Raw genomic sequence first — 57,210 nt, forward strand, 5'->3', positions numbered from 1 at the left:
AACAAAGCTAGCATGAACCAACCAGCTCAAGCAAGAGCAAGACATATCTTAGTTGAAGATGAAAAAACAGCAAACGACATCATCGCTCAACTTAAAAATTTAAAAGGCGAGGCGCTAACTAAGAAATTTGCAGAGCTAGCAAGCCAAAAATCAATCGACAAAGGCTCAGCAGCACACGGTGGCGAGCTTGGCTGGTTTGGTCAAAGCCAAATGGTAAAACCTTTTGCAGACGCAGCATTTTCAATGGCTAATGGCACAGTTTCAACTAAGCCAGTTAAAACTCAGTTTGGCTACCATGTTATCTTAAAAGAAGATGGCAAAGCTGCTGGCACTGTAAGCTTTGAGCAAGCAAAAGCAGAGATCGAGCAAGCTGTAAAAATGGAGAAATTCCAAGCTGCTGTTAGACAAAAAAGTGAAGCTCTACGCCAAAAAGCGAAGATAGAATATAAGTAAAATTTGGAGGATAAAATGGGCGTTTTAGATATCGTAAAACCTGGTGTTTTAAGCGGAGATGATGTAACAAAACTTTATGCTTATGCCAAAGAGCAAGGTTTTGCAATACCTGCTGTAAATGTCGTAGGCAGCGACTCAGTAAATGCTGTTTTAGAAGCGGCAAAGGTTGCTAACTCGCCTGTTATCGTTCAGTTTAGTAATGGCGGTGCAGGTTTTTACGCTGGTAAAGCCTGCGAAAACGCAGCCGTTCTTGGTGCGATCGCTGGAGCAAAGCACGTTCATTTACTTGCCCAGGCTTATGGCGTGCCAGTCATTTTACACACTGACCACGCTGCTAGAAAGCTCTTACCTTGGATAGATGAGTTAGTAAAAGCAAGCCATGAGTATAAAAAAACTCACGGCGTGCCACTTTTTAGCTCTCACATGCTTGATCTTAGCGAAGAGAATATCAACGAAAATTTAAGCACGTGCGAGAAGTATCTAAAAGAGCTTAGCGAGCTTGGCATCAGCCTTGAGATCGAGCTAGGCGTCACTGGTGGCGAAGAAGATGGCGTGGATAATACAAGCGTTGATAATGCGCTTCTTTACACTCAGCCAGAAGATGTCGCACTTGCTTATGAAAGACTAAGCAAAATAAGCGATAAATTTAGTATCGCAGCTAGTTTTGGCAACGTTCATGGTGTCTATAAACCGGGCAATGTCGTGCTAAGACCAGAAATTCTTAAAAACTCACAAGCCTATGTCGCTAAGAAATTTAACACAAAAAGCGACAAGCCAGTAAATTTTGTATTTCACGGCGGAAGTGGCAGCGAGCTAAAAGATATCAAAAATGCTGTTAGCTACGGCGTTATCAAGATGAACATTGACACCGATACGCAGTGGGCTTTCTGGGACGGCGTGCGTGAGTATGAGGCCAAAAATAGAGCATACTTACAAGGTCAGATCGGCAACCCAGAGGGCGATGATAAGCCAAATAAAAAATACTACGATCCAAGGAAATGGCTAAGAAGTGGCGAGGAGAGCATGGTTAAGCGTCTTCAGACTGCTTTTAGCGACTTAAACTGCCTAAATAGGAACTAATCCTATGCAAAATCAAAATGATTTTAGTGAGCTAAGCGTGCCAAAAGAGCGCCAAGCTCACTCTTTCTTTGTCTTTTTTAAAGTTATCTTTATCCCTTTAGCTATCTACATCTTGGCGATACTAGCGTATCTTGGCGTTATAAATTTTCAGATGAAGCTTCACACCATCGTGATGATGGGCGTTATACTCTTTGTCGCTTTTATATTTTCACGTCACAGTGCTTTGGTAGCTTACTCAAATTTCTTGGCAAATGCCAAAGACTACAAGATAAGGCTAAAAGAATTTATCATCGCTCATCTTTTTGAAATTTCAGGCGTCAAAAAGGCAAACGCTAAATTTGAAGATTTTTTCGAGAGTTATACAAGAAATTTTAGAAATGACAACCTAGCAAACATCGGCCAAGCAGTCTTTCCTATGCTTGGAATTTTGGGTACATTTATCAGCATCGCCATCTCTATGCCAGAGTTTAGCTCTAATACTACAGATGGTCTTGAAAAAGAGATCGCTATACTACTAAATGGCGTATCTACGGCGTTTTATGTATCGATCTATGGTATTTTTTTAGCGCTTTGGTGGATGTTTTTTGAAAAGATCGGCGTTAGTAAATTTGAGAAATTTTACAGCGAGCAAAAAGAGCTTAGCCGTGAGTTTTTCTGGCAGGAAAATGAACTAAATGCAAATTTCATGAAAGCAAGTGTTAGCTACTTTAAAGATAGTAATGATGCTTTTAAAATGGCGCTTGACGATAAATTTTTAAGAAATTTAAACGATCAGGTAAATGAAAAATTTGACAAACTAAAAGAGCTTTGTGAAATAGAGAAAAATATCATAAATCAAAGCAAGGCAGAGCTTAGCGCAAGTTTAAAAATGCTAAATGAATCTGGGCTAAAACAAGATGAATTTGTAAAGATTCACTCCGACATACTAAAGGCAGTTAGTGCGTTTTCTAATGCCTTTAAAGATATGGAGGTTAAAATTTTAACCGAGCATGCAAAGCTTGGCGAAATTTTTAGCAGAAATTTAAACACTACAAAAGAGAGCCAGCTAAAATTTGAGCAGACTATCAAGAGTTTTGATGCCATTTTGAAAGAATTTTCTCTCTCTTTGATGAAAGAGCAAAACGACGCACTAAAGGCATTTAGAGCCTCGCTTGTTGAGAGTGCTACGATATTTAAAGCCGCATATGAGCAAGAGGGCAGGAGCTTGGAGCGTGAGAAAGAACGCGAGAGCTTGATCGCTGAGCTTAAGAAAAACATAGACGAGATCGATAAAGAAGCAAATTCTGTAATAGAAAAAATCGAAAATCTAGTGCAATGAAAATAAACAAAAATAACGAAGATCAATCGAGCTTTTGGGTTTCGTACGCAGACTTGATGGCGGGTCTGCTCTTTGTTTTTATGCTGCTAATCGGCGCTGTCGTCGTAAAATACGTCCTAACTCAAAACACTCTTGAAAATAAAGAGCAAGCCATCATCACAGCTTTAGCAAATTTAAAAGATGTCCAGGGCAAGAATTTTACCCTTGAAGAGCTAAATGAAGCCCTAAAAAGTGAGCTTTCAAAGATAAGTGACGAAAACATAAATTTAAAAAAGTCAAATGAAATTTTTGTCATCCAAATAGATGCCCTAAAAGAAAAACTGGCCCAGCTTATAGAGCAAAACAAGGATGCAAATGCGAGCATAAAAGAGCTAAACGCTAGCATTTTTGATCTAAATCAAAAGATGATCGTGCTAAATGATGAAATTTCATCAAAAGATAGAGCGCTTAGTGACGCAAACGAAAGCAGTGAGAAAAATTTAGCCAAGATCGCCTTTTTGCTTGAGCAAGTGAGCCAAAGAGAGGCTAGATATGACGAGCTTTTAAGGGACTTAAACGTCACTCGTGACAGAGTGAAAAATTTAACCGGTATCAGAGTAAAAGTGATTTCAGCCTTAAAAGATAGATTGGGATCAAGTATTGAGATCGATCCAAACTCAGGCGCGCTAAAGCTTAGCTCCTCAGTACTTTTTGATAAAGGAAGTGCGGTCTTAAAAGAAGAGGTAAAAGAGGAGCTAAAGGCGACACTTGGTAAGTATTTTGACGTGCTTTTAAATGATAAGGATATCGCGTCAAATATTGATCAAATCATAATCGAAGGTTTTACAGATAGCGACGGAAGCTATATTTATAACCTAGAGCTTTCACAAAAAAGAGCTTATGCGGTGATGGAATTTATAAATTCATTTAGTGGTGATACTCGCCTTAGAAAGCTACTTGTCGCAAGCGGGCGAAGCTACAACGAGCTAGTTTTTAAAGACGGAGCCGAGGACAAGGACGCTTCAAGGCGTATCGAGATCAAATTTTCACTCTCAAACAAAGAGGCTATCAACGAGATAGAGAAATTTTTGGAGTTTAAGGGTGATTGATAAAATTTGCTTAAGAGGGCGAGAATTTTGGCTTTTAAGAGATGATCTGCTAGGCGAGTTTAACGGCAATAAAGCAAGAAAGCTAGAGTATTTTTTAAACGCTGATCTTAGCGCCATCAAAGCCATCGTATCTCACGGCTCAAGCCAGTCAAATGCGATGTATAGCCTAAGCCTTTTTGCTAAGCTAAAAGGGCTTAAATTTTACTACGTCGTCTCTCATCTAAGCTCAAATTTAGAGCAAGATCCGGTTGGAAATTTCAAATTTGCACTTGAAAATGGTATGGAAATTTTTGTAAAAGAGCAGCGTGAGAAATTTGCTAAGGAACTAGCAAAGAGCCAAAACGCGCTTTTTATAAACGAGGGCGTAGCGCAAAGTGAAGCCGAGTTTGGCTTTATCACACAAGCAAATGAGATAAATGAGTGGAGCAAAAAAAGTGGCATAAGGCCTGATATCTTCTTGCCCTCAGGCACTGGCACAAGCGCATGCTACCTAGCAAAACATACCGATCTTAGAGTTTTTACAGCCCCTTGCGTGGGGGACAGTGACTATCTAAAAAAGCAAATTTATGAGCTAGATAAAGATAGCAAAGTGCAAATTTTAAATCCGCCAAAGAAGTATCATTTTGGGAATTTATACCAAGAGCTTTATGAAATTTGGCTAGAGGCTTGCAAAAGTGGCGTGGAATTTGACCTAGTGTATGACCCTGTTGGCTTTATCACGCTTTTTGCAAATTTAGATAAGCTTGGAGCTGAAATTTTATATATCCACCAGGGCGGAATTTTAGGTAACATTACACAAAGACAAAGATACGAGAGAAAATTAAAATTAAAGGAGCATAAATGAAATTTTTTCATAGTAGTGACGCTGATTTTGAGAGTAAATTTTTACAGCTTGTTAAACGAAGTGATAATGACATGAGTGCTGTAATGCCGGTGGTTGCTGGAATAATAGATGAGATAAGAAAAGATGGCGATAGTGCACTTTTTGCGCAGATAAGTAAATTTGATAAATTTAATGTCACAAGTAAAAACGACATAATAATCGACGTAAAAGAGATGGAGGCTGCCTATAATTCACTAGATAATGCTTTGAGAGTAGCTTTAAATTTAGCTCACGATAGGATAAAAAGCTATCATGAGCGCACAAAACCAAGCGACTGGACATATAAAGATGAACACGACATCTTGCTAGGCGCAAAATACACAGCGGTTGACCGCGCTGGCCTTTATATCCCAGGTGGCAAGGCGGCTTATCCTAGCTCGCTTCTTATGAACGCGATCCCAGCGATCGTAGCTGGAGTAAAAGAGATCGTAGTTTGCACCCCAGCGCCAAATGGCAAGGTAAATACCTTGCTTCTTGCGGCAATGCATCTTTGTGGCATAAAGACAGCCTTTAAAATAGGCGGCGCAAGCGCGATCGCAGCGATGGCATACGGAACCGAAACGGTGCCAAAGGTCGATGTCATCACAGGACCTGGCAATATCTACGTAGCGACTGCTAAAAAGCTAGTTTATGGCGACGTAAATATTGATATGATCGCTGGTCCAAGCGAGATAGGCGTCATCGCTGATGATAGTGCCGATCCTCGCCACATAGCTATCGATATGCTCTCTCAAGCTGAGCACGACGAGATCGCAAGTGCCTTTTTGATAACGCCAGTGGAAGCTTTCGCAAGGGCTGTGCAAAGACACATTGAAGATGAGCTAAAGACACTAAAACGTGAGCCAATCGCAAGTGCAAGCATAAGAAATAAAGCTGCAATAATAGTGGCAAAAGATTTAAAAGAGTGTTTTACTCTCATGAATGAGCTTGCTGTTGAGCACCTAGAGATTGCTACAAACGATGCTTTAAGTTATATAGATGATGTGACTCACGCGGGTGCTATATTTTTTGGACATTTTACACCTGAAGCGATGGGAGATTATATCGCTGGACCAAATCACACATTGCCAACTGGTGGAAGCGCGAGATTTTACTCGCCACTTGGAGTTGAAAATTTCATGAAGCGAAGTTCGATCATTTCAGTAAGTAAAAAAGGTATCATGCATCTTGGCAAATCGTGCATGCAGCTAGCTGAAGCTGAAGGACTAACCGCTCATAAAAAATCAGTTGCGGTGAGACTAGAAGAGTAAAGAAAAATGGATTTTATAGAGATTTTGCAACTTTTTATAGAATTTATAGTAGAATCCATAGCGAATTATTAAAAAGGAGTTGTTATGAAGTTAGGAACTTATACTACAAACCAGGCTTCAGGAAACTATTATTTAGATCAGGCAAAAAATAGCGAGAAGAAAGCGCTAAATGCTATCTCTGCAAACAGCGAGATCAAAGCATCAGGTGCAAATTTGCAAATCGCAGAGAGTTTGCTTTCGCAAACAAATGTCTTGAACAAAGGTTTGGCAAATGCAAACGATATGATCGGTATGCTTCAAATCGCTGACTCAACGCTTTTAAATTTGAGTAAAAGTACAGATAGAATAGGCGAGCTTTCAAGTAAGCTTACAAATCCTACTCTCTCAGCAAATGAACAAAAAGGCATAAAGAGCGAAATCAACGCACTAAGAAATGCTATGAATGATAGTGTAAAAGAGGCTAAATTTAATGGCAAAAATGTATTTGATGCTGAGCTTGGATTTTTTACAGGCGAGAGTACAAAAAATATAAATTTAGGCACAAACGCTCTTTTAAATGTAAAAGATGACGGCTCAAATACAGGCGAAATTTTAAAAAATATAAATTCACTTCGCTCAGAGATCGGATCAACACAAAATGCTGTATTTAGAGGTATAAATGCTCTAGCCGCAAGAAGTGTGGCGAATGCTAATAGTGTAGAGAACCTTGATAGTAGCGACATCGCAAAGAGCTTGGAAGAAAATTTACAAGCAAATTTAAAACTTCATGCTGCGAGCTTAGCTAAAGCTCATGATACTACGAGCTTGGCCGCAAAACTAGATAAACTTCTAGCTGAATAAATTTTTACCGGTCTTGCACCGGTAAATTCTTTTTTAGTTTCTAATAAATTTTTTATAATGATCCTATCTTATTTGGATGACATAAATTTATGGTTTAGATTGTATATATAGGTACATTAAGGAATTTTGATGCTAGATTTTCTCGAGTTCAGGCAAACCCAAACCATTTTTATGATAACAAGCAAAAATATCACGGCTTGTATCTTTTAAAATTTTACAGCAACGCAAAAAATAAATTTTATGAGGTATAAATTTGTAAGACCAAACGGTCTTACAAAAGTGACTATTTTTTAGTGTGAGGGTTGTTTACTCTACCACTATCGACAACTTGGAGTCCTACTGTGTCATATGCTGCGCCAAAGCCTTTTACATATCTACCTTTTGTTGGGGTAAGTTTTACTATATAGAAGTCTTTCATCTCTTTAATAAATGCAAGTGCTGATTCATTTGCAAAGGCACTCTCAAATTTTGATATAAATTCATCTCTTGCACTGTCGCTCATAAACTCAGCTTTAGCTTCAAAGCTTACTCTTACACGAGCAAATAGACTTTTTGCGTCTTTTTCATCCTGAATAAAAAGGAGTGAAATTTTATCCGGGTTTTGTTTTATTGAGTGGTAGTGATCTGCTACTGATGATATGCAGATATAAAACTCATCGTTTTCTTTTATGAAAGGTGAATACGACGAAACCGCTTGTCCGTCAAGAACGCTTGAGATCACAACAGTCTTAAAGCTATTTATAAATTTCATCATTCCGCCTTGCACACTAGAGCTGTTTGTATCGCCCTTGATGCTCATATAAAGCTCGATGATCGACTCTCTAAAACCATCTCCGCCTGCTTTGCTTAAAAATGGTACAAATGTTTTTGCCTGATCACATGTTATTTCCATGCCATCTTCGTTTATATCAGTCATTTTGACATTTGTAGGCTCAGCTACGCCGCTAAATTTCTTACAAAACTCGATCACTATATCCAAATGATCCTTATTCATGTGGTTTAATGCTCTTTGTTTCAAAACTGTTCTCCTTATAAAAATAAAATTAAAAATCGCAAAATCATACTAAAGAAAACTTAAAATTGATTAAAATTATCATTAATATTTTTAAAGCGAGAATTAAGCTTATTTTTTTAAAATTACGAGTTAAAAATAATATTTTAGAAAATTTATATCTTTTATTTAAAATTATATTTTCTGCTTATTTTTATGCTTTTTTGTTGTCTTTAGCTATTTGTATTAAAAGGAAATTTATGCAGGGTAGTACCAAGCTTGCCATTTTGCTTATTATGCTTATTTTTTTGCTCTCTTTTATCTCGCTTAGTATAGGCGGTTCTGACATAAGCATGAGTGAGATTTTAAATTTTATATTTAATAACAAAATAGACGAGATGAAAGAGACCATCTTGTTTGATATTAGACTACCAAGGCTTGTAATGGCTCTGCTTATAGGTATGCTTTTGGCTAGCTCGGGTGTTGTAACGCAAAGCGTCTTTTTAAATCCGCTTGCAGACCCATATATCATCGGCATAGCCGCATCTGCTACATTTGGAGCAGTAGTGGCATATCTTCTTGGCTTATCTGAAATTTATTATGGGATCTTTGCTTTTTTGTCTTCGAGCTTGCTTACACTTGCTATTTTTGGAGTTTACAACCGTAGTCGCTCTATTGCTACACTTCTTATAATTGGTATCGCTTTTTCATCATTTCTAGGAGCATTTACGAGTTTTGCGACATATCTTATCGGTGAGGATAGCTTTAAGATAGTGGCATGGATGATGGGTTATTTAGGTTCTGCTTCATGGCAAAAGGTCGGCATTATCGCTGTTCCACTTATCTTTTGCATGATATATTTTTATCTAAAACGCTTTGAGTTAACGATACTTTTAAGCGGGGAAGACGAGGCAAAAAGCCTTGGTATAGATGTTGATGCACTTAAAAAGCGTCTGCTTGTCATAGCTTCGCTCACGGTTGCTTTTTCAGTCGCATTTACCGGTATGATAGGCTTTGTTGGACTTATCATTCCACACTCTTTTAGAATGCTTTTAAATACTTCAAACAATGCCATTTTGTTACCACTTTCTACTCTTGGAGGAGGAGCGTTTTTACTAGCTTGTGACGTGGTGGGAAAGAGTGTTTTAAGTCCGGTTGAAGTGCCAGTTGGCGTTATTAGTGCATTTTTTGGAGCGCCATTTTTTCTATTTTTAGCACTTTATCTAAAAAGGAGTGTGCATTGAGCGTAGAAGTGTCAAACTTAAGCTTTTCATATGCGCAAACAAGTGTGCTAAAAAATATAAGCTTTACTGCCAAAAGTGGAAAATTTATAGGTCTTTTGGGATCTAATGGATGTGGCAAATCAACACTTTTAAAATGTATCTTAAATTTGCTTTCTCCAAGCGCTGGAAGTGTCAAAATTTTAGAAAAAGATGTACAAAGCTACAACACAAAGGAGCTTGCAAGAACGACTAGTTTTGTACCTCAAAAAAGTGCACTTACGATGCCATTAAGTGTTTTTGAGCTTGTTTTGATGGGTAGATATGCTCATCTAAAAAGCTCTTTTAGTGGTTATAGCTCTCACGATATTGCTCTAGTTGATGAGGCTTTGCAGACTTTTGGACTGGCTAAATTTAAAGACCGAGTGGCAAACTCACTAAGTGGTGGCGAATTTGCTAGAGCTTTGCTTGCTCGTGCAATAGTTAGCGAGCCTAAAGTTTTACTGCTTGATGAACCTACATCAGCCCTTGATCTAAGCCACGCTATAGAGGTATTAAAGCTTTGCTCGCATCTTACTCGTGAGCTAAATTTAGTCACCATAGCGGTGCTTCATGATCTAAATTTAGCCTCACTGATATGCGATGAAATTTTAATGCTAAAAGATGGTGTGATAGCTCATAAAGGGAGTGTTAGAGAGCTTTATAATCCAGAAATTTTAGATGAAATTTACGGCCTTAAGGCAGATATCATATATAAAAATGATATGCCATTTGTTTTACCAAAATGATAATTTTAAAGGAGATTTCATGAAAAAATTATTTTTAGTTTTTGCGTTTTTGCTCGGTTTTGGCGGTGTTAGCCTAAGTGCTAAAAATATCGTTGTGCTCGATCCTGCAGTGGTTGAGATGATGTATATGTTGGAGGCTGAAGATCAGATCGTAGCTATTTCTACTCTTGAGTTTGGCAAGATTTGGCCTGAGGATAAGACTGAAAAGCTAAAGAGCGTTGGCACTTATACAAAGCCAAATTTAGAGCGTATAGTCGAGCTAAAGCCTGATCTTGTAGTTACTAGCTTTCACTCTGATGGTGTAAATGCCGACCTTGCTAAATTTGGTATAAATACACTTACAATGCAGGCAAATAGTGTAGATGATATTTGTAAAAATATAGAAAAAATGGGCGATATCACAGGCAAAAAAGAGCGTGCTGGCGAGCTTGCGGCTAAGATAAAGCAGGACTTTTTAAAATTTCAAAACTCAAATTTAAGCGGTAAGAAAATTTTAGGCGTTTATGCAGCTACCCCACTAGTTGCTTTTAACGATGCTAGCTTACCTGGGGATATGTTTACTAAATTTGGTATGAAAAACGTAGCAGGTGGGCTGGCTGGAGCGATGCCTATTGTCCAAAATGAGTTTATCCTAGCGCAAAATCCAGACTTCATAATAGTTGTAGGTATGAAAGATGGCAGTGATTTTTTATCGCAGAATCCAGTACTAAAAGCAACTAGTGCAGCCAAGAACTCTAAAATTTTAAACGTCCCATCAAATCTTGTCTTGCGCGGTACGCCTCGCATAAATGAGGCCGCAAATGAGCTATTTAACATGCTTAATAAGTGAGTATAAATGTTTAACAAACGTATAAAAGGACATAGCGTAGCTCCTTCAAAAAGACCTGATATGGTGAGTGAAGATGAGCTATGGGAATTTTTAGAGAGTGCACCAGATGAAAATGAAGGAGTGATCTATATTCATGTGCCGTTTTGTGATAACATTTGCTCGTTTTGCTCGATGAATAGGACAAAGCTCGAAGATGAGCTTGATGAGTATACAAAATTTCTACTAAGCGAGATAGAAAAATACTCCGCCACGAACTACTTAAAAAGCAAGAAAATAGGTAGTGTATATTTTGGTGGCGGCACCCCAACGATATTAAAAGAGAGACACTTAGAGCAGGTGATAAACGCACTTAAGGGTAGTTTTAATATCCTGCCCGAGTGTGAATTTAGCCTAGAAAGTACGCTTCATAACCTAAATATAAGCAAGCTTCGCCTTTTAAACAAGCTTGGCGTAAATCGATACAGTATCGGCGTGCAAACATTTAGTGAGGCTGGCAGAAAGCTGCTAAATCGCACACATAGTTCAGATGGAGCCGTAAAACATCTACGTGATCTGCGTGAGAAATTTAGTGGAATGCTTTGTGCTGATATTATATATAACTATCCTAATGAAAGCATCGATGAGGTAGTAAGAGATGCTAAGCTAGTGCGTGAGCTTGGCATTGATAGTGCGAGTTTTTATTCGCTTCAGTTTTTAGATGGCTCAGTGCTTAGCAAGACCATAAGCGAGGATTACTATGACGTGGAAGTGGATAAGAGCTTGCACCACGCATTTTTAGACGAAATTTTAAGTCAAGGCGACTATGAAATTTTAGAGTATACAAAGGTGGCCAAAAAGGGTAGGGACCAATATAAATATATAAGACTATCTCACGTGGGTGCTGATGTCTTGCCTCTTGGAAAAGGAGCTGGCGGCAGGCTAGGGGAGTTTGGCATCTATAATATGAGTCAAAAGATGAAAGTTATGGGTCGCATGACTGCTAGGCAGATGGAGTTTGATAGATTTGTAAATCTTTTTCAGTATCCACAAATAAGCCTTGAGCGTGTTTTTAAATTTGTGAGCCAGACGTGTGCTAATGAGCTTATGGATCTTTTTAAAAAATGTGAGGAAAGTGGATATCTAAAAATCGAAAACGACTCTTTAAATTTTACAAAAGATGGCGTATTTTGGGGAAATTCTATCGCAAATGCAGTGATGGAAATTTCTAAGAAGGAGTTTTTATGAAAAGTATTGTGATATATACATCAAAAAGTGGAAATACAAAAAAGATAGCAGAGGCTATTGCTGGTGAGCTTAGCTGTGAGGCGATAAATTTTGCCAATGCGGGCAAGATAAATTTGAGCGAGTTTGACTTTATCGCGCTTGGATACTATATAGATCAGGGCTCACCGGAGAAGGAATTTAAAAAATTTATCTCTCAAAGTGTAAAAAATAAAAAAGTAGGCTTTTTTATAACCCTTGGTGCTGATGTGCCAAGTGCGCATGCCACGCAGGCGATAGATCAAGGTAAAGAGCTATTTGTGCAAAATGGCAATGAAATTTTGCGCACGTTTATATGTCAAGGTGCGATTGCTCCTGAAGTAATAGAGCAACTAAAAAAACTTGGTAAAGCTATGCCTGATGATCCGAGATTTGCTCTAACGCCTGAGCGACTAGAGCGATGGGAGCGAGCCAAAACGCACCCAGATGAGGCTGATGTAGAGGCCGCAAAGAAAGCGTTTAGAGGAGTTAAAATTTAAACTCATTTTGTGTCTATTTTTACTTTAAAATTTTAATGATCTTGCAAATTTTATTTTCATTAGTGAGTGTAATATGATTATGAGATGATAATCCATTCTCGCTAGTGAATAGGAAACTAAAATTTACTGCAACAATATGCTCTAAAAGTTAACTAGCTTTGTAGATTTTAGCTTTGTTGCTTTTGCAACTAAAATTTATGTGGGAGATATTTGCTTTAATGTGAGTATAAATTTTTGATTTTATGTTCTAGCTCAAATTTGTGGGAAATTTGAGCTAGATTAAGACTTTAGCCCTCGATGTAGTTTTTGAGTTTTCTACCAACTTTTGGGTGTTTTAGTTTTTTGATAGCTGAGCTTTCTATTTGGCGGACACGCTCACGAGTGACATTTAGTGCCTTACCGATCTCTTCAAGTGTACGGTCGCTCTCATCTTCAAGCAGACCAAATCTCATCGAAATAACCGCTTTTTCCCGCTCATTTAGCTGTGAAAGCACATCATCTATCTGCTCTCTGAGGTCACTTTTTAAAATTTGCTCAATTGGAGAAAGTGAGCTTTTATCCTCTACAAAATCTCCAAATTTTCCGTCCTCTTCGTTTGCGATAGGAGCTTCAAGACTGATCGGCTCTTTTGTGATCTTGATGACTTGTTTTACCTTATCAACACTTAGCCCAACCTCTTTTGCGATAACGCTTACATCAGGCTCTTTTCCCTCTTCTTGGAGGTATTTGCGGTTTATTTTGTTGATACGATTTATCGTCTCTATCATATGGATAGGTATCCTAATCGTCCTTGCCTGATCGGCGATCGCACGCGAAATAGCCTGGCGGATCCACCATGTGGCGTAGGTTGAAAATTTATAACCTTTTCTGTATTCAAATTTATCAACCGCCTTCATAAGGCCGATGTTGCCCTCTTGGATGAGATCTAAAAATGGCAAGCCCCTGTTTGTATAGCGTTTAGCGATACTTACAACTAGACGGAGGTTTGACTTAGCCATTCTAGCTTTTGCCTCGTCAGAAATTTTCTTTCCGCGTTTGATCTGCTCTAAAATTTCTTTTAGCCTTGTTGGCTCAAGATCAAAGCCTTGCTTGCTTGCCTCTTTTGTAGTAAATAGCTTTTTGATCTCGACATAAGTTGAGACCATCGTAGCTTCTGGCACGCGAGCTGCGATCTCTTCTTTGCTTAGCTTGATGATATCCTTTAGTATGCTTTTGTGATTTTTTTTAAGCTCGTCGCTAAACATTGGTAAGCGATACTCCAAGCGTTTTAGCTCTCTGTCAAATTCATCGTCGCTTTTTAGCGCTGTCTCCATTGATTTTACGATCTCGCTAATTAACTTGCTTGTTGGGCCAAGATCCATTAGCTTCTCTTTTAAAATTTTCTTTTTAAATGCAAGAGTCATCTTTGAAGCCGTGTCATCGCTTTCTACTTTATCTTGTTTATTTGCAGTCTTTAGCCACTCTTTTTTTGCCTTTTCAAGGGCCTTGAAACTCTCTATAACTTTTTCAGCACGTTTATCGTTTTTGGCTGATTTTTTAGGAGCTTCATTTTCTTCGTTCTCTTCATCTTCTTCATCTATATCGTCTTCGCTATCTTCATTCTCTTCGTTTTCACTCTCGTCTTCAAAGCTCTTAAAAAGCTCTTTTACACGGCGCTCTCTATTGATGAGTGGCTCTTTATAGTCAAGTATGAAGTCAATCAAAAATGGCACCGAACAAAATGCATCGATAATGATATCTTCGCCAAGCTCGATTCTTTTGCTGATCTCTACCTCTTCATCTTTTGTAAGAAGCGCGATCTGACCCATTTCTCTTAGATACATCCTTACAGGACTATCTGATCTTGACCACTCTAAAAGGTCACTTTCGCCTGAAAGATCGAGATCCTCGTCGATATCTTGATCACTTTTTTGAGCATTTTCTTGGCGTTTTTTAGCATCGGCTAAATTTCTAAGCTTTGCGGCCTCAGCAGATGTGATGAGCTGGACTTTGTTTGTTTTTGCTAGTTGTTCTATCTTTTTTACTATCGTAGCAGTCGGAGCTTTGTCTAATAATTTTACTAATTTTTCGTATGTCAAAAAGCCTTTTGCATTTTCAGCGAAAAGCTCTTCTATCTGAGAAAAAGAGTCTTTTGCGGCGCTCATAAATTTCCTTTCGAATCGTCTAATTGTGATTTAAGTGTTGTTTAAAAGAAAGTGGATTATACCCAAATTTTTAAAAAAGTGCATCAAAACAGTGAAATTTTATCTATACAAAGCTACCGCAAAAGTCTAAAATTGCGGTAGCTATAAAATTATTAAAACGTCATTTCAAATGTTAGCTTGAAATTTCTACCAGGTGAGTAAAATCTAGCAAGGCCCCTGCCAGTTTCTTTATTTACCATATTATTTGTGCCAAAAGTCCTTATACTTCTTGCACTATCCCAGCTTGTATATTTTTTATCTGTGATGTTATACACACCTGCCGTAAATGTGAAATTTTTCATCGGTCTGTAAAATGCTACAAAATCAAATAGACTGTATGTATTACTGACATATCTAACATACGTATTTTTTGCATCTGGATCGTCTTTGGCATAGATATTGTAAGTATCTTCTGGACGTTTTGCTTTTACGTGTGTCATATATAGATTTGCTCCAAATTTATTATTTCTTGTGTGATATCCGACGTTATAAACAAATTTTGCTGGCTGAATGGCATTCATTGGAGCGTCTAGCTTGCCGCTCTCATCTACCGACATTCTACCTTTTTGATATAGGTATTTATAGCCGACATTAAAGCCACTTAGCCCACTATAAGCTTGCTCTAGGTCTAGATTCGCACTTAGCTCAACACCTCTTACGCGAGCCCTTGCTCTATTTACATTTTGGTACATTTCTACTGGCATTCTACTACCGGCATTTCCGTATGTTAACGTGCCACGACCGATGTACTTTAGATCGATGAAATTTTTATAATCAGTTTGAAAGAGATTTATTGTAAAAAAGCTAGGTGAGTTATGAAGAGTTAGGGCAAATTCTTTTGTCATTGCGATCTCGGGCTGAAGGGCTAAATTTGGAAATATCGTAAAATCAGGATGTTGAAATGTAAAATAAATTTCATCAGATGTTGGGGCTCTAAAGCCATTTGCGTATTTTGCCTGAAGTCTTACGTGATCAAATGGATCAAAATTTGTCGCAAGTGAATATGAATGATGTGTAAAATCCCTCTTTTGACTTGCTAGGTATAGTGCATTTTCTTCGGCATTTTTGGTTTTTATCCTTTTTGCTTCTTCTTTATTAGTGCCAGGCGGTATGGTAAAAGGTATAAAAACACCAGCAAAAAGATCAGTTGGTAGCTTTGGTGTTTTGCCTGGTATATAGCTTGGATTGTGTGTTATTTTGTCAAATCTATAGTTTAAATCAACGCTTAAAATTTCAGTCAAAGATATATCATCACCTAGATAAAATGCCTTTGTCTTCGTCTCAACTGGTATTAAGAAGCTAAACGTATCATCTTCATGGCTACAAAGTGTTGTAAATTCGTTTCCTTTATATGGCATACACTTATTTGGTTTCCAGTCGCCAAGTATAGCGGCTCCCTTGCTTGCATCAGCCTTGCCAAAAAAGTATTTTGCCCACCATGCTTTGTTGTATGCTTCGTATCCTTGTCTATTTGTCATACTTTTATCTGTTTGGTTATAAAGCCCACCGTATTTTAAGGCGTGATCCATTTTAAATAGACTAAATTCCTTTGTCGCATCTAAATTTAGCTGTTTTGTATCGGTATTTAGATCCCTATCTTTCCAGTTATTTTCAATGTATCCTGGAGCTCTTGGCAAAAATAGTTCCTCCCCTCCTGGGGTTTTTGGGGTAATCTCTGCATATTTTCCATTTCCATCTGGCATATCTTTTGGAGTTAGATTATAAGTTTTGTATGTATAGGTATTTTTATCAAAAAGAGTTAGTGGTTTTGAGCAGTCGTATTGGTTACAATCAACATAAATATTAGATGCTCCAGATAAAAGAGATGGTTTGTTTGATATACCTTCATAAAAAGTATCTTTTACCTCGTCTCCATGACTATCAACTACTATATTTTCATCATAAAAAAAATTAGCTCCAGGATAGAATTCTTTTTGTATTGTTTTAGTGCTTAGCTCACCACCATATTTATCCACCAGTTTACCTTCGTTATTTAACTTTAATCCTGATGGATTTAGCAGGCCCTGACAGTCGTTTTTATCGCAGTACTCATCAGTCCTTGCTTTTAGCTGGATCTTTTGTTTTGAGTAGGTTAGCTTCATGCTATCCCAAAGTGGATTTTCATCGTAGTTTTCGTATGTGTAAAAGATATTTTCGCGCTTATTTTTGTCATTTACGTGCCTTGTGTCGGTGCTATAGACTATGTCATTTGTATTACCACTTTGAAAAAGAGCAAATTTATACGACCAGTCAGTTCCCATTGTCTCTTTTGTGCTTCTGTCAATACCTACGCTAAAGCGATTAGTCTCATTAAAATTTACGCCAAATTTAAACAGTCTACTATCTGTTTTTATGGAGTAAGGATCTGGCTTTTCTCTCTCTTTGCCTAGTACGCTATCATCGTATGTTTTGTATCCCCAGTTTTTCATCTCATGACCATCTCTTTTTGTAGTGATAAAGAGTATGTCAAACCACTTCGCACGTGCAGCCATGGTGTGAGAAAAAAGACTTTCGTCATTTGCTGAGGATTTTTGTGCTTTAAAGCCGTAAAACCAGTCTTTTTCTGTAAGATAATCTCTAGCGTCCTTTGTTTCAAACATCACGGAGCCACCAAGTGCGCCTGAGCCAGTTTTTATGCTATCTGCACCTTTTGTAATATTTACTTGTTGGATATTTTCTATCTCGACACCATTTCTTGTGTTGTTAAAATTTCCATATCCTTCAAAGAGATCCTTAAAGCCCTGTGATGAAAGTGTTTCAGCTTGATTAAGTCCATCGATACTGATAGCTACGCGGTTTTCATCAACGCCTCTTATAGCATATCCGCTAGAGCCAAAGCGACCAGTCTCAACTACGCTGACACCAGTATCATAGCGCACCATATCTCTAGTATCGCTTACTTGTTGTTTCGTAAGATCACTTGCCGTCTTTTTTACTTCACTAATCTTTTTATTCTTTACGTTTTCTTCTTCTGCAGTTACCTCTACTCCGCCAAGTTCAACTTCTTTTATATTCTCACTTTCTTGGGCCAACAAATTTAAGCCAGCACAAAGCAAAACAACTAGTGAAGTCTTTTTCATAATAATATGTATCCTTTTTTGTATTTTTATTGTTTTTAATAGTCATTATCTATATTGAAGTCGCGAATCTTAACATTAAATAAATAAATTATTCATTAAACTTTATGAAATATTTAATAGTTAAAAAATTAAAATTTTGGAACAGCTATTGCTTTAAAAATCGTGACAATAATTAATTTTAGGAAAATGCATGCAAAATGGTTATTATCAAGCCACTGCTGGCATGGTAGCGCAGTTTAACAGACTAAATGTAATCTCAAACAACCTTGCAAATGTAAATACGATCGGCTATAAGCGAAATGATGTAGTTATCGGTGACTTTGCGAGAATTTTTAAAGAAACACAAGATGAGCTTCCGCTTAAAAATCACACAAAAGATGGAGCTAAATTTTTAAATAGAACGCTTGATCGCGTACCACAAGTGAGCGAAGAATACACCGACTTTAGTGCCGGTGGCTTTAAATACAGCTCAAACACGCTTGACTTTGCGATAAAAAGAGATGACGCGTTTTTCTTAGTTGATACCCCAAATGGTGTAAAGCTTAGCAAAAACGGCTCTTTTAGCCTTGACGGCGACGGCTACATCGTCACAAAAGAGGGCTATAAGGTGCTGCCAAGTGGTTACGAGGCGCAAAACCCTGGACAAAGAGGCATCCAAGTGCCACAAGGCGAGGTGCTAACTGCTGATAAAAATGGAAATTTATACTCAAATAACAATCAATTTTCTAAATTTTTTATCGCTCAGCCAAGGGAGATAAGAGATCTCAAAAAGGTTGGAGATAACCTTTTTGAGAGTAGAAATTTTGATGACATCACAGAGCTTGAAGAAGCTGATAGTGTGATGCAAGGATATGCTCAGATGTCAAACGTAAACCCAGTTTTAGAAATGGTTGGTCTAATAGAAACCCAGCGCTTAGTTGATATGTATCAAAAGGTTATGACAAGCCACATGAACGATCTTAACCAAGATGCTGTTCAAAAACTAGCTCTAAAAGCTTAATAAAAGGATAAAACTATGATGAGATCACTTTACACTGCGGCCACTGGCATGATAGCTCAGCAGACGCAGATAGACGTAACCTCACACAACATCGCAAACGTAAATACTTATGGATATAAGAAAAATAGGGCTGAATTTGCTGATCTTATGTATCAAGTTATGGAGTACGCAGGTACGGCTACAAGCCAGACTACCACAAGCCCAACAGGCATTGAAGTGGGTCTTGGCGTGCGTCCAACGGCGATAAATAAAATTTTCTCTCAGGGCTATTTCAAAGAGACCAGCAACAACCTAGATATGGTAATAGCGGGCAATGGATTTTTTCAGATTCAGCTGCCTGATGGCACAACAGCCTATACTAGAAATGGCGCATTTAAGCTTGATGCAAACGGCACTATTGTAAATAGCGATGGCTATCAACTCATCCCTCAGATCACAGTCCCTGCAAATGCGACGCAAATTTCTATCGGCACAGATGGCACCGTATCAGTGCTCCAAGCAGGTGAGAGAGAGATGGCTCAGATAGGTCAGATCGAGCTAGCAAATTTCATAAACCCAGCCGGCCTTCACTCAATGGGCGACAACAACTACCTAGAAACAAGCGCTAGCGGTAATGTTGTGGTAGGCGTTGCGGGACTTGACGGACTTGGTACGATCAGACAAGGATTTGTCGAGATGAGTAACGTCCAGTTGGTTGAAGAGATGACTGATCTTATCACTGGTCAGCGCGCATACGAGGCAAACTCAAAGGCGATAACTACGAGTGATTCGATGCTTGAAATAGTAAATGGACTTAAAAGGTAGGTAGTATGAACGCGACTCTAGCTATCGTTGGGCTTATACTACTTTCTTTCATGCTTGAGGTATTTTGCTTTTTAAACAAAACGCCAAAAGGCAAGGACTCGATAAAATAGACTCATTAATTTGGGCAAAATTAAAATTTGGCACATCTCGTCTAAAATTTCTGTTTTTAGGAGCAAGAATGAAAGTTACTGAGAAATTTTTAAGCTACTGCATGCTTCTTCCAAATCAAGCTCGCAGGCTTTTTTGTAGTAGTTTTTTGCTCTATTTTTATCTTTTGGTATACCAGTATCTCCGGTTTCGTAGATAAGTGCAAGGGTGTAGCAAGCAAATGCATTTTTTAGTTCGCAAGCCTTATTATAAAGCTTAAGCCCTTCTTCTTTTTCTTGTGCTAGGGTGTCTCTTTGTAGATATGTATTTCCTAAAAATAGACAGCTATGTGGATTGCCTAGCTCACAGGCCTTGTTTGCCATAGCTGCCATTTTATCGCGCTCATTTTTGTCAAGGTAGATATATATAAGATCGGTGCAGCTTTCTACGTTATTTAAAACGCACTCACTTTCAAGCTTAGTCGTATCAAAATTTTTACCCCAAGAGAAAAGAACACAAAATAAAATTAAAATTATCTTTTTCATCTTTTAACTCCAAAAATTTCTATCATTTTATAAAATTAGCTCCATTTTTACTCTAAATTTTTCAAATTTTGCTAACATTTCGGCTTTTTATGAAGGTAAAAATTTGACATTTAACTACGTTTTTAAACTATCCATCCCTATCTTTATGGGCTATTTTCCGCTTGGTGTCGCCTTTGGGATACTGGCAAAAAGCATGGGAGTTAGCGCATTTATCGCTGTGGCACTTAGCACTCTTGCCTACGGCGGCGCGGCACAGTTTATGATGCTCTCGCTTTTTAGCGCTGGCACGAGCTATGTTGAGGTCTTTATCGTGAGCTATCTAGTAAATTTACGTCATACTTTTTATGGAATTTCACTTTTAAAAGAGTATAGTGGGATCAAATTTAGGCTTTTAAACATCGCTTTGCTAACAGATGAGACCTTTGCGATATTTAAAAATTTAGGGCTAAAAGATGCAAGTGATCGAAGTTTTGTCTTTACCTGGCTAAATTTACTTTCTTGGTCTTACTGGGCGGCCGGGACGCTACTTGGTGCGATACTTGGTGACTTCATCAAGGCTGATACAAGGGGACTTGAGTTTAGCTTAACAGCGCTTTTTACAGTAGTCGTCATTGAGATGTTTAAAAATGATAAAAACTACCGCGTGCTCTTTGCGGCAGTCTTTTTTGGAGTGCTTGGAGTGAGCCTCTTTCCAGCTAAATTTGTGCTTGTTGGCTCGATGGCGCTTTGTTTTGTATTTTTGCTTTTGTTTAAGGATAAAATTTGATAAGTGTAAGCTCAAGTGAGATGGTGCTTTTTGTGGTGGTGCTTTTAAGCGCCTTGGCTACTTTTATAACGAGGGCGACACCGTTTTATGCGCTAAGAAACTATAAGCCAAACTCTTATTTAGACGCCATTGAGAAGCATATGGGAATGATGATAATGGTCGTTTTGGTCTGCTACGGGCTAAAAGACACGAAATTTAGCGAGTTTCCATATGGCTTAAGCGAGATAGTGGCAGTTTTTACGGCTGTTTTGGTGCATTTGAAATTTAAAAATGCCCTTCTTAGCATAGTCGTTTCGACTGGAATTTATATGCTTTTGATAAGAATTTTTTAAATAAATATAAATTTTGAAAATTAATAAATTTTTTAAATATATGACGTTATAATGCTCTAGCAAATTTTAATGCAAAGGAGCTAAAATGCGTTTAATCTTTAAGGCGGTGTTACTCATGATTTTAGGTGCTACTTTAGCGGTTGCTAAGCCAACCATCTACATCCTAGCTACTGGTGGAACGATAGCAGGAAGCGGCTCAGGTTCGCTTGATTCAAGCTATACTTCTGGAACTGTTACGGTCGATAAACTTATCGCAGCCGTGCCAGATATCAACAAGATCGCTACCATAAAAGGCGAGCAAATTTCAAATATCGGCTCACAAGATATGAACAACGAAGTTTGGCTTAAGCTTGCTAATAGGATCAATGAACTTCTAAACAGCGGCAAAGCTGATGGTATCGTCGTTACTCACGGAACGGATACTATGGAGGAGACGGCGTACTTTCTAAATTTGGTCGTTAAAAGCGACAAGCCAGTTGTGCTCGTAGGTGCGATGAGAAATAGCGGCTCACTAAGTGCAGATGGCCCGCTCAATTTATTTAACGCTGTAAATGTAGCTATCAGCAAAGATAGCGTAGGCAAGGGCGTTGTGGTTACTATGAATGATGAAATTCACGCTGCTAGAGAGGTGACAAAGACCAACACTACAGGCGTTGATACATTTAAATCACCAAACAGCGGTAAGATCGGCACAGTCTTTTATGGCAACGTAAAATACTATATGAATCCGATCAGAAAACACACAGCAAAATCAGCATTTGACCTAGAGGGCGTAAAAGAGCTTCCAAGAGTTGATATCATCTACTCTCATGCAAACGACAACCCTGACTTTGTAAACATAGCTGTTAAAAACGGCGCAAAAGGTATCATCAGCGCTGGTCTTGGCAACGGCAACCCTTACTTTAGCGTACTTGACGCACTTGGTGAGGCTTCAAAAGCTGGCGTAGTAGTAGTTCGCGACTCACGTGTAGGAAGTGGTGAGACGACCATGAACGGCGAAGTAGACGACGCAAAATACGGCTTTTTAACAAGCGATAATCTAAACGCGCAAAAAGCTAGAGTGCTTTTGATGCTTGCGCTTACAAAAACAAGCGATAAAGCCAAAATTCAAGAGTATTTCTTAACTCACTAAAAAAGAGGCGGCTTAGTCCGCCTTTTAAATTTAAGCTATAAATTTGATCGCTGGATCTGATTTATAGCTTAAATTTTTATATTTGTTAGCTAAATTTCAAGGCTTTTTATGGACTTCTTACTCTTTTTCGCCACGCTTGCTCCTATCTCGCTAATGCCAGGCATCAACATGACCTATGCGATGAGTATCGGTATGAGCTTTGGTTATAAGCACTCGCTTATTATGATGACCGGACAGCTTCTTTCGCTTGCTTTCGTGGCATTTTGCTGTATGCTTGGCGTGGGCGCGGTGCTTCATCATTTTGAGTATGCATTTAAGGCGCTAAACATCATCGCAGGGCTTTATATGCTCTATCTTGGCGCGATGCTTCTTTTTGGCAAGGGTGAGCTTAGTATTACGAACGTCTTAAATTTACCAAGTAAAAAGCAGATGTTTATAAACGGCCTCATCATTTGCGTCACAAATCCAAAGGCATGGATATTTTTCTCGGCTTTACTGCCTACATTTTTGGATAAAGACGATCCATTTAGCCTAACTCGTATGTGCGTAATCACGACAACGCTCGTTTTTATCGAGTTTTGCTCGCTAAATATCTACGCGCTTGGCGGAGCTATGTTAAAGAAATTTTTACAAACGCACCTAAGGCTACTTGAAATTTGCACCGCCATTATCGTCTGCACGATCGGAGTACTTTTACTTTTTAGATAAATTTAGCCTCTTTTTATATAGCTTGGCTAAAATTTGCTCGGTTTGCGCTACATTTTTGGCAAAAGGAGAAAAAGATGAAAAAATTTCTATTTATACTTACAAATCAACCATACAACGGTACCGATAATGCTTACAACGCATTAAGGCTAGCTAAAACGCTAAAAGAAAAAGGCGAAGAGGTTAGAATTTTTCTAATGAACGACGCGGTCGATCTTGCGCGAAATAGCACCAAAAAGCCGGAAGACTACGACGTAGATCTAGTAGCGATGTTAAAGGAGCTTTACGCTAGCGGCGCTATGTTAAAGGTTTGCGGTAGCTGCCAAACGAGGTGCGGTTTGCATGCGGGAGAGCCTTATTTCGAGGCTGAAGTGAAAGGCAGCATGGATATCTTGTCCGAGTGGGTTAGGCAGTGCGATCAAGTGATGACGTTTTAGAGTAGGCGAAAGAGAATTTATGAGCGTAACATTTAAGATAAAAAACAAAAAGAAGCTTTTCGGCGGATATGAAAAGGCGCTAAGCGAGCGCGAAATTTCAGAGTTTATAGAGGGATTTTGCTTTTTTAATAGCCAAAATGACGAGCCGAGCGAGCTTTCGCTAAACGAAAACGTGATGATTGCAGGCGTATGGCAAAAGAGCGCTCGCGGCTTTGAGCTAAGCTACGAAGACGGCAAATATATCGTTCGGGTCTGTACTCCAAGCGGCGTTGGCGACTGGCAGACGGCGATTTTGTTTCTTTCTAAAATTTCAGCCAAAACCGGCTCGAAAATAGAACGCGACAATGAAGAAATTTACGATAGCGAGCAAATTTTAAAATTTGATTATGAAGCCGACATAATGTGGGGACTTGAAGCTCTAAAGGACGCAAAAGAGAAAAATCAAATGCTTTATATCTCTGGCCTGGAGCGTGACGTGGCGTTTGATGCGGTTATGATAGATGAAATTTTTGCAAGCGCTAGCCCTGCGGCTAAATTTGATGAGATGATGAGGCGGGTGCAGTATCTTGACGCTTATAGCGCAAGAGAGAATTTATACGAAGATAAAGACGGCAGCGAAATTTTTGGCGCATATACGCTTAGCGAAAATTTACCGACTATCTTGCCTTACGCCCCCTCTCCTTCGTGGCAGGCGCAAGAAGTTCTAGGAGAGCGCAAGGTCTCGCGCTGGATACTTATGCTAGTAGTCGGCGTAGACGATAGGGACGCGCACGTGTTCGGCGAATGCGAATACAATGCCTTTATGGCAAATTTACCAAAAGAAAAATATCGCTTCATAGACGCCGCAAATATACTGGTTGAGCCGCTTAGCGAAGAAGAGATGAGAGAAATTTTAAAAAAGGCAAACGAAGCTTAAGTTAATAAACTGCCGAAATGAAAATTCGCCTCAGACTTGCTTAAAAATTTAAGTCAGTTTCAGGCGCGGATTTAAACTCGTAAAAGCTAGGATTTTACCGGTATTGCCGCCTTTTAGGCTAAATTAGGCGAAATTTAGCCTAAACTAATCTAGGATTTGCGTGATTTGAAAAAGGATAAAAATGAAAATTTTAAAGGCTATTTTAGCGGCGGCATCGGCGGTTTGCTATCTAAACTCGGCCGTTTTACCGCAAAGCGATTGGAGCAAAAGGGAGCTAAAAGGCGAGGTTAAGAGCATGACGGCTACGGAGTATGAATACTCAATGGATGGCTCCGGGACGCTAGAAAATACGCGCGTAAAGCGAACGGAGTTTAACGAAAACGGCTATATAGTGCAAGAAACCGAGCATATAAACGGCGCGCCAAACGGCTCGGTTTTGTTTGAGTACGGCAAAGACGGGCTAATACGCAAAAAATACCAAGATAGCGCCGTTTATCTCTACGAATACGAATTAGACGGCGAAAATTTAGTCGCAACGGCCAAAGAGCAGCATGTTGAGGATAAATTTTACCCGCGCACGGAGAAAATTACCTACGGCAAGGACGGCAAAATGATCGCTCGGGCGGCGTATTCCGGCGGGACGCTAGTGACGGACGATAGCTACGTCTACGACGAAAAGGGCGTTTTAACGCGGATAGAAAATAATATGGAGCCGCGCCACGCCATAGTGATAAGCTTCGAGCGCAAGCCAAACGGCGAATACGAAAAAATCACGCAAGCTCCTGGCTCAAAATGGGTTTATTACTACGCCGCAAACGGCGACGAGATGGAGTATACGTCGGTAAATTACTTCGGCTCCGAGGCAAAAATCTGGCAAATCTTGCAGTTTAAAGACATAACGAGGGACGAGCGGGGAAATTTGACGCGTAAAACCTCGGTCAAATTTAAGCCAGCGGACAAATACTACGAAAACGGCGATATAACGGAAATCGGCCTATATAAAAAGCTGGAAATCAGCTATGAATACTACTAAAGTAAATTTTTGAGCTAAGGTTATTTTTCCGAAAAAATTTCGCCGTTTATTATAGATTTAACTGTTAAAAACCCGACTATCAAAATCGAAGCGACTAGAGCCGCAAAAGCGCCGACTCCTAAAACTAAGTAAAAATCGCTTTGCGTAATTTCGTAAGCTTTTAAAAACGCTATGGAGCTAGCGGCCGTCGGGAAGGTAAAAGCCCACCACGATAGGGCGAATTTGAGTTTAATAAATCTTTTATACGAAAAAAGTATAAGCGCCGCAAAAAACACGTTTATATTAAGCAGTATCGCCGCAAAAGCGTCGAATCGCTCGGTTAGCTTTACGTATCCCAAAAATGCCATAGCCGGCGGCGCTAGCGTAATGACTAGCGTCGGGACGAATTTGTCGGCTAACTTATCGCAAAAAACTAATCTGTAAAATATAACGGCGAATAAAATAATCCAGAAAAATAGCCCCAAACTAAAATAATACCAGATCGCTTGAGATTTTTCGGCTATGATCGGAATTAGCAAGTTGCCCACTACCGGGATAAACCATGCCGGATTTAGCGTCGCGATATCGAATTTTTCGTCGATCCAAAAAGAAATTACGTAAAGCGTAAAAATCGTCTGCAAGCCTAAAGCCGCGTAAAAAAGCGAGTAGTATAGTCGCGGCGCGTCTTTGTAGGCAAGAGCTAAAAGAAAAAGCGAGATGATAAATCCGCCGAAAAAATTTATCTTTATAGGGTGCGAAAATTCGGCCTTTGCTTCTTCTTTAAATTTTAAAAGCTTAAAGAGGTAAAACGCCGAAAGTAGGCAAAATACCGTGCAGTCTAGCGCTCTAAGCGCCGAGAATATCTCGCTGGGTAAATCAAATATTTCGCTTAGTTTCTTATAGGCCGCGCAAAGCCCGCCAAGCCCCATAGTACCGGCAAAAAGCATAATCGGTAGCGATTTTATTTTGCTTTGCGAGTCGTTTTTCTTAACGTCGTGCATTGTTTTTCTTTTCGTATTAAATTTTTATGCAATATTACCTATAATAAGGTTAAATTTTTGTAACGAAGTCACGAAAGGGCAAAATGCTAAACGAAGAGTTAAAAGAAATTTTGCGCGAGAGATTTACGAATAATTTTGATCTAGCAAGCGAGGATCTAAATGCGATCTTTGCTAACGCGTATCTAAAAACCGTAAAAAAAGGCGATATATTTTACTCCGGGAACGATTGCTTCGGATTTATACTTATACTAAAAGGCGTTTTAAGGGCGTTCGTGTCGTCTAGCGCCAAGGAAATAACGATATTTAGGCTAACCAAAGACGAGAGCTGCGTGCTGTGCGATACGTGTTCTATAAATTCTCTAGAAAATAAAGTAAGCGTCGAAATCGAGCAAGATAGCGAGATTATCGTTATTCCGGTGCGAATTTACAAACCTCTTAAAGAAAAATATCCGAGCATTTTAAATTTTACTCTAAAAATCGTAGCCGATCGGTTTGCCAGAACGATAAACGTTATGGAACAGGCTTTGTTTTCGCCGCTTTCGGCGCGGATTATGAATTTTTTATCCCAAAGCATCGAAAATCTAAACGAAAATTTTATAAAAATAACGCACGAAGAGCTGGCGAATCATCTAGGAAGCGCTAGAGAAGCGGTATCTAGGGTGTTAAAAGAGCTTGAGAGAAGCGGGCAAATAACGCAAAGCCGCGGCGAAATAAGGCTGGTTTCTTAAAATTCTCGTTTTAAGGTAACTTTGTTACGGAGAGAACGGCCTTTTTTAGGTAGCATTTCATAAACTCGTTTAAAAGGAGAATTTATGAAAGGCCTGCAAAGAAGAGACGCTTTAAAGCTAATGGGGGCCGCGGGACTAGCCGCGAGTATGAGCGGTTGCTCGGTAACGGGTGGCGAAAACGACGATATAAATTCTAAAATCGTCATAATGGGCGCGGGACTTAGCGGTATCGCGTTGGCGGCTAAACTTAGAAGAGATACGCCTAACGCCAAGGTAATTCTCGTGGATAAAGACGAGAAATTTTACTATCAGCCGGGCTTTACGCTAATCGCCGTCGGAATTTACGAAGCTAGCGACGTCGTTTACGAAAAAGCGGATTATATCCCGCAAGGAGCCGAGTGGATACGCAAAAACGTATCGGAGATAAAGCCCGAAGCCAATCTGCTCGTCTTAGACGACGGGAGCGAGCTAGGGTATGATTATCTAATCGTAGCAAGCGGCGTGGAATACGATTTTGAAGCCGTTAAGGGGCTGAGCTTAGAGGATATTAACGATACGAGCGGCAACATATCCTCCGTCTACACTCTACAAGGCGCCGTAAAGAGCAACGAGCTGATGAAAAAATTCTCTCAAAACGGCGGTGCAGCGGTATTTTGCGATCAAAAAACCCCGATGAAATGCAGCGGCGCTAATAAAAAAGTAACATGCATGAGCGAAGATAGGCTGAGGTTGGCCGGCAACCGCGATAAAGGCAGCGTTAATCTTTACGTCGGCGGCGGCAAGCTTTTCGGCGATCCGACTTATGCCGCGGCGATGACTCAAATAATGATAAAAAGAAAGATAAAATTTAATCTTCGCCACCAAATCGTAGCCGTCGATAAAAGCTCAAGTACCGCCACTTTCGAGTTTTGGACGGCGTATAGACAAAACGGTGAAGATAAAATCGCGTCCGAGCTAATCGACGTAAAATACGACTGGCTTCACCTGCCACCTAAGCAAAAAGGAAGCGAAATTTTAGCTCGCGCCGGCCTAACCAAAGAGGGCGACAAGCTAAATTTTCTAGCCGTCGATAAATACAGCCTGCAAAGTACAAAATTTAAAAATATATTCGGTATCGGCGATATTTGCGGATTTGCGGCCGGCAAAACGGGGGCTAGCGTTAGGAAAATGTATCCGATCTTAGCTAAAAATTTAGCCGACACGATAAAAGGACGAGAACCTAGCGAGAAATTTACCGGATATACGGCTTGCCCATTTATCACCAAATACGGCAAGGCCATAATGGTAGAGTTCGACTGGGAGGGAACGGCTCCGACGCTAGAGTGTTTCGGCGCTACTAGAGAGAGCTACATGAGTTGGCTGGTTAAAATTTACGGATTTAAACCTATGGTTATGAACGGAATGCTAAAAGCTTTAGCTTAAAGGAGATAAAATGAGCGTTTTAGATAAAACTATACGTTTGATTATAGCGGCGATTTGGTTTTTTATTTTCGGATTTATTTGCGACTGCTGGTTGTGGACGGTCGGGCTAATTCCGCTTTTAACGGGATATTACGGCTACTGCCCGCTCTATAAAATTTTTAAAAAGAGGTAAAAATATGGTAAGCGTAAAAAGTAGAATTATTAGGGTCGTACTGGGGCTGATTTTTACGGTAGCGGTTTGGTATTTTTACGAGAGCTACTGGGCGTTAATCGGGTTAATCCCGATTATTGTCGGCGTTACGGGTTTTTGCCCGGCGTGTAAATTCCTGGGTAGGTGTTCTTTAAATTTAAAAAAATAAAAGGGGCGTTAAACGCCCTTTGCCTTGCTCTTTAGCCGTTTGGGCCGCAAATTTTATTCGCCGTTTGATGAATTATTTAGCTACTTTTGGCTAAAATCTCGAAAATTTAAAAAAGGCGAAACGATGAATAAAGTTTGGAAATTCGGCGATAATATCGATACCGATATAATTATCGCCGCCAGATACTTAAATACTTCCGACGAAAATATCTTAGCAAAACATATAATGGAGGACGCCGATCCTAATTTTAGCGCCAAGATAGATAAGGGCGACATTATCGTAGCGGGCGAAAATTTCGGCTGCGGCAGCTCTCGCGAGCACGCTCCTATCGCGCTTAAAGCCGCCGGCATTGGTGCGGTGATAGCTAAAAGCTATGCGAGAATTTTTTATAGAAATAGCTTTAATACGGGACTTTTGATACTTGAGATCAAAGAAACGGACGAGATAAACGAGGGTGATGAGCTAAAAATAGACGTAGATAACGGCGCGATCATAAATTTAACCAGCGGCAAAGAGTATAAATTTAGCCCTATACCGCCGTTTATGCAAGAGCTTCTAAACGCCGGCGGACTTATAGAATACGCAAAAGTAAAGTTGGATTAAATAATGAGAGAATATAAAATTTGTGTTATAAAAGGCGATGGCATTGGCCCTGAGATCATAGATGAGGCGATAAAAATTTTAGATGTTGTTAGCGCTGAGTTTGGGATAAAATTTGAGTACGACTACAAGCTTATGGGCGGTGCAGCTTATGATGTATTTGGCGTGCCTTTGCCAGATGAGACGCTTAACTCTGCTCTAAACTCTGATGCTGTGCTTTTTGGAGCGATCGGCGGCGAGAAGTGGGATAGCTTGCCAAGACATCTAAGGCCAGAGAGTGGGCTTTTAAAGATTAGAAAAGAGCTTGAAGCTTATGCAAATTTACGTCCAGCCATTGTTTTTGATGAGCTAGTGGATGCTAGTACACTAAAGCCAGAGGTTTTAAGAGGCGTTGATTTTGTCGTGGTTCGTGAGCTAACGGGTGGACTTTATTTTGGACAGCCACGTGAAAAAGGCGAAGATAGAGCGTTTAATACGATGGTTTATTCTAAAATGGAGATCGAGCGCATCGCAAAGATCGCTTTTGAAACAGCAATGCTTCGCAAGAAAAAGGTCTGCATGGTCGATAAGGCAAATGTGCTTGAGACAAGTCAGCTTTGGCGTGAGGTGACTAGCGAAGTGGTTAAAAATTACCCTGAAGTAGAGCTTAGCTTTATGTACGTCGATAACGCAGCGATGCAGCTAGTAAGAGCGCCAGCAAATTTTGACGTCATCCTTACTGAAAATTTATTCGGCGACATCTTAAGTGACGAAGCGAGTATGGTCTGTGGCTCGATAGGACTTTTGCCAAGCGCTAGTATGGGTGGCAAAGTGGGAATTTATGAGCCAATTCACGGCTCAGCTCCAGACATCGCAGGGCAGGGCATAGCAAATCCAATTGCAACAATTTTAAGTGCAGCGATGATGCTAAGATACGCATTTAGTGAAAATGAAGCCGCAGATGCGATAGAAAATGCTGTGAAAGAGGCACTTGCAAAAGGTTACAGAACAAAAGACATCGCTGCTTTTAATGCAGTTGAAATTTGCTCAACTAGCGAGATAGGCGATGTTATCGCAGGATTTATCAAAAAATGAAAAACACAATCACTGAAGCACTGATCTACGAAGCTCAGGGGCTAAAAGATGATGCACTTGAAATTTATAAAAATATCTTAAAGCAAGATCCGTCAAACAAAGATGCCCTTAGCGCGATAAACCGTCTGAGTGGACTTCGCAAAGAGCGAGCGATAAAAAACGAGCAGATGAAAGAGTTTTTTATAGCGATGAAAAGTGACGAAGAGATAAATGAATTTAAAAGGTGGTTGATAAGATTATGAAGCTTGATGATATCGCTAGAATGGCAATCAGTGAGGTTAGCGCTGAGCTTGAAAAAATAGAAGCACTGCAAAGTAAAAAGCAAGAAGAGCTTGAGCGTGAGAATCTAAAAAAAGAGCTTTTGGCCATAGAGTCTAATGAAAATACACTAAATAACGAGCTAAAAGTTGAGACAAATTTACAAAATGAGCAAGTGTTTGAGGTAAAAGAGGAGCCAGCAAGTCTAACAAAAAGTAGAGAGGTGAGCGAAGAGAAAATTTTCTTAGCAAACCTTGCTGAGCGCATAGAAGTGCTTTTTGAAGGGCTTAAACAAACTAGTGAACAAAATCTTGCTTCAAGGCTTGAGCTAACGACAAAATTTTTAGAATTTACCCTTGCAAATATCGAAAATAGACTCCAAAATCTCTCAAAATAAGCCATTAGACGGCTCAAAAAATGAGATAAAAATCAAAAATGAAATTTATAAAAATAGCGAGCTAGACTTTTTTAGATCGCTATTTGCCCCATTTACTTCACGTGTTTATCTAGTTGGTGGCTGCGTGAGAGATGCGTTCTTAGGGCGAGAAATTTATGATTATGACATCGAAGTTTATGACATAAAGCCCGCTAAATTTAATGAGCTAATGGCTAGCATAGGCGCTAGCGGTGTTGGTAAAAGCTACTTTATTTACAAATACAAAAACTACGATATTGGGCTTCCAAGAAGCGAGAGCAAAACTGGAAATTCACACAAAGACTTTGCAGTAAGCTATATTAATGATCCCAAAATGGCGAGCCTTAGGCGAGATTTTACGATAAATGCCATGATGATGAATATCTTTAATGGAGAAATTTTAGACTTTTACGGTGGAAAGCAAGATTTAGCAAACAAGACATTAAGGCACATTGATAGTGAAAAATTTAAAGAGGATCCGCTAAGGGTACTTCGTGGCGTGCAGTTTAGCTCTAGGCTTGACTTTAGCATAGCTGATGAGACGCTAGCTCTTATGAAAAGCCTTAGTTTGGAGCATCTAAGCAGAGATAGGATAAATACTGAGCTTATTAAATTTTTTCGTGCAAAGTATCTAGAAAAAGGAGCTTACTATCTTTTTGAACTTGGACTTTTTAAAGAAATTTTTGGTGTGCAAATTTATAAAGATGATGAGTTTTTGGCTGAGCTAAAAAGTGCTAGAAATTTTGTGGATGATGAGAGATTATTTTTGTATCTTTTGTTTGGTAAATTTGAGCTTGACGCAAAAGAAATTTTAGAGAAAATGCGTCTACCAAAGAGCTACTTTTCTATCTTGAAGCAGCCTTATTTTAAGGATATACCAAGCGATAAAGAGCTAATGCAAATTGCCCTAAATATGCCCATAAAATCATGGCTTGGAGCTTATAATAAAGAGCGGATAGAGCGTGCCAAGAAGCTTGGAATTTATGAGGCAAAATTTGATGCGAAAGTTGATGTGGCAGAAATTTTATCAGCTGGTTTTAAAAACGAAGATATCGCAAAAGAGATAAAACGTAGGCAAGAGCTTGAAATTTCAAAATATCTAAGCGAGCGTAAGCCTAGAAAAGATTAGTCTTTAAAACTCTTAAAAGCCCATTTTGGCTAAAATAGGCTAGTTTATAACACTTTTTAAGGCAAAGAAAGCTTATGTTTAACATAGTCCTGGTTCATCCTCAGATACCGCAAAATATTGGAGCTATCGGTAGAATGTGCGTTAATGCAAATTTAAAGCTACATATCGTTAAACCCACCGTGTTTGATTTGAGTGAAAAGGCTGTTAGACGAGCAGGGCTTGACTACTGGAAAATTTTAAATCCAAAAATTTGGGATAGTTTGGAAGAATTTTTAGAAGCAAACTTAAGCCACAAGGATAGATTTTTCTTCGCTACCACAAAGACAAATAGGCTTTACTACGAGGCTAGGTTTAAGCCAGGAGATTTTATATTTTTTGGTGGTGAGAGTACTGGGCTGCCAAGAGAATTTATGGATATAAATTTTAAAAACGCCATAACCATACCAATGGGAAAAGAGGGCAGGAGCTTAAATTTAGCTATGAGTGCTGGCATTATCGCTTATGAGGCGATCAGGCAAAATATCACTGAATTTGACTTTAGGAGTGAGATTTGAGAGTAGTTTTTGCTTTGATTTTTACCATTTTGGTGGCATTTGCGAGTGAAATTAGCATCGCAACTTATAATGTGCAAAATTTATTTGATTGCAAAGATGATGGTAGCGAGTATCTTGATTTTAAAGTAGGCGTATCAAAATGGGACTGCGAGGCGGCTGATTCAAAACTACAAAGAACAAGACAAGTCATAAATGCACTAAATACTGACATTATCGCACTTCAAGAGATCGAAAATGAACAAGTTTTAAAAGCTCTAGTAAGTGATAGCGAGTATAAATTTGTAAGCTTTACAAAAGAGAAAAACTCGCCTGTTGGGCTTGGACTTATTTCAAAGTTGCAGCCAAGTGGCAGTGAAGTTTTTAAAGTTCCAAACGTAAAGACAAGAAATATTTTAAAGGTTGTTTTTGAGAAGGAAGGCAAGAAATTTAGCATATTTGTAAATCACTTTCCAACTTATAAAAATGGCATAAATATGCAAAAAAAGGCTGAAAAAACGTTAAGAACGGCTCTAGGCAAAGAGAAAAATGCGATTATTTTGGGTGATTTTAACTCGCCCTTTGGACAAAAATCCATCCTAAATGACATCATTGCAACGAGAAATTTTTATGATCTTTATAAAGAGCTTGAGCCAAAAGATAGATATTCTCACGCAGTACATGGCAAAAAAAGAGCGATTGATCATGTTTTACTTTCACCTAGTTTTATGGAAAATGGCGATCTAAGTTATGTTAGTGGCAGTTTTGAAGTCTTTAAACCAAACTTTGCAGTCGATGAAAAAGGCTTTGCAAAGAGCGACCTTTACTCGGATCACTTTGCATTAAAGTTTAAAATTTCAACTGATCCAAGCCCAGTAAAAAAAGGCTTTGTGAGTAAAATTTTTAAAAAAAATGAAAACAAAGCCAATAAAAAAATAAGCGAACAAAACTATAAGACGGCTGATGTGGATACGCTTTTTGATCACCCAGAGGCAGTTCCAGCAGTGATTGAAAAAGCGGTTGTTATCTTAAAAGATAAACATGGCTTTATTATCTCGAAAAATCACCGCGGAATTTATGTTTATGATCCTAAAAATAGCGTTATTGTAGGCGAAGAGCTAGATATTTTAGTAAGGCGAATGAAAATTTATAAAGATGCGCTTGAAGTCAGCTCTTATGAGATCATAAATGAGCACGGCACAAAAGATATTAGCGAAAATTTACTAGATGCATCGCAATTAAGCGAAGCTAGAAGTGGCGATGTCTTTGCTAAAATTTCGGGCAGACTAGAGAGGGGCTATCTGCATACACCATACGGTAAGATCAGGGTTTATAGCAAGAAAAAGCTAAAAGATGGCGAGTATAGTTTTGAAAACGCGAGAGTTAAAATTTACAAGAGAGAAAACCAAATCGTTGTGGAGTAGAGAGTGCAAATTTTAGATATTTTTATGATTACGGCGTTTGTTTTATTTCTTATTTTTATGATAAGAGGCGTCATTTTGCAGTCACAGGAGAAGGAGAGGGCAAGAAAAATGGTAAGAGAAAAAAGAGAAAATTTTAATAAAAAGAGTGAAATATGAAAGAGTTATTATTAGAAATTGGAGTTGAGGAGCTTCCAGCGATACCGTTTTTAAGGGAGCTGTCAAATATCAATACTAAATGGCAGGCTGTACTTGAAAAATATAATCTTGTAAGCCCTTTTAAATTTTATTATACGCCGCGTCGTTTGGTCTTTTTTCATGAGAAATTTCCACAATCTCAGCCTGACAGCGTGGCTAGCTTTATCGGTGCGCCAAAGCAATTTGCGCTAAAAGACGGAGTCTTTACAAAGGCAGCACTTAGCTTTGCAAATAAATGCGGCATAAGCGAGAGCGAGCTTAAATTTAAAGAGATAGACGGCAAAGAGGTGCTTTACTACGAAAAAGAGGTAAAAGGCGAGCCGGTTGCTAGGATAATGGGCGACATGGTTGAAGAGTTTTTAAAGAGTCTTAACTTTGGCAAGTCTATGCGCTGGGGCAACGGAGAGTTTGAGTTTATCCGTCCGATAAGATCGTTTTTGTGTTTACTTGGTGATGAAGTCATAAAATTTAATAAATTTGGCGTAGAGAGCGGTGATTCAACCTATCCACATAGAAGCATTAGCTATGACAAGATAAAAATTTCAAATATAAAAGAGTATTTTGAAGGCTCAAAGAGCCGTGGTGTCGTGCTTGAAGCGGATGAGAGAGAAAAAATAATCCTTGATGAGTTTGAAAAAATTAGCCAAAAAAGCGGGATAAAGATCGAAATCGATAAAGACTTGTTAGCTGAAGTCGTGGCGATCACTGAGTATCCAACAGCCCTTCTTGGCTCGTTTGAAGAGGAATTTTTGGAGGTGCCAAGCGAGGTTATTATCACTTCGATGAAAGAAAATCAGCGCTACTTTCCAGTCTTTAAAGATGGCAAGCTCGCAAATGGCTTTGTGGTTGTTAGCAACGCCATCACGCAGGACTACTCGCTCATCATCAAAGGCAACGAAAAGGTGCTAAGGGCAAGGCTAAGTGATGCGATGTTCTTTTGGCAAAGCGACCTATCGCACGAATTTAGCCCAGAAAAACTAAAAAATATAACATATCTAAAAGAGCTTGGAAGTATCTACGAAAAAGAGCTTAGAGAGCTAAAAGTAGCTAAAAAGCTTGCTAGCAACTATGACGAGCTACTCAAAAAAGAAGCTGGCGAGTACGGGGCTAAGCTAGAGCGAGCTGTAATGCTAAGCAAGGCCGATCTTACAACGCAGATGGTTTATGAATTTACCGAGCTTCAAGGCATCATGGGCGCTTACTACGCAAAGGCTAAAAACGAGGATGAAGACGTCGTTTTAGCCATAAAAGAGCAGTATCTGCCAGATGGTGAAGAGGCGCAGTGCCCAAGCAAGGTCTTTAGCTCGGTTGTGGCACTTTCAAATAAGCTTGATACGCTAATGGGGCTCTTTAGTATCGGTAAAATCCCAAGCGGCACCAAAGATCCATACGCTCTAAGACGTGCGGCTAATGGCGTGATAAAGATCGTTTTGGCACATAATTTGAAATTTAACGTAAAAGAAATTTTAGAAGATATCGCAAAAGATTATAAGAAATTTGACGTTGAAGTGCTTATAAATTTCATCCTTGATAGGCTCTATACCTTCTTTGATGCAAATGCTTCTATTGTAAAAGCGTGCATAAAAAGCGGCGAGAAAGATATCTTGGAGCTAACCAAGATGATAGAGGCACTTGCTAAAATTTCTAGTGAGCCAAATTTTCGGGAGAATTTCTCGACATTCAAGCGCCTTGCAAACATCATAAAAGATGATAAATTTAGCAAGGTTGATGAGAGTCTCTTTGAGATAGATGCTGAAAAGACCTTAAATGATGCATTTAAAGCGGTCGATAAGAGCCTAGCGTATGAGCCAAGGCTAAAGGCGCTATTTGCATTAAAACCACAGATCGATGAGTTTTTTGACAAAGTTATGATAAATGTTGAAAACGAGAAAGTGCGAAACAATCGCATCGCAATCATCGGTCAAATTTATAGTGAGATATTAAAAGTAGCTGATATAAAAGAGATCAGCTTTTAAATTTGCGCCAGCTTCAGGCTCTTGCCTAGGCTGGCTTTAAATTTACTACCTAAAGATATCAAATTCTGGCTCATAGGCCTTAGTTTTTACCCCAAAATATCCAAGAACTGAGCTAAATATAAAATCATGCGAAAGGCTCTCATCTTTTCTAGTTTTTAGCCTTTTTAAAAGTTCGCTATCGCTTGAAAAGACGATGGCTGGGATGTGTTTTTGCTCGTCTGGAGCGATGGAGTAAGGCAGACCATGTAAATATATACCGTTTTCACCTAGGCTCTCTCCGTGATCTGAGAAAAAGAACATGGCAACTTCAAATTTATCTTTTCTTGCTTCAAGGGCGTTTATTAGCTCGCTTTGTAGATAGTCCTCGTATAAAATAGTGTTGTCATAGGTGTTTGCTATCTCATCTGGCGTACATTTATTTAGCTCGGCAGTATCGCAAGTTGGGGTAAATTCTTTAAATTTGCTTGGGTAGCCTTTGTAGTAGATAGGGCCGTGCGAGCCTTGCAGATGTAGCACGATAAAGGTGGTGGAATTTGCATCTTCAATGACCTTTTTGGCCTCATCAAATATCACTTCATCAAAGCCTTCTGCTCTATGATCTGAAGTATGGTTTTGATTAAGATTGTCACAAACGCCCTTGCAACCGCCGCTATTGTTGCCAAAAAAGTATGTTTTTATGCCAAGTTTATTGATGATATCAACTAAATTTTCACGAGCTTTTGCTTCACGGTTACTAAAATTTTCTCGCTTTAAGTCTGAAAATAGGCAAGGCACACTAGTCTCTGTGGCTGTTCCACATGAGTAGAAATTTGTAAAACTTACCACGCCTTTTTGTTTAGTAAATTTATTCGTATCGTTTTTGGCGTAGCCATTTAGTGAGTAGTTTCTGCTTCTTTGCGTCTCGCCAACTATCAAAACTAAAATTTTCTTTTTGTCATCAGCTAGCGCCGCATCATCTGCTACATAGGTAAAAGGTAGTGGTTTTTGTATTATCGATTTTACTAGTTTTATAGCCGAGTAGATGGGATAGTATGGGAGCAATGCGGTTCTTAAATTCGAGTGTTCTCTAAAAAATGGTATAAAAATTTTAGACGTTAATGAAAATATGATAGCTATCGCAACTATAGAAAATGAGATAATTTTTGCTCTTAATTTAAGCTCATTTTTGAAATTACCATAGTTAATTTTTACAAATACTACATATACGCAAGGTAAGATGGTTGTAAAAATTATCCAAAAAATTAAACCTGTACCAAAGTAACTAAAGGCTTCTTTGGTATCGGTGTGTAGGACGTTTAATAACATATCTTTATCTATAATAACACCATATGCTTGCATAAAGTAAGCAGATATGCCACTTGCTAAAATCAAAATAATTGCAACTGGCTTTAGCAAAAAAGGTAAAAATAAAATACAAAAAATACTAGCGAAAACTAAGATAAAGACAATTGCAAATATAAGAAAAAAGAATATAGAAAAAGATAGTTGATTATTTTGTAGAAAGCCTGAAAGAACGCCTTTGTATAAAAATATATAATTTATAAAAAACATGTAAGCAGTAAATAAAATCAGAAACTTTAAAAAACTGATACTTTTAAATTTATTAATATTTAGCATCTTTTCAGCCTTTGTAAAAAGCCATAATAATAGGACTCAAATGTAAATGGCTAGAAATTTCAAATAAAAAATAAGATTATTTTTTCTTGCCTTTGGAGTTTTTTGCTTCAGCTTTTTTGACTTTCGCATTCTCTTTTATGCTAAGTTTTGCCTTAACTTTTTGCATATCGTTAAAGCCAATACCTTGGACTCTTTCAAGCTCATCGATGCTTTTAAATTTATGGGCTTTTCTGTATTTTATAATGTTTAACGCTTGGCCTTTACTTAGCCCAAGCCCCATTAACTCGTTTTTGCTGGCCGTATTTAGATTGGCGCCATATGCAATACTTGCGACTACTAAACAAAGTAAAATTTTAATCTTCATATTATCTTCCTAAAATAATAATCCATCGTTTTCTTGATCTTGTATGATGTCATTTGCTGGCATATTTTGAGGTAGTGGTGAGTCGTTTGTGTAGTATTCGTCACTGCCACCATAATAGCCTTTATAAACACCATCTGGCTGCTCAAATGCACGTCTTAAAGTAGGATAAAGCTTAATGTAGCCTTCCATAAATTTTTTAAACACAGGTGCTGCTGTCCTGCCGCCGCCTTCAATCTTTTTCATAGGGCTGTTGTCGTCATTTCCGTACCAGATTATCGCTTCGATATCAGGTGAGTAACCACAAAACCAAGCATCGATGTTATTATTTGTTGTGCCGGTTTTGCCTGCTATTTGGATGCCATTTATTTTTGCGTTACGTCCAGTACCATTATTTACGACATTTTGAAGAAGTGTCGTCATCAAAAATGCCTGTTCTGGTTTTAGCACCTGCTTTCTTTGTGGTTCATAATCCATCGACGCACCAAAACTATTTTCTATATGCTTAATAAGTGTTGGCTCAACCATCTCGCCCTCATTTGGAAACATCGAGTAAAATTTTGCAAAATCAAGTGGCGAAATCCCAAAACTTCCAAGTGCGATAGATAAATTTTCAGGAATATCGTTAAAGCCCATATCAGTAAGCTGTTTACGAACCGAGCTAAGACCAAGATCGTTTAGCAAATTTATGGTTGCGAGGTTGCGCGACTGGGTTATGGCTGATTTTATAGTGATATAGCCTTGAAAGCCACCACTATAATTCTTTGGCGTCCACTCTTTGCCATTTCCCATGTCAAATGTCCTAGCGATATCAGCCACTTGAGAAACGACTGAGTAGCCGCTATCAAGTGCTATTTGATAGATAAACGGCTTAAAGCTTGATCCTGGCTGGCGCTTACTTTGAGTGGCGCGGTTATAGCTGCTTTTTGCGTAGTCAATACCGCCAATTAGTGCCAAAATTTGACCGCTTTGTGGATGAGTAACTACTATAGCTCCATTTAGGATTTCTGCATTTGCTTTTTTATCGCGTTTTAAAATTTCATTGTAGCCATAGACTAGAGCTTCTTGAGCGATCTTTTGAACGTTTAGATCAACTGTGCTTTGTATCTTATAGCCACCAGTTTTTATATCGTCAAATTTTTTAGAGGCCTCTTTTATTATCTCATCGACTACGTAAGGGGCTTTGTTTCTTGTGAGAGTATCGTCAAAGACTGCTGGTTCTTCAAGCACGCCTTTGCGGTACTCGTCCTCGTTTATCCAGCCGATGCTATACATTCTCTCAAGCACTCTATTTGCACGGCTAAGTGATAGGTCAAGGTGCTTTGTAGGATCATAGGTGCTTGGCGCTTTTGGCAAGCCAACTAGCATGGCAACTTCTTTTATGCTTAGCTCATTTAGCTCTTTTCTAAAATATCCCTCAGCTGCTGTTTTTATGCCGTAGTAGCCATGTCCAAAATAGACGTGATTTAGGTATCTTTCGATGATATCTTCTTTGCTAAGCTCGCTTTCAAGCTTCATGGCAAGCACGATCTCTTTTATCTTTCTTGTAAATTTCTTCTCACGGCTTAGAGCCAAATTTTTAATGAGCTGTTGTGTTAGTGTTGAAGCTCCCTCGACTAGTTTTCTAGCTTTAATATCTTTTATGGCAGCTCTTGCCATAGCTTCTATGTTTATGCCACCATGCTCAAAGTAGCTTGTATCCTCGATAGCTACGAGCGCTTCGATGACACGCGGCGGGATGTCGTTATACTTTACGTAAATTCTATTTTCTTCAAAGATATTTGCGATGAGTTCGTTGTTTCTATCAAAAATTTGCGTTGTAAGCTTTGGTTTATAATCAATAATAGCGTAAGCATCAAATCTAACTTGTGAGTAAAAATATAAAAATGCTCCGCCAAGCGAAATGGCAACTATAAAGATAAATGCCAAGATATATTTCATAAAAATGCCTTTAATATTTTTAAATTTAGTCCCATGGCCGTGCTGGTTTCGCCGTGTTGGGAGATGATGTATTTTTTATTAAAATTTTCTATCGTCATGGCTCCAGCCTTGCCTTGCCACTCATTATTTTTTATGTATTCATTAAGGTCATGCTCGTCAAATTTTTTAAATTTATACATAGTTTTACTTACGTTTATAAGCTCAAATTCGCCTAAAAATATCATCGCCGTATAGACGCTGCATTCGTTGCCACTTTGTAAATTTAGCATGGCAATCGCTTCTTTTTCATCCTTTGCTTTACCTAAAATTTTATCTCCACACGCCACACAGCTATCTGCAAAGAGTAAATTTTTAAGACCTATATTTTCTTTTAAAAATTGTTCTTTTTTAGCTTTTACGACATTTTGGACATAAATTTCAGGCTTTACGTTTTTTTCTATCTTGCTCTCGTCAAACTGGAAAGAAATTTGAGTGAAATTTATGCCAGCATCTTTTAATAAATTTGCCCTTGTTGGCGAGCTTGAAGCAAGTGTTATCATAAAAATACCTTATAGCTTATGCCAAGATAAATAGCTGCTAGGGAAGCTAATAAATTTAGCGGTGTGAAGTAATAAATTATAACGATCAAACTCTCATTTAGCTCGATCATTTCATGCGATCTTAGTGCTTTTAAGGCCTTTTTGTATCTATAAAATATATAACTTAAATTTAATAACAAAAATAGTTCTATTGCACATTTTGTTGCTACCATTGCACTTGCCATAGGATTTGTCAAATTTGTATCATAAAATCCAAAAATTATAACTATGCTTGTCGCTATCACGCAAAGGATTAGTATGAAAATCGCAATGCCAAAGCGTCTTATAATGTGAAGTAAGATGTGATAGCGTTCCTTGTCTTCAAATTTATTTTTTATAAAGTAACTTCCAACAAGCACAAGACCGGCTTGTAGCCCCACAAAAAGAGCTACAAAGCATACATGCAAAAATAGTACTACTTGGTCAAATTTTATAAAAGCTATATCGTAATGACTCATTTTTCTAAGGCTTGCCTTGCGTACTCAAGTGAGTCTTTTATCGCATCTTCTATCATTGATGCATCTTTGCCACCGGCTGTTGCAAAGTCATCTTTGCCACCGCCATTGCCACCTAGGATTTGCGCTGCAAATTTTACCCAAGCACCAGCTTTTAAAGGAGCATTTTTGACTCCAGCTGCAAGAGAAATTTTGCCACTCTCATCGGCTTGGATTAGCAAAATAGCAGCACTTTCATGCTCATTTTTAAACTCATCTATCAAGGTTTTTATATCTCCACCATCTACGCTTGTGACGCAAAGCTTGGTTTTATTTATATCTAAATAGACTAGCTCATGAGAATTTTTAGCATTTTTTAGTTTGTCTTTTAAAACTCTTAGTTCATTTTTTAGCTTTTTGACCGCATTTAGTGGCTCGGTGCTTTTTAGCTCATCTTTTAGCTCATCAAGCTCAGCTCTAAATGATTTTGCTAAATTTAGCGCAGCCCTTGAGCAAACAGCCTCAATACGCCTAACGCCAGCACTTACGCCACTCTCTTTTGTGATGAAAAACGATCCGATCTCGTCTATATTTTTCACATGTGTGCCACCACAAAGCTCTTTGCTGACGTCGCCAAAGCTAACGACTCTTACATTATCAGCGTATTTTTCATTAAATAGTGCGATAGCTCCACTATTTTTAGCATCTTCAAGTTTCATAAGTTCTGTTTTTGAGTTAGCACCATTTAGTATCCACTCATTTACTAAATTTTCAACCTTTGAAATTTCTTCGCTAGTAAGTGCTTTTGGATGAGAGAAGTCAAACCTTAGCCTATCTGCTTCTACACTTGAGCCAGCTTGAGCGATATGCGTGCCAAGCACGTTTCTAAGGGCTGCATGAAGTAAGTGTGTGGCGCTGTGGTGACGTGCGATCTGGGCTCTATCACTGCCCACTTCAAGCTCTACTTCATCACCAACTTTTAGCGCTGCATTAGTTTTTACTAAAGATAAATTTAGTCCATGAAATTTTTGCGTATCAAGCACATTTGCTTTGTCTACTATCTTACCGCTATCACCGCACTGACCACCACTTTGAGCGTAAAATGGAGTGACATCAAACATCACCCAACCCTCTTTGCCAGCATCTAAGCTATCTACATTTTTAAATTCCTCATCAAGTAGGGCTAGAATTTTACTTTTACTTTTAAGCTCTTCGTAACCTATAAATTTATTCTCGCCAAATTTCTCAAGTAGCTCTTTAAAATCGCCCTTTGCACTCTTGTCGCCACTGCCTTTCCAAGCAGCTTTTGCACGTGCTTTTTGCTCGCTCATAAGCTCATCAAACCTTGCCTCATCGACTTTTAAGCCTTTTTCTCTAAGCATATCAGCTGTTAGGTCAAGTGGGAAGCCAAATGTGTCATAAAGCTTAAACGCAGCCTCTCCACTAAAAATTTCTTTTGTATTTTTAAGCTCGCTCTCAAATAGCTCCAAGCCACTAGCGATTGTTGCCAAAAATCTCTCTTCCTCAAGCTTGATCTGCTCTTTTACAGTCGCTTTTTTCTCAGTTAAATAGGTGTAGTGCTCGCCCATAAGCTCGCAAACTTTATCGACAAGCTTATACATAAATGGCTCTTTTATACCTAGCAAGTATCCATGGCGGATCGCACGGCGTAAGATACGGCGAAGCACGTAGCCACGGCCTTCTTTATCAAATGTTGTACCTTGAGCTAGCAAAAATGTGACCGAGCGGATGTGATCGCTTATGACACGGTAGCTAGCGCCACTTTCATAGACGTACGGCTTGCCACAAAGCTTTGCTACTTCGTTGATGAGTGGCATAAAAAGTGTGCTGTCGTAGTTGCTAAATTTACCTTGCAAAATAGCAGTAACGCGCTCTAGCCCCATGCCTGTATCGATGCTTGGTTTTGGTAGTGGGCTTAGTTTGCCATCCGCGCTTCTTTCATACTGCATGAAAACAAGGTTCCAGATCTCTAAAAATCTATCGCCATCGCCACCCATGTAGTCTTCAGGTGTGTTAAAGTGTTCAGCCCCTTGATCGTAGAAAATTTCACTGCAAGGGCCACATGGTCCAGTATCGCCCATCTGCCAGAAGTTATCATGATCACCAAAGCGGTAAATTCTCTCTTTTGCGATGTGAGTGTTCCAAATTTCAAACGCCTCATCGTCGCTTTCATGAACGGTCACATAAAGCTTATCTTTTGGCAGTTTTAGTACTTCTGTTACAAATTCCCAAGCGTAAGCGATCGCCTCTTTTTTGAAGTATTCACCAAAGCTAAAATTTCCTAGCATCTCAAAAAATGTGTGGTGGCGCGCTGTGTAGCCGACGTTATCTAGGTCGTTGTGCTTGCCGCCAGCTCTTATGCAGGTCTGACAGCTAGTGCGGATAGGTGGTGTTGGGCGTGGCACTTCGCCTGTGAAAATGCTCTTAAATGGAACCATGCCAGCATTTGTGAAAAGTAGCGTTGCATCATTTGGCACGAGTGGTGCAGAAGCTACGACTTCATGACCTTTTGATTTAAAAAAATCAAGATATGCCTTTCTTATATCTAAATTTTGCATTTTTATCCTCGTTAGTTTTAAATTTTGCTCGATTTTAGCTAAAAATCGTTTGTAAATTTATAAAAAAATACAAAATTAATTTTTGCTTAATATATTTTATAAATTTATTTGTTTAAAAGCGATTTGCAATTAAAATATCTTAAAAATTTATAACTAAAAGGTCTTTAGTGAAACTCAGAATTGGCATTGTTGGATACAATCTAGTTGGCAAACGGCACTATATGGAGCTGAGGCGTTCTGACAAATTTGAAGTTTGTGGAGTTTTTGATAAAGAAAATAGAGATGATGCTTGCAGAGCTCCGTTTTTTGATGAGTTTAAGAAATTTATAGAAGTAGCCCAGCCACAAGCTGTCGTACTTTGTCTGCCTCAACATGAGATCGTAGAGGCTTTTTGTCAGTGTGCAAAATATTGCCAAAATATCTTGATTTCAAGGCCGATATTTAAAAGTGTAAGCGAGCTAAAAGAGATAAAATATGCTTCAGTGGTAAACAAAGTAAGAGTTTGTACTGGCGTTGATGAGCGCTTTAATCCGACCATCGTTTCATTAAAAAAGGCACTTTTAAAAGAAGAAGAAATTTATAGCATTTCAATTGCGCATTTTAGACCACTTTGCGAAGGAAATATTATAAATGAGCTTTCACTTTGCGATATAGACCTTGCGAAAAATTTAGTAGATAGTGAAATTTGTAGCTTTTTTTATACTCAGGCAAATAAAACAAATACCAAAATATGCGACAATGTTGGAATAAACATTAAAATGAAAAATCAAATTTTGGTGAGTATTACTGATTCTTTTTGCGGCTCTTTAGAGCGTTTTAAAATAGAAGTAAATGCCAAAGAAGGTGTTTATTTTGGCGATCTTATTGATTATAAGCTTCATAGGGTTAATGAAAATGGTCAGATGAATTTAAAAACCGATCCTTTAAACAATGAAATAAAAGCCCAATATGATGCCTTTTATGATCTTTGTCAAAGCGGCGAAAGTAGCGAGCTTTCAAGCATTGATGATGCGATAAAAATCAAAGAGCTATTTTGATGAAAAAGGCACTTTTGCTTTTGAATATGGGTGGGGCAAATAGCCTTGCTGATGTAGAAATTTTTCTAAAAAATATGTTTAATGACCCGTATATTTTGGGTATAAAGAATAAATTTTTAAGAAAATTTGTGGCTTTTATGATCACAAAAGGTAGGCTAAAAACAGCTAAGCATAACTACGAACAAATAGGTGGCAGATCACCTATTTGCGAGCTTACGGCTAAGCTTTGCGATAAAATTTCAAGCTTACAAAATGAGTTTGATGCAGTTGATTTTGCGATGAACTATACTTCACCATTTGCAAAAGATGTACTTAAAAAATATGAAAATTTTGATGAGATAGTGCTTTTGCCACTTTATCCTCATCATTCACAAACTACGATAACTTCGAGTTTAGATGATTTTAAAAAAGCAAAAGATGAGCTAGAGATAAAGGCTAAAATTTTGCTTTGCGGGCCATTTTATGATGATGAAATTTATAATAAAATCATAATCTCGCACATAAATGAAGCTATAAATAATATAGATGTAAGCGATGTGGAGCTTATCTTTTCGGCTCATTCGTTGCCTCAAAAGATTATCGATAAAGGCGATGTCTACGAAAAGCATATAAATGAGCATGTGCAAATTCTAAGCAAAATGATAAAAGATAACGGACTGAACTTCAAAGGGATAAATTTAGCCTACCAATCGCGCCTTGGCCCTGTAAAATGGCTAGAGCCCTCACTAAATGAAATTTTGGCAAAGTGTAAGAGTAAAAAGGCTCTTATCTATCCACTCTCTTTTTGTATTGATAACTCTGAGACTATTTTTGAGCTAGTTATTGAGTATGCAAAGATTGCAAAAGAGCTAAATTTTAGCTTCTACAAGGTTGTTTGGTGCCCAAATTTTAGTGATGAGTTTGCTGGTTTTATCTTACAAAAAGCAAAAACAGCTAAAGAGATTAACTTTTAGGAATAAATCTTGCTTATAAAATATATCTCAATACAGTAAAAGGAGATATATGAAGGTACAAAATAACGACATAATTGATTATTTATTGCAATCAGGCTCAATCAAAACTAAGAATAAAAAAAATAGTTTTGATGAAATTTTAAGCCTTGCTATGGACAAGATCGCAAGCGATGCAAAAATTTCAGATAAGGTTGAACAGTTTAAAAAAAGACTTACTGAAATCGGCGCAGTTGGTTTTATAAGTGAGCTAAATTCTAATAAAATAGAAGAAAAAATAGCCCAAAAGAAAAAGGAGCTAACTGAACTTCTAGGCATAGATGATCCCGCAAAAACACAGGATCAAAAAAATGAGCTACTTAAGATAATGGATAAAATTTTAAGTGATTACCGCAAAGAGCTAAATGTAGCACTTGCTAATCAAGCTCTGCTAGAGAAGCAAAAAAATCTTAATAGTAAGAGTAGTAGCTCGGTTAATCTAAGTTCTGTTTTAAATGAGCTAGGACTTGCTTAAAATTTATATAAAAGATATTTAAGCCTATATAACTTTGCCAAAAATCTATATTTTTACGGCAAAGTTATGCCAAATTTTATAGTAGCTCCGTATATTATTGCGCTAATTATTCCAGCAAAAAAGCCAGCTACCATATCATCGCCCATTACGCCAAGGCCACCTTTTACATTGCGGTCGATCCTGCCTATTATCGAAGGCTTTTTGATATCAAGCACTCTAAAAAGCACAAGTGAGAGTATTAGCTGAGAGATCGTAGCTCCGCTAATGGCAATAGCAAGCCAAACTCCAGCAACTTCGTCTATAACGATAAAACTTTCGTCGTGAGAATTTATCTTTTTTTCAAAATCATCTATAACGCTAATGCTTACCAAAAATAGCAAAATGCTAGCTAGAAAAAGTGTGGTTGATGATAAAAAATAAAGCACAAAATAAGCTACCACAGCACCAGCTATAGAGCCCCAAGTACCAGGCGCTTTTGGCAAAAGTCCAAATCCAAAAAAAGTTAAAAATAGTTTTTGCATAAATTTCCTTAAGTAAGTGATGACGTTTGATAAAGCTTCATAAGCTCTTCGTAAAAGTCACGGTCAGTTTTGTTTTCAAGCAGTCCCGAATTTACAAAAAGGTCATCGCAAAGCTTTTGCACGTCTTTGAAGCGATTTGTAAAGAGTTTGCTTAAAACCAGTGCAGAAATTTCTGGCCTCACAAGAATAGCTGGTGGCATAATGCCATTAAATAGCAGCTCCTTGATGACATCTGGATGATATTTGATCTGATGATGTTGTCCGTGCGGGCAACTTTTGGTGCTAACTAGCGTCTTGCATTTGTTGCAATAAACTAGCTCTGGCAGCACGATTACCTCTAAATTTAAGTCGTTTTTATAAATGTCAAGAATAGTATGAGCTTCATTGTGATCAAAAAACATTCCAATCCCTGAGTGGTTTTGTCCGATGACTAGCTTATTTGCCCCAAATCTTGAAGCAGCGATGCACTCAAGTGTTGGGTTTGCATGTGAGCTAAAAAGAGTCGTGTTTTTTAGAGCAAAGACAAAGACCTTTTTTGTCGGCAAATAATTTTGTATAAAATAATCCAGCACTTGCTTTCTAATCTCGTAATCAACGTGCTTTTCTTCGCGTGTTCGTATTAAAAAAATGATTACTAAATCAGCCTTGTCAATCGTCATTCTAACAAGGCGCTCGTGAGCTCTATTAAATGGATCAGCCGTTAAAAAGACCGCCGTTATCTTTTTAGCACCATCTTCTTTTATTAGATCATTTAGTGCATTTTTGCTTATTTGCATACTTTCATCATAAAGCTCAAATTTGCCACTAATACCGTATTTGCCTAAATTTAGCTCTTTATCATTGCTGGCTTCATTTGCTAAAAATATATTTTTAGCCCTCATGCTCTCGTCAAATTTAAAGATTTTAGCAACATTGATGTGCCCAACGATCTTACCATCAAGATTTAGATTTACCTTTTGTCCAGGAGCAAGCTTGCTAGCAATATTTTGATTTAGCTCGCCAAATGGAGCAAATCCAAAAGAATACGGCATCGGCTCGCCATTAAAATAGCCTTTTTTACTCACCTCTTTTATCTGTTCATCGTCCATCAGCGAGTCGTAATCTGAGAGAATTTTATTTTTTATTAGCTCCAAAGCACCAAAAACTTCGGTATTGATTGAAATTTCACTATTTTTTCTTGCTGACGTCATATTTCTTTCTCTTTTCCCAAAGTGATTTTCTAGAAATTCCAAGCTTCTTGCTAAGTTCTGTGTCAGGGAATTTATCTTGATAATTAACGATTATGTACTTTATATATTCATCGATCGTAACGATCTCATCGATATTGAAATTTTTATCGCGTCCTGAAAGCTCAAGCTCGTCAAATGGTGCTTTTTGTGCAAAATCGTTAGTTGAGATCGCGACCTTTTTCTTTTTGCAAATTTCTAAAATTTTCTCTTTTTCTTCTTGTTTTAGCTCCTCTAAATTTGTCATATAGATTAGCTCGTCACCATTTTTAGCTAGTGCCTTTTCAAGCTCAGAGAAACAGGCTTTGCCTAAAAATAAAAATGGCAATTTGCAAGCTTTTACATAGCTAAATATAAATTTATCGCTATATCCGCTTTTGCTCGATTTTAAAAGCAGTGGAAATTTTATCTTTTTTGCCTCAAAGCTAGAAATTTCATACTCTTTTAAAGCGTAATTTACATAGCTTTCGTAATTTTTGATCTCGTTTTTGAAATTTCTAAATTCCTCAAAATGCTTTATCTTTCTAACTAGCTCTTCTATCATAAATGGCTTTTGGATGTAATCAACCGCACCTGCTTGGATCGGTTTTAGTACAGTGTCGCTATTGATATAAGCGATTAGTAAGATGATGATAGAGCTTTTAAATTTCTCTATGACTGGGTAGAAGTCTTGCCCTGGGAGTGTGGTAGAAAGTAACACTACATCAAAATTTTCAAACTTTAATGCTTCTTTTACGCTTTTAGCGATCTCGCAGTCGTAGCCAAAATCAGCTAGTTTACTAGCCATCGAGCCAGCTAGGTAAATTTCATTTTCTACTATTAAAATTTTCATATTTGTGTCCAGTTGTAAAATTTAAGGCTAGCGCTTGCCATGACAGCGATCCCTTCGCATCTGCCAACAAAGCCAAGCCCTTCAGTAGTCGTTGCCTTTACATTTATGCGGCTTTGGCTTAAATTTAGAGCTTTTGCGATATTTGCTTCCATTTTTGACTTTAGCTTTGAAATTTTTGGTTTTTGCACCATTATCGTAATATCAGCGTTTGTTAGCACAAAGCCCACGCTTTGTACCCTTTTATAAGCTTCCTCAAGCAAGTAAATGGAGCTAATATCTTTAAATTTAGCGTCCGTATCAGGGAAAAGCTCGCCTATATCGCCAAGTCCAGCAGCTCCCAAGATAGCGTCAGTTAGCGCATGAAGTGCCACGTCGCCGTCGCTGTGAGCCTTTAGCCCAAACTCATAGTCGATCTTCTCGCCACAAAGAATCAAAGGACGGCCCTTTTCAAACTCATGCACGTCAAAGCCGTTTCCAACAAAGACTTCATTTTCAGGCTCTTTTAAAGCAGAAATTTTGGCAAGATCCTCTTTGTAAGTGATCTTTCTTGCCATCTCATCACCTAAAATTTGCCATACGCTAGCACCAATGGCTCTCATAGCCGAGCTATCATCTGTGTAAATTTCGCCGCTGCTGAGAGCCTTTTTAAGAAGTGCTGTGCGCGAGAGCTGCGGTGTTTGGATAAGTTTTACCTTTTCTCTGTCTATTGCATTTTCGCCAAGATAGGCAGTGTCAGCGATCTTTAGTGCAGGCACCACGCAGTCAGCCTGAGCGGCCGCCTCGATGATCTTGTGAAAGAGCTCGCTTGATATGCAAGGACGCGCGATGTCGCTAACTAAGACAAATTCACTATTTACTAGCTCAAGTGCGTTTTTTAGGCTATCTTGCCTGGTTTCGCCGCCATCAACAAATTTATAATTTGGAGCAAATTTTGACATATATTTGCACTCTTTGCTAACGACAATGATCTCTTTAAATGTGTAAAAGTTACTCAAATTTTTAGTGGCAAATAGCCAAAGTGGATCGCTTCCTATTCGAAGCCATTGCTTCTTTACTGGTAACTCAAAACGGCTAGAATTTCCTGCTCCAAGCATTATAAGTGATATATCAAGCAAGATAGCTCCTTTGAAAATTGTTACAGAATTATACATCTCAAAACTTCAAAATTTCTTTTTAAAAAAGTAAATTTTTAAAAGCTTATTTAGTTAGTTTAAATCAAAAAAGGACTAAAATGAGGTTTTTAAAAATCAAAAAAGGCCTTATATGAGAGATAAGACGCAGATGTATTATGCTAGGCGCGGCGAGATAACGCAAGAGATGAGCTATGTGGCAAGGATCGAAAGGCTTAGTGAAATTTTAGTGATGGATGAGGTGGCAAAAGGTAGCATCATCATCCCAGCAAATATAAATCATAAAAATTTAAAGCCAATGGGCATAGGTAGAAAGCTAAAGACAAAGGTCAATGCAAATATCGGCAACTCAAGCCTAAGTAGTGACATTTGCGCTGAGCTTAGAAAGCTTGAAATTTGCCTCGAATTTGGCGCTGATACGGTTATGGATCTAAGTACGGACGGCGATTTAGACGCTATTAGAAGTGCGATCATCGATCATTCAAGCGTGCCAGTTGGCACAGTGCCTATGTATGAAATTTTAAAAGAGGCAAAAGAGGTTACAAATATCACAAATGAGCTCATTTTAGAGATACTTGAAAAGCAAGCAAAGCAAGGAGTTAGTTACTTTACGATACACGCTGGCTTTTTGCGTGAGTTTTTGCCACTTGTTAAAAAGCGTAAAATGGGCATAGTAAGCCGTGGAGGTAGCCTAAGTGCAAGCTATATGTCAAAGTTAAATAGACAAAATCCATTTTATGAAATTTTTGATGAAATTTTAGAAATTTGCGCAAGATATGATGTATCTCTCTCGCTTGGCGACGGACTTCGTCCAGGATGTCTTTTTGATGCGACAGATGAGGCGCAGCTTAGTGAACTAAAGGTACTTGGAGAGCTTACACTTCGTGCGTGGCAAAAAGATGTGCAAGTGATGATAGAAGGCCCTGGTCATGTGCCATTAAATCAAATTGAGTATAATATGAAAATCGAACAAGAGCTCTGCCATGACGCCCCATTTTACGTGCTTGGGCCGCTTGTTAGCGATATCGGCGCGGGGTATGATCATATCACTTCAGCGATAGGTGGTACGATGGCAGCATATCACGGCGCTAGCATGCTTTGCTACGTGACGCAAAAAGAGCACCTAGGACTACCAAATGAAAATGACGTAAGAGAGGGCATCGTAGCTCACAAGATAGCAGCTCATGCCGCAGACGTCGCACTTGGCAAAGCTGGAGCCATCGAAAAAGACCATGCGATGAGTGACGCGAGGTATGCATTTGACTGGAACAAGCAGTTTGAGCTTAGCTTTGATCCAAAAAAGGCTAGAGAGCTTCACGATGAGAGCTTGCCAGAGGATGCGTTTAAGAGCGCTCATTTTTGTTCGATGTGCGGACCAAAATTTTGTGCATATAAAATTTCAAAAGATCTAGAAAAAGGAGAAAAATGTTAAATAAAGAAGAGGTCTTAAATAGACTAAAAGGTGTTATTTATCCTGGCTTTGAAAAAGATATAGTTAGCTTTGGCTTTGTAAAAAATATAGAAATCGACGATAAAATTTTAATCGAAGTCGAGATCGTCAGCTCAAGCCCAGAAGTGGCAAACGAGCTAAAAACGGACATCAAACGTGTCATGGGCTCAAATGAGTATGTGCTAAATTTGATCCAGCCAAAGATACCTGAGGAGAAAAGTAACACTCAAAGTGGCAAAAATATCGCGCCACAAGTTAAAAATTTTGTAATGGTAAGCTCTGGAAAAGGCGGCGTTGGTAAATCAACCACAACGCTAAATTTAGCCATCTCAATGGCAAAACTAGGCAAAAAAGTGGGAATTTTAGACGCTGACATCTACGGACCAAATATCCCAAGAATGCTTGGCGAAGTAAATACTCAGCCACAAGTCGTTGGCAACAAGCTAAAGCCGATACTTAGCCATGGTGTCGAGATGATGAGTATGGGCGTTTTGATGGAAGAGGGCATGAGCCTTATTTGGCGTGGCTCGATGATAATGAAAGCTATCGAGCAGCTACTAAAAGACGTGCTTTGGAGTGAGCTTGATGTCTTGTTTCTTGATATGCCTCCAGGAACGGGCGACGCGCAGCTAACTCTAGCTCAAAGCGTGCCAGTAACGGCAGGTGTCTGCGTCACAACGCCACAAGTGGTAGCGCTTGACGATAGCAAACGTGCGCTTGATATGTTTGAGAAACTTCACATCCCAATCGCTGGTGTCATCGAAAATATGAGTGGTTTCATCTGCCCAGATAACGGCAAAGAGTACGACATCTTTGGCAAAGGTACGACTGAAGAGATAGCAAAAGCTTACAATACGCAAATTTTAGCTGAAATCCCTATCGAGCCAGCTGTTCGCGTGGGTGGAGATAATGGTAAGCCAGTTAGCTTCTACGAGCCAAACTCAGTCACTGCAAAACGCTACGAGAGCGCAGCTGCAAGGCTTTGGGAGATAATAGAAAATATAAATAACGGCGGTGGGGCTGATAACTCAGCGATCCAGCCAGTAAATGACGGCAAGAGTGCTTGCTCGAAGTAAAATTTACAAAAGATAAAATTTAGAGCAAATTTTAAAATTTGCCAGTTTGAATTTGGCTACCAAAATTTAGCTTTGCTTGATGCTTGGCTTAAATTTTGGAGCCAAAATGCAATCATTTAAATTTAATAGGAGAAAACATGAAAGCGATCGTAACTGTAGTCGGAAAAGATAGAGTCGGCATCGTTGCTGGCGTCTCAGCAAAGCTTAGCGAGCTAGGGCTAAACATAGATGATATCTCACAGACTATTTTAGATGAGTTTTTTACGATGATGGCGGTGGTTTCAAGCGATGAAAATAAAGACTTTACGGCCTTAAGAGCAGAGCTTAACGAGCTTGGTGAGAGCCTAAAAGTAAAGATAAATATCCAAAGTTCTGCTATCTTTGATGCGATGCATACAATCTAAGGAAAAACAATGGACATCAAAAACGTAACCGAAACGATCTCGATGATCGAAGAGCAAAATTTTGACATCAGAACGATCACGATGGGCATTAGTTTGCTTGACTGTATCGATCCTGATATAAACAAGGCTTGCGACAAAATTTACGCAAAAATCACCACTAAAGCCAAAGACCTAGTCAAAGTGGGCAATGAAATTTCTGCTGAGCTAGGCATACCAATCGTCAATAAAAGAGTGAGCGTGACGCCTATCTCGATAATCGGCGCCGCAACGGACGCAAAAGACTACGTGATGATCGCAAAGACGCTTGATAGGGCGGCTATTGAGGTTGGTATTGATTTTATAGGTGGTTTTTCAGCTTTAGTTCAAAAGGGATATCAAAAGGGCGATGAAATTTTGATAAATTCTATCCCGCAAGCACTTTCTCAGACTTCAAAAGTATGCTCAAGTGTTAATGTCGGCTCAACGAAAACTGGCATAAATATGAGCGCGGTGCGTGATATGGGACGCATTATAAAAGAGACGGCGGCAGCATCTCGGATGGGTTGTGCTAAGCTTGTCGTCTTTGCAAATGCAGTCGAAGACAATCCTTTCATGGCCGGTGCATTTCATGGCGTGGGCGAGGCCGATGTGGTGATAAATGTGGGCGTTTCTGGTCCAGGAGTAGTAAAAAGAGCCCTTGAAAAGGTGCGTGGCGAGAGCTTTGACGTGGTGGCTGAGACCGTTAAAAAAACGGCGTTTAAGATCACGCGTATCGGCCAGCTAGTTGGCCAAATGGCGAGCGAGCGACTTGGGGTTAAATTTGGTATCGTCGATCTCTCTCTTGCCCCAACACCAGCTGTGGGCGACTCGGTAGCTCGTGTGCTTGAAGAGATGGGGCTTGAGGCTGTTGGTACGCATGGCACGACTGCGGCACTTGCTTTGCTAAATGACGCGGTCAAAAAAGGTGGCGTCATGGCGTGCAATCAAGTGGGCGGCTTAAGCGGTGCATTTATCCCAGTCTCAGAAGATGAGGGCATGATAGCTGCTGTGCGTGCGGGATCGCTAAATTTAGAAAAGCTTGAGGCGATGACAGCGATATGCTCGGTTGGTCTTGATATGATCGCTATACCTGCTGACACACCAAGCGAGAGCATAGCTGCGATGATCGCTGATGAGGCGGCTATCGGCGTTATAAATCAAAAAACAACGGCCGTTCGTATCATACCATTAGGCCGTGAGGGCGATATGATCGAGTTTGGCGGCCTTTTAGGAAGAGCACCTGTGATGAAGATAAACAAAGCCTCTAGTGCCGACTTCATCGCTCGTGGCGGACAAATTCCAGCTCCAATTCATAGTTTTAAAAACTAATCTTCGAAGTCCGCTTTAAATTTGCGGACTTTACATGATTTATTTTAGTCGTTTAAAAACAATTGATTCTTTGGTTTTTTGTTATAATTCTACTTTTTATAAATTACGATATATAAAATATAAAGGATTTTTATGGGACGTGTTCATAGGGATAGGGTAGGTCAAGCGATGAGGCTTTCAACTCCAGTAGCCATGTTTATCGTGTTATCTATGTTTATTTTTGCAATTTCGCCGATAACATTATTACTGGAGCTTTATTTTCAAAATAAACTATTAAAAATAAAATGGCGTATAAAAGATATCGTATGGACGTTAAATTCAACATTTTCATTTTGGGTTTTTGTTATTGGCTTGCTTGCAATTTGTATATATAAGATATTTAATAGATCTATGCCTAGCATTAATATGCCTACTATTAACGATTACATGCCATTGATAATAGTAATTTTGCTCTTGATACCACATTTCTATTTTTCAATTAAATATTACAGTAAATTTAATCGCTTTTTTAGGCTAAAAGCAGCAGGTAGAAGAAAAGAATTGCGTGCAAAAGCAGAAATGATTTTAAAAAAAGAAAAAGAAGAAGATAGACTAAGAAGAGAAATTAATAAAACTATTCGTTAGAGATTTTATACAATTTTGCTTCTTGTGTTGGTTAAAAAACATAGTTTATCTCTTAAATTTATCCTAACCTTTTCAACTGCTTTTAGTTAAAATAATAAAAATTTTAAACCAAGGAGCTAAAATGAAAATTTTATCACTGCTTACGGCGCTACTTTTTGGAGCGGTATGTGGCTTTGCAAACGATGGCAAAGTAAGAAGTATCGACATCTACGTCACGCCTTACTACTCAGCAAATGCTGGCAAGGTGGAGTATGTCAAGGTCTATGACAAGATAGATGAGCTTTTAAAAAGTGGCAAAGTAGAGGACTTTAAAAAGGCTGAAAAGATCGTGCAAGATGCCCCACAAATGGTCTCTCCGATAACTCTTTTTGTTCTCTCAGCTCGCGCTTATGATCTTGGACTTCGCGATGATGCGGTATTTTGGTTTTATGCGGCAAAAAACCGCGCGATCTTGCTAAGAGGCGTTATAGACATGGAGGGTGAGAAATTTACTGATGTGGTGGCTGCGATAGGGGCGTTTATGAAGCTTGTTGGCGACGTGGTCAATCCTTATGCATTTTGCGATATCAAAAAGCAACAAGAGATCGCTGATAAAGCGCTTGAATGGACTAAGAAAAATGCCTATGAAGCGATGTTCTCGCCAGAATTTAGCTCGCCTCACGAAGATAGAAAAGCAGCCCTTATAAAAGGCATAGAAAAGCTAGAAGCCCGCAATAAAAAAGAGAAAGATTATTTTTTAGATAAAGATAATCTTGCTAACTTTAAAGCTATGCGCAAGCAAAATGGCACTGATGAGAAATTTTGCTTCTAAATAGCGAGAAAAACTGAAAATTTGCTTGTAAATTTAGCTTTTTCTTTATGCTAAAAGGGCAAATTTACAAGCTATATCTATTTTATGTCACGACAGATTTGCTTAAATTTCGCTCTTTTTCGTAAGAGTATCAAAACCACAAAAATGAGAATAAAAAATGACTTTGAAATTTGGCAAGCTTGAAAAAGTTGCAACAGATGATGGCTTTATTTGGTACGCGGAGACGGTGCTAAAAAGCGAAATTTTTGGCCAAGTGCTCTTTTGCCTTATCTCGGCAAATGGGGCAGATGTGGACGATGAGACTACTTTGCTAGCACAGCGTATCGCCGGCGATATTGACCGGTATGTAAAAGAGGCGCTTATCTTTTTAAAAGATGAGCTTAGGCGAGGGTGCTTTTTGAGCAAGGACGAGCTTAAATTGCTTGACGTGCCAGTTTGCGACCTGCCCTTTAGCTCGCCACAATGTACCTTTTATGCGCACGATAAGCAGTGGCTGATGAGATTTGCTGAGGGTGCACTCGATATTTGCGAACCTTTTGGTATTGGGGTGATTTTTGAAGGTGAAAAGCCACTTCGTTTAGAAAATTTAGAGCTTAGCCAGGAGTGCTAATCGCGGATAAATTTTGCTTTTAAATGGTGAGATAAATTTAGTTGCTGTTTTAGGTTTTTAGCCCAAAACAGCAAAAATTTGAATTTATGCGTTGCAGTAGCAATAATCACTTGGATCTTTTTCTTTTGTGATCCTAGCTCTTAGGTCGTGACGGATGATCTCTATCGACCAGAACCATATCATGTGACCGACAAATTCAGATACATGCTCGTACCAAGGGAGTGTCCAAAGTGGTGGAGTAAGCCCTAAAATAGGCAATGTGATCACGTGAACAGCGATATTTACGATAACGCCAACTAGTAAGCCTTGCCATATTGTAATCTTTGGAAATTTCTCAGCCAAAACACAATAAGCAACCGCAAAAACTATCGAAAATAATATATGCGTCATCATTACGTAGTTAAACGCATGCCCTGCAAACTCGTAAATAGCGGCATTTGGATCGGCCACTCCCAAATAATCTCTTAAAAATACATAAGGCGGATTTAAGAAATTTCTAGAGCAATCGATCGCATCGGCTGCTCTAATGGCACTCTCTGGTCCGCAAGCAGCGTTAAACATATCCATCGGACTTCTTGG

The 57,210-nt window shown here is 38.8% G+C and carries 59 protein-coding genes (2 of these 59 cut by a window edge); 43 read left to right on the forward strand and 16 right to left on the reverse strand.

Annotated elements, in window-relative coordinates:
* From ATCC51562_RS06780 to ATCC51562_RS06810, 7 genes are all read left to right on the forward strand, one after another.
* Positions 1–453, forward strand: partial view of a peptidylprolyl isomerase gene (locus tag ATCC51562_RS06780; protein WP_021091475.1) — the 3' portion only. Its footprint begins 366 nt before the window's first position; 453 of the gene's 819 nt are visible here — the last part of the coding sequence; the start codon falls outside the window, past its left edge; it ends in the stop codon at positions 451–453.
* A gap of 15 nt (positions 454–468) precedes the next feature.
* On the forward strand, positions 469–1,533 hold the full coding sequence (gene fbaA, locus ATCC51562_RS06785; RefSeq protein ID WP_021091432.1) for a class II fructose-bisphosphate aldolase: 1,065 nt from the start codon (positions 469–471) through the stop codon (positions 1,531–1,533).
* Positions 1,534–1,537: 4 nt separating this feature from the next.
* Positions 1,538–2,851, forward strand: coding sequence for a MotA/TolQ/ExbB proton channel family protein (locus ATCC51562_RS06790; RefSeq protein WP_021091509.1), 1,314 nt, complete (start codon positions 1,538–1,540; stop codon positions 2,849–2,851).
* A complete protein-coding gene (locus ATCC51562_RS06795; RefSeq protein WP_035167526.1) occupies positions 2,848–3,939 on the forward strand; it encodes an OmpA family protein in 1,092 nt (363 codons plus the stop codon). Before ATCC51562_RS06790 ends, ATCC51562_RS06795 begins: the two co-directional genes overlap by 4 nt.
* Positions 3,932–4,783 carry a pyridoxal-phosphate dependent enzyme gene (locus tag ATCC51562_RS06800; RefSeq protein WP_021091481.1) on the forward strand — a complete coding sequence of 284 codons (852 nt, stop codon included), beginning with the start codon at positions 3,932–3,934 and terminating at the stop codon, positions 4,781–4,783. The genes ATCC51562_RS06795 and ATCC51562_RS06800 overlap by 8 nt, the downstream gene beginning before the upstream one ends.
* Complete coding sequence (hisD, locus tag ATCC51562_RS06805) at positions 4,780–6,072, forward strand: histidinol dehydrogenase (protein WP_021091427.1); 1,293 nt, start codon at positions 4,780–4,782, stop codon at positions 6,070–6,072. Before ATCC51562_RS06800 ends, hisD begins: the two co-directional genes overlap by 4 nt.
* An 84-nt stretch (positions 6,073–6,156) precedes the next feature.
* Positions 6,157–6,912, forward strand: coding sequence for a flagellin (locus ATCC51562_RS06810; RefSeq protein ID WP_021091540.1), 756 nt, complete (start codon positions 6,157–6,159; stop codon positions 6,910–6,912).
* A gap of 283 nt (positions 6,913–7,195) precedes the next feature.
* On the opposite strand, the gene ATCC51562_RS06815 is transcribed toward ATCC51562_RS06810, so the two are convergent.
* Complete coding sequence (locus tag ATCC51562_RS06815; RefSeq protein WP_021091437.1) at positions 7,196–7,930, reverse strand: HugZ family heme oxygenase; 735 nt, start codon at positions 7,928–7,930, stop codon at positions 7,196–7,198.
* A 233-nt stretch (positions 7,931–8,163) separates the two neighbouring features.
* Between ATCC51562_RS06815 and ATCC51562_RS06820 the strand changes: the two genes are divergently transcribed.
* The 5 genes from ATCC51562_RS06820 to ATCC51562_RS06840 are packed head-to-tail and all read left to right on the forward strand — an operon-like array spanning position 8,164 to position 12,479.
* A complete protein-coding gene (locus ATCC51562_RS06820) occupies positions 8,164–9,147 on the forward strand; it encodes a FecCD family ABC transporter permease (protein WP_021091435.1) in 984 nt (327 codons plus the stop codon).
* A complete protein-coding gene (locus ATCC51562_RS06825) occupies positions 9,144–9,911 on the forward strand; it encodes an ABC transporter ATP-binding protein (protein ID WP_021091462.1) in 768 nt (255 codons plus the stop codon). Before ATCC51562_RS06820 ends, ATCC51562_RS06825 begins: the two co-directional genes overlap by 4 nt.
* Before the next feature lie 19 nt (positions 9,912–9,930).
* Positions 9,931–10,740 carry an ABC transporter substrate-binding protein gene (locus tag ATCC51562_RS06830; protein WP_021091482.1) on the forward strand — a complete coding sequence of 270 codons (810 nt, stop codon included), beginning with the start codon at positions 9,931–9,933 and terminating at the stop codon, positions 10,738–10,740.
* 6 nt (positions 10,741–10,746) lie between these two features.
* Positions 10,747–11,964, forward strand: a complete 1,218-nt coding sequence (locus tag ATCC51562_RS06835) for a radical SAM protein (RefSeq protein WP_021091434.1) — start codon at positions 10,747–10,749, stop codon at positions 11,962–11,964.
* A complete protein-coding gene (locus ATCC51562_RS06840; RefSeq protein ID WP_021091498.1) occupies positions 11,961–12,479 on the forward strand; it encodes a flavodoxin family protein in 519 nt (172 codons plus the stop codon). Before ATCC51562_RS06835 ends, ATCC51562_RS06840 begins: the two co-directional genes overlap by 4 nt.
* Before the next feature lie 287 nt (positions 12,480–12,766).
* Here ATCC51562_RS06840 and rpoD read toward each other — a convergent pair whose 3' ends face one another.
* Positions 12,767–14,623: an RNA polymerase sigma factor RpoD gene (gene rpoD, locus ATCC51562_RS06845; RefSeq protein WP_021091519.1), complete on the reverse strand. Its 1,857-nt coding sequence runs from the start codon at positions 14,621–14,623 to the stop codon at positions 12,767–12,769.
* Positions 14,624–14,775: 152 nt separating this feature from the next.
* Positions 14,776–17,742 carry a TonB-dependent receptor domain-containing protein gene (locus ATCC51562_RS06850; protein ID WP_021091450.1) on the reverse strand — a complete coding sequence of 989 codons (2,967 nt, stop codon included), beginning with the start codon at positions 17,740–17,742 and terminating at the stop codon, positions 14,776–14,778.
* A gap of 190 nt (positions 17,743–17,932) precedes the next feature.
* Between ATCC51562_RS06850 and ATCC51562_RS06855 the strand changes: the two genes are divergently transcribed.
* A complete protein-coding gene (locus ATCC51562_RS06855) occupies positions 17,933–18,742 on the forward strand; it encodes a flagellar hook-basal body protein (protein ID WP_021091487.1) in 810 nt (269 codons plus the stop codon).
* Between the two features lie 15 nt (positions 18,743–18,757).
* The gene (gene flgG / locus ATCC51562_RS06860; protein WP_021091447.1) at positions 18,758–19,546 is read left to right on the forward strand and encodes a flagellar basal-body rod protein FlgG; all 789 of its coding nucleotides are present in this window, start codon (positions 18,758–18,760) and stop codon (positions 19,544–19,546) included.
* Between the two features lie 185 nt (positions 19,547–19,731).
* Here the strand turns inward: flgG and ATCC51562_RS06870 are convergent, their stop codons facing one another.
* Positions 19,732–20,178 (reverse strand): tetratricopeptide repeat protein, encoded by a 447-nt coding sequence (locus ATCC51562_RS06870; protein WP_021091521.1) that lies wholly within the window; start codon positions 20,176–20,178, stop codon positions 19,732–19,734.
* A 103-nt stretch (positions 20,179–20,281) separates the two neighbouring features.
* On the opposite strand from ATCC51562_RS06870, the gene ATCC51562_RS06875 reads away from it, so the two are divergent.
* The 7 genes from ATCC51562_RS06875 (at position 20,282) to ATCC51562_RS06905 (ending at position 25,499) form a co-directional block, all read left to right on the forward strand.
* Positions 20,282–20,944, forward strand: coding sequence for an AzlC family ABC transporter permease (locus tag ATCC51562_RS06875; RefSeq protein WP_021091478.1), 663 nt, complete (start codon positions 20,282–20,284; stop codon positions 20,942–20,944).
* Positions 20,941–21,276 carry a branched-chain amino acid transporter permease gene (locus ATCC51562_RS06880; RefSeq protein ID WP_021091538.1) on the forward strand — a complete coding sequence of 112 codons (336 nt, stop codon included), beginning with the start codon at positions 20,941–20,943 and terminating at the stop codon, positions 21,274–21,276. The genes ATCC51562_RS06875 and ATCC51562_RS06880 overlap by 4 nt, the downstream gene beginning before the upstream one ends.
* Before the next feature lie 85 nt (positions 21,277–21,361).
* On the forward strand, positions 21,362–22,408 hold the full coding sequence (locus ATCC51562_RS06885; protein WP_035167528.1) for a type II asparaginase: 1,047 nt from the start codon (positions 21,362–21,364) through the stop codon (positions 22,406–22,408).
* Positions 22,409–22,516: 108 nt separating this feature from the next.
* Positions 22,517–23,116, forward strand: a complete 600-nt coding sequence (locus tag ATCC51562_RS06890; RefSeq protein ID WP_021091491.1) for a LysE family translocator — start codon at positions 22,517–22,519, stop codon at positions 23,114–23,116.
* Positions 23,117–23,190: 74 nt separating this feature from the next.
* Positions 23,191–23,550, forward strand: coding sequence for a DsrE/DsrF/TusD sulfur relay family protein (locus tag ATCC51562_RS06895; protein ID WP_021091421.1), 360 nt, complete (start codon positions 23,191–23,193; stop codon positions 23,548–23,550).
* A 19-nt stretch (positions 23,551–23,569) separates the two neighbouring features.
* On the forward strand, positions 23,570–24,466 hold the full coding sequence (locus ATCC51562_RS06900) for a DUF4299 family protein (RefSeq protein WP_021091444.1): 897 nt from the start codon (positions 23,570–23,572) through the stop codon (positions 24,464–24,466).
* Positions 24,467–24,647: 181 nt separating this feature from the next.
* A complete protein-coding gene (locus tag ATCC51562_RS06905; protein ID WP_021091512.1) occupies positions 24,648–25,499 on the forward strand; it encodes a hypothetical protein in 852 nt (283 codons plus the stop codon).
* Positions 25,500–25,519: 20 nt separating this feature from the next.
* Here ATCC51562_RS06905 and ATCC51562_RS06910 read toward each other — a convergent pair whose 3' ends face one another.
* A complete protein-coding gene (locus ATCC51562_RS06910; RefSeq protein ID WP_021091493.1) occupies positions 25,520–26,479 on the reverse strand; it encodes an SLAC1 anion channel family protein in 960 nt (319 codons plus the stop codon).
* 83 nt (positions 26,480–26,562) lie between these two features.
* On the opposite strand from ATCC51562_RS06910, the gene ATCC51562_RS06915 reads away from it, so the two are divergent.
* The 12 genes from ATCC51562_RS06915 to glyS all read left to right on the forward strand — a co-directional run bounded on the left by ATCC51562_RS06915 (position 26,563) and on the right by glyS (position 36,589).
* Positions 26,563–27,207, forward strand: a complete 645-nt coding sequence (locus ATCC51562_RS06915) for a Crp/Fnr family transcriptional regulator (RefSeq protein ID WP_021091453.1) — start codon at positions 26,563–26,565, stop codon at positions 27,205–27,207.
* 84 nt (positions 27,208–27,291) lie between these two features.
* A complete protein-coding gene (locus tag ATCC51562_RS06920) occupies positions 27,292–28,629 on the forward strand; it encodes an NAD(P)/FAD-dependent oxidoreductase (RefSeq protein WP_021091472.1) in 1,338 nt (445 codons plus the stop codon).
* 10 nt (positions 28,630–28,639) lie between these two features.
* Positions 28,640–28,801, forward strand: coding sequence for a DUF2892 domain-containing protein (locus ATCC51562_RS09560; protein WP_021091464.1), 162 nt, complete (start codon positions 28,640–28,642; stop codon positions 28,799–28,801).
* 4 nt (positions 28,802–28,805) lie between these two features.
* Entirely contained in the window at positions 28,806–28,988 is a 183-nt protein-coding gene (locus ATCC51562_RS09565) for a DUF2892 domain-containing protein (RefSeq protein WP_072594653.1), read from the forward strand.
* 123 nt (positions 28,989–29,111) lie between these two features.
* Positions 29,112–29,591 carry a 3-isopropylmalate dehydratase small subunit gene (locus ATCC51562_RS06925; RefSeq protein WP_035167543.1) on the forward strand — a complete coding sequence of 160 codons (480 nt, stop codon included), beginning with the start codon at positions 29,112–29,114 and terminating at the stop codon, positions 29,589–29,591.
* Positions 29,592–29,594: 3 nt separating this feature from the next.
* Positions 29,595–30,662: a 3-isopropylmalate dehydrogenase gene (gene leuB, locus ATCC51562_RS06930; protein WP_021091526.1), complete on the forward strand. Its 1,068-nt coding sequence runs from the start codon at positions 29,595–29,597 to the stop codon at positions 30,660–30,662.
* A complete protein-coding gene (locus ATCC51562_RS06935) occupies positions 30,659–30,904 on the forward strand; it encodes a hypothetical protein (RefSeq protein ID WP_021091490.1) in 246 nt (81 codons plus the stop codon). The genes leuB and ATCC51562_RS06935 overlap by 4 nt, the downstream gene beginning before the upstream one ends.
* Positions 30,901–31,317 (forward strand): CiaD-like domain-containing protein, encoded by a 417-nt coding sequence (locus ATCC51562_RS06940; protein WP_021091497.1) that lies wholly within the window; start codon positions 30,901–30,903, stop codon positions 31,315–31,317. Before ATCC51562_RS06935 ends, ATCC51562_RS06940 begins: the two co-directional genes overlap by 4 nt.
* Positions 31,277–32,464 carry a CCA tRNA nucleotidyltransferase gene (locus ATCC51562_RS06945; RefSeq protein ID WP_021091528.1) on the forward strand — a complete coding sequence of 396 codons (1,188 nt, stop codon included), beginning with the start codon at positions 31,277–31,279 and terminating at the stop codon, positions 32,462–32,464. Before ATCC51562_RS06940 ends, ATCC51562_RS06945 begins: the two co-directional genes overlap by 41 nt.
* A gap of 74 nt (positions 32,465–32,538) precedes the next feature.
* Positions 32,539–33,018, forward strand: a complete 480-nt coding sequence (locus tag ATCC51562_RS06950) for a tRNA (cytidine(34)-2'-O)-methyltransferase (protein ID WP_021091513.1) — start codon at positions 32,539–32,541, stop codon at positions 33,016–33,018.
* On the forward strand, positions 33,015–34,418 hold the full coding sequence (locus tag ATCC51562_RS06955; RefSeq protein WP_021091454.1) for an endonuclease/exonuclease/phosphatase family protein: 1,404 nt from the start codon (positions 33,015–33,017) through the stop codon (positions 34,416–34,418). Before ATCC51562_RS06950 ends, ATCC51562_RS06955 begins: the two co-directional genes overlap by 4 nt.
* A gap of 152 nt (positions 34,419–34,570) precedes the next feature.
* A complete protein-coding gene (gene glyS, locus ATCC51562_RS06965) occupies positions 34,571–36,589 on the forward strand; it encodes a glycine--tRNA ligase subunit beta (protein WP_021091503.1) in 2,019 nt (672 codons plus the stop codon).
* A 45-nt stretch (positions 36,590–36,634) separates the two neighbouring features.
* Here glyS and ATCC51562_RS06970 read toward each other — a convergent pair whose 3' ends face one another.
* The 6 genes from ATCC51562_RS06970 to alaS form a co-directional block, all read right to left on the reverse strand.
* Positions 36,635–38,206 (reverse strand): phosphoethanolamine transferase, encoded by a 1,572-nt coding sequence (locus ATCC51562_RS06970; RefSeq protein WP_051288448.1) that lies wholly within the window; start codon positions 38,204–38,206, stop codon positions 36,635–36,637.
* 76 nt (positions 38,207–38,282) lie between these two features.
* Positions 38,283–38,570 (reverse strand): ComEA family DNA-binding protein, encoded by a 288-nt coding sequence (locus ATCC51562_RS06975; protein WP_021091511.1) that lies wholly within the window; start codon positions 38,568–38,570, stop codon positions 38,283–38,285.
* 9 nt (positions 38,571–38,579) lie between these two features.
* Entirely contained in the window at positions 38,580–40,508 is a 1,929-nt protein-coding gene (locus ATCC51562_RS06980) for a transglycosylase domain-containing protein (RefSeq protein WP_021091460.1), read from the reverse strand.
* The gene (gene maf / locus ATCC51562_RS06985) at positions 40,505–41,047 is read right to left on the reverse strand and encodes a septum formation inhibitor Maf (RefSeq protein ID WP_021091461.1); all 543 of its coding nucleotides are present in this window, start codon (positions 41,045–41,047) and stop codon (positions 40,505–40,507) included. Before maf ends, ATCC51562_RS06980 begins: the two co-directional genes overlap by 4 nt.
* Positions 41,044–41,544, reverse strand: a complete 501-nt coding sequence (locus tag ATCC51562_RS06990) for a hypothetical protein (RefSeq protein WP_021091492.1) — start codon at positions 41,542–41,544, stop codon at positions 41,044–41,046. Before ATCC51562_RS06990 ends, maf begins: the two co-directional genes overlap by 4 nt.
* Positions 41,541–44,099: an alanine--tRNA ligase gene (gene alaS, locus ATCC51562_RS06995; RefSeq protein ID WP_021091470.1), complete on the reverse strand. Its 2,559-nt coding sequence runs from the start codon at positions 44,097–44,099 to the stop codon at positions 41,541–41,543. The genes ATCC51562_RS06990 and alaS overlap by 4 nt, the downstream gene beginning before the upstream one ends.
* Before the next feature lie 167 nt (positions 44,100–44,266).
* Between alaS and ATCC51562_RS07000 the strand changes: the two genes are divergently transcribed.
* From ATCC51562_RS07000 to ATCC51562_RS07010, 3 genes are read left to right on the forward strand one after another with little or no spacing between them, the layout of a single operon-like run.
* On the forward strand, positions 44,267–45,136 hold the full coding sequence (locus tag ATCC51562_RS07000) for a Gfo/Idh/MocA family protein (protein WP_035167530.1): 870 nt from the start codon (positions 44,267–44,269) through the stop codon (positions 45,134–45,136).
* On the forward strand, positions 45,136–46,089 hold the full coding sequence (gene hemH, locus ATCC51562_RS07005) for a ferrochelatase (protein ID WP_021091532.1): 954 nt from the start codon (positions 45,136–45,138) through the stop codon (positions 46,087–46,089). The genes ATCC51562_RS07000 and hemH overlap by 1 nt, the downstream gene beginning before the upstream one ends.
* A gap of 49 nt (positions 46,090–46,138) precedes the next feature.
* Positions 46,139–46,600, forward strand: coding sequence for a hypothetical protein (locus ATCC51562_RS07010; RefSeq protein ID WP_021091477.1), 462 nt, complete (start codon positions 46,139–46,141; stop codon positions 46,598–46,600).
* A 53-nt stretch (positions 46,601–46,653) separates the two neighbouring features.
* Here ATCC51562_RS07010 and ATCC51562_RS07015 read toward each other — a convergent pair whose 3' ends face one another.
* From ATCC51562_RS07015 to ATCC51562_RS07030, 4 genes are read right to left on the reverse strand one after another with little or no spacing between them, the layout of a single operon-like run.
* The gene (locus tag ATCC51562_RS07015; protein ID WP_021091422.1) at positions 46,654–47,121 is read right to left on the reverse strand and encodes a phosphatidylglycerophosphatase A; all 468 of its coding nucleotides are present in this window, start codon (positions 47,119–47,121) and stop codon (positions 46,654–46,656) included.
* Positions 47,122–47,129: 8 nt separating this feature from the next.
* Positions 47,130–48,311 carry a hypothetical protein gene (locus tag ATCC51562_RS07020; RefSeq protein ID WP_021091440.1) on the reverse strand — a complete coding sequence of 394 codons (1,182 nt, stop codon included), beginning with the start codon at positions 48,309–48,311 and terminating at the stop codon, positions 47,130–47,132.
* Positions 48,289–49,179 carry a response regulator gene (locus tag ATCC51562_RS07025; protein ID WP_021091494.1) on the reverse strand — a complete coding sequence of 297 codons (891 nt, stop codon included), beginning with the start codon at positions 49,177–49,179 and terminating at the stop codon, positions 48,289–48,291. Before ATCC51562_RS07025 ends, ATCC51562_RS07020 begins: the two co-directional genes overlap by 23 nt.
* Positions 49,176–50,294 carry a bifunctional 2-C-methyl-D-erythritol 4-phosphate cytidylyltransferase/2-C-methyl-D-erythritol 2,4-cyclodiphosphate synthase gene (locus ATCC51562_RS07030; protein WP_021091502.1) on the reverse strand — a complete coding sequence of 373 codons (1,119 nt, stop codon included), beginning with the start codon at positions 50,292–50,294 and terminating at the stop codon, positions 49,176–49,178. The genes ATCC51562_RS07025 and ATCC51562_RS07030 overlap by 4 nt, the downstream gene beginning before the upstream one ends.
* A 148-nt stretch (positions 50,295–50,442) precedes the next feature.
* On the opposite strand from ATCC51562_RS07030, the gene thiC reads away from it, so the two are divergent.
* From thiC to ATCC51562_RS07065, 7 genes are all read left to right on the forward strand, one after another.
* Positions 50,443–51,741, forward strand: a complete 1,299-nt coding sequence (gene thiC / locus ATCC51562_RS07035; RefSeq protein WP_021091419.1) for a phosphomethylpyrimidine synthase ThiC — start codon at positions 50,443–50,445, stop codon at positions 51,739–51,741.
* Complete coding sequence (locus ATCC51562_RS07040; RefSeq protein ID WP_021091473.1) at positions 51,735–52,835, forward strand: Mrp/NBP35 family ATP-binding protein; 1,101 nt, start codon at positions 51,735–51,737, stop codon at positions 52,833–52,835. Before thiC ends, ATCC51562_RS07040 begins: the two co-directional genes overlap by 7 nt.
* 137 nt (positions 52,836–52,972) lie before the next feature.
* Entirely contained in the window at positions 52,973–53,239 is a 267-nt protein-coding gene (locus tag ATCC51562_RS07045; RefSeq protein ID WP_021091480.1) for an ACT domain-containing protein, read from the forward strand.
* 9 nt (positions 53,240–53,248) lie between these two features.
* A complete protein-coding gene (locus tag ATCC51562_RS07050; protein ID WP_021091529.1) occupies positions 53,249–54,586 on the forward strand; it encodes a PFL family protein in 1,338 nt (445 codons plus the stop codon).
* A 132-nt stretch (positions 54,587–54,718) separates the two neighbouring features.
* Entirely contained in the window at positions 54,719–55,210 is a 492-nt protein-coding gene (locus ATCC51562_RS07055; RefSeq protein WP_035167532.1) for a hypothetical protein, read from the forward strand.
* A 121-nt stretch (positions 55,211–55,331) separates the two neighbouring features.
* On the forward strand, positions 55,332–56,021 hold the full coding sequence (locus tag ATCC51562_RS07060) for a hypothetical protein (RefSeq protein WP_021091520.1): 690 nt from the start codon (positions 55,332–55,334) through the stop codon (positions 56,019–56,021).
* A gap of 157 nt (positions 56,022–56,178) precedes the next feature.
* Positions 56,179–56,631 (forward strand): hypothetical protein, encoded by a 453-nt coding sequence (locus tag ATCC51562_RS07065; RefSeq protein WP_021091449.1) that lies wholly within the window; start codon positions 56,179–56,181, stop codon positions 56,629–56,631.
* Positions 56,632–56,715: 84 nt separating this feature from the next.
* Here ATCC51562_RS07065 and ATCC51562_RS07070 read toward each other — a convergent pair whose 3' ends face one another.
* On the reverse strand, positions 56,716–57,210 hold the 3' portion of the coding sequence (locus ATCC51562_RS07070) for a YagU family protein (protein ID WP_021091476.1). It continues 108 nt past the right edge of the window; the window shows 495 of its 603 coding nt (coding positions 109–603); its start codon lies beyond the right edge, outside the window; its stop codon occupies positions 56,716–56,718.

The organism is Campylobacter concisus ATCC 51562 (assembly GCF_000466745.1).
GTDB classification, from domain to species: domain Bacteria; phylum Campylobacterota; class Campylobacteria; order Campylobacterales; family Campylobacteraceae; genus Campylobacter_A; species Campylobacter_A concisus_B.

Bases quoted from the DNA above. Each gene is read 5' to 3' on its own strand.
- fbaA (WP_021091432.1), top strand. From the start codon at position 469: ATGGGCGTTTTAGATATCGTAAAACCTGGTGTTTTAAGCGGAGATGAT.
- ATCC51562_RS06790 (WP_021091509.1), top strand. From the start codon at position 1,538: ATGCAAAATCAAAATGATTTTAGTGAGCTAAGCGTGCCAAAAGAGCGC.
- ATCC51562_RS06795 (WP_035167526.1), top strand. From the start codon at position 2,848: ATGAAAATAAACAAAAATAACGAAGATCAATCGAGCTTTTGGGTTTCG.
- hisD (WP_021091427.1), top strand. From the start codon at position 4,780: ATGAAATTTTTTCATAGTAGTGACGCTGATTTTGAGAGTAAATTTTTA.
- ATCC51562_RS06810 (WP_021091540.1), top strand. From the start codon at position 6,157: ATGAAGTTAGGAACTTATACTACAAACCAGGCTTCAGGAAACTATTAT.
- ATCC51562_RS06820 (WP_021091435.1), top strand. From the start codon at position 8,164: ATGCAGGGTAGTACCAAGCTTGCCATTTTGCTTATTATGCTTATTTTT.
- ATCC51562_RS06830 (WP_021091482.1), top strand. From the start codon at position 9,931: ATGAAAAAATTATTTTTAGTTTTTGCGTTTTTGCTCGGTTTTGGCGGT.
- ATCC51562_RS06835 (WP_021091434.1), top strand. From the start codon at position 10,747: ATGTTTAACAAACGTATAAAAGGACATAGCGTAGCTCCTTCAAAAAGA.
- ATCC51562_RS06840 (WP_021091498.1), top strand. From the start codon at position 11,961: ATGAAAAGTATTGTGATATATACATCAAAAAGTGGAAATACAAAAAAG.
- rpoD (WP_021091519.1), bottom strand. From the start codon at position 14,623: ATGAGCGCCGCAAAAGACTCTTTTTCTCAGATAGAAGAGCTTTTCGCT.
- ATCC51562_RS06850 (WP_021091450.1), bottom strand. From the start codon at position 17,742: ATGAAAAAGACTTCACTAGTTGTTTTGCTTTGTGCTGGCTTAAATTTG.
- ATCC51562_RS06855 (WP_021091487.1), top strand. From the start codon at position 17,933: ATGCAAAATGGTTATTATCAAGCCACTGCTGGCATGGTAGCGCAGTTT.
- flgG (WP_021091447.1), top strand. From the start codon at position 18,758: ATGATGAGATCACTTTACACTGCGGCCACTGGCATGATAGCTCAGCAG.
- ATCC51562_RS06870 (WP_021091521.1), bottom strand. From the start codon at position 20,178: ATGAAAAAGATAATTTTAATTTTATTTTGTGTTCTTTTCTCTTGGGGT.
- ATCC51562_RS06885 (WP_035167528.1), top strand. From the start codon at position 21,362: ATGCGTTTAATCTTTAAGGCGGTGTTACTCATGATTTTAGGTGCTACT.
- ATCC51562_RS06890 (WP_021091491.1), top strand. From the start codon at position 22,517: ATGGACTTCTTACTCTTTTTCGCCACGCTTGCTCCTATCTCGCTAATG.
- ATCC51562_RS06895 (WP_021091421.1), top strand. From the start codon at position 23,191: ATGAAAAAATTTCTATTTATACTTACAAATCAACCATACAACGGTACC.
- ATCC51562_RS06900 (WP_021091444.1), top strand. From the start codon at position 23,570: ATGAGCGTAACATTTAAGATAAAAAACAAAAAGAAGCTTTTCGGCGGA.
- ATCC51562_RS06905 (WP_021091512.1), top strand. From the start codon at position 24,648: ATGAAAATTTTAAAGGCTATTTTAGCGGCGGCATCGGCGGTTTGCTAT.
- ATCC51562_RS06910 (WP_021091493.1), bottom strand. From the start codon at position 26,479: ATGCACGACGTTAAGAAAAACGACTCGCAAAGCAAAATAAAATCGCTA.
- ATCC51562_RS06915 (WP_021091453.1), top strand. From the start codon at position 26,563: ATGCTAAACGAAGAGTTAAAAGAAATTTTGCGCGAGAGATTTACGAAT.
- ATCC51562_RS06920 (WP_021091472.1), top strand. From the start codon at position 27,292: ATGAAAGGCCTGCAAAGAAGAGACGCTTTAAAGCTAATGGGGGCCGCG.
- ATCC51562_RS09560 (WP_021091464.1), top strand. From the start codon at position 28,640: ATGAGCGTTTTAGATAAAACTATACGTTTGATTATAGCGGCGATTTGG.
- ATCC51562_RS09565 (WP_072594653.1), top strand. From the start codon at position 28,806: ATGGTAAGCGTAAAAAGTAGAATTATTAGGGTCGTACTGGGGCTGATT.
- ATCC51562_RS06925 (WP_035167543.1), top strand. From the start codon at position 29,112: ATGAATAAAGTTTGGAAATTCGGCGATAATATCGATACCGATATAATT.
- leuB (WP_021091526.1), top strand. From the start codon at position 29,595: ATGAGAGAATATAAAATTTGTGTTATAAAAGGCGATGGCATTGGCCCT.
- ATCC51562_RS06935 (WP_021091490.1), top strand. From the start codon at position 30,659: ATGAAAAACACAATCACTGAAGCACTGATCTACGAAGCTCAGGGGCTA.
- ATCC51562_RS06940 (WP_021091497.1), top strand. From the start codon at position 30,901: ATGAAGCTTGATGATATCGCTAGAATGGCAATCAGTGAGGTTAGCGCT.
- ATCC51562_RS06950 (WP_021091513.1), top strand. From the start codon at position 32,539: ATGTTTAACATAGTCCTGGTTCATCCTCAGATACCGCAAAATATTGGA.
- glyS (WP_021091503.1), top strand. From the start codon at position 34,571: ATGAAAGAGTTATTATTAGAAATTGGAGTTGAGGAGCTTCCAGCGATA.
- ATCC51562_RS06970 (WP_051288448.1), bottom strand. From the start codon at position 38,206: ATGCTAAATATTAATAAATTTAAAAGTATCAGTTTTTTAAAGTTTCTG.
- ATCC51562_RS06975 (WP_021091511.1), bottom strand. From the start codon at position 38,570: ATGAAGATTAAAATTTTACTTTGTTTAGTAGTCGCAAGTATTGCATAT.
- ATCC51562_RS06980 (WP_021091460.1), bottom strand. From the start codon at position 40,508: ATGAAATATATCTTGGCATTTATCTTTATAGTTGCCATTTCGCTTGGC.
- maf (WP_021091461.1), bottom strand. From the start codon at position 41,047: ATGATAACACTTGCTTCAAGCTCGCCAACAAGGGCAAATTTATTAAAA.
- ATCC51562_RS06990 (WP_021091492.1), bottom strand. From the start codon at position 41,544: ATGAGTCATTACGATATAGCTTTTATAAAATTTGACCAAGTAGTACTA.
- alaS (WP_021091470.1), bottom strand. From the start codon at position 44,099: ATGCAAAATTTAGATATAAGAAAGGCATATCTTGATTTTTTTAAATCA.
- hemH (WP_021091532.1), top strand. From the start codon at position 45,136: ATGAAAAAGGCACTTTTGCTTTTGAATATGGGTGGGGCAAATAGCCTT.
- ATCC51562_RS07010 (WP_021091477.1), top strand. From the start codon at position 46,139: ATGAAGGTACAAAATAACGACATAATTGATTATTTATTGCAATCAGGC.
- ATCC51562_RS07015 (WP_021091422.1), bottom strand. From the start codon at position 47,121: ATGCAAAAACTATTTTTAACTTTTTTTGGATTTGGACTTTTGCCAAAA.
- ATCC51562_RS07020 (WP_021091440.1), bottom strand. From the start codon at position 48,311: ATGACGTCAGCAAGAAAAAATAGTGAAATTTCAATCAATACCGAAGTT.
- ATCC51562_RS07025 (WP_021091494.1), bottom strand. From the start codon at position 49,179: ATGAAAATTTTAATAGTAGAAAATGAAATTTACCTAGCTGGCTCGATG.
- thiC (WP_021091419.1), top strand. From the start codon at position 50,443: ATGAGAGATAAGACGCAGATGTATTATGCTAGGCGCGGCGAGATAACG.
- ATCC51562_RS07040 (WP_021091473.1), top strand. From the start codon at position 51,735: ATGTTAAATAAAGAAGAGGTCTTAAATAGACTAAAAGGTGTTATTTAT.
- ATCC51562_RS07045 (WP_021091480.1), top strand. From the start codon at position 52,973: ATGAAAGCGATCGTAACTGTAGTCGGAAAAGATAGAGTCGGCATCGTT.
- ATCC51562_RS07050 (WP_021091529.1), top strand. From the start codon at position 53,249: ATGGACATCAAAAACGTAACCGAAACGATCTCGATGATCGAAGAGCAA.
- ATCC51562_RS07055 (WP_035167532.1), top strand. From the start codon at position 54,719: ATGGGACGTGTTCATAGGGATAGGGTAGGTCAAGCGATGAGGCTTTCA.
- ATCC51562_RS07060 (WP_021091520.1), top strand. From the start codon at position 55,332: ATGAAAATTTTATCACTGCTTACGGCGCTACTTTTTGGAGCGGTATGT.
- ATCC51562_RS07065 (WP_021091449.1), top strand. From the start codon at position 56,179: ATGACTTTGAAATTTGGCAAGCTTGAAAAAGTTGCAACAGATGATGGC.